The organism is Rahnella perminowiae (genome assembly GCF_019049695.1).
In the GTDB taxonomy this organism is placed as follows: domain Bacteria; phylum Pseudomonadota; class Gammaproteobacteria; order Enterobacterales; family Enterobacteriaceae; genus Rahnella; species Rahnella perminowiae.
Map to the genome: position 1 here is coordinate 1 of NZ_JAFMOT010000188.1, position 56,678 is coordinate 56,678.

A 56,678-nucleotide genomic window follows, 5' to 3' on the forward strand; every position below is an offset into this window, starting at 1 on the left:
CCCGCCCAGTGCAGTACCGCGTAAAATAGTAAAAGGCCGAGCAGGCTAAGCCAGAAAATCGGCACGGAATACCCGAGCAACGACACCAGCCTTGCCGCATTATCCAGCCAGCTTCCCGGTTTCCATACCGCCAGCAGCGCCAGCAAAATCCCGAAGGTGCCGCCGAGCAGGATGGCACAAGTCGCCAGCTCAACCGTTGCCGGGAATGTACGCATCAGATCGCTGGCCACCGGCTGCGCGGTAATACGGGAAATTCCCATATCGCCGTGCGCCAGGTGATCGAGATAACGGACAAATTGTACCGGTACGGACTGATCGAGACCTAAATCGCGACGCACCTGCGCATAGGTGGCTTCGCTGGCGTGATCGCCGGCCACCTGTAACGTCGGATCAATCGGGGCGAGATGGGAAAGCGTGAAAGTAAACGCCAGCAGTCCGAGCAGCGTCAGTGCCAGCGAAATCACGCCGGTCAGCAAACGGCCTGACCAGCGCCAACCCTGCCGGACGAATCCGGCGGGTGTTGAACTGTCTGCCATTACTTCGTGACCTTGCTGTAAAAGACCATGTCAGGGTTGATGCCCTGCACGTAACCTTTAATGTTGTCGCGTACGGCAATCAGGCTTTTGGCTTGCAGACCAATCACAAACGGCGAGTTTTTCTGGACTTCCAGCTGCAACTGACGGTAATCCGCCACGCGTTTGGCCTGATCCGGTTCCGCAATCGCAGCCAGCGTCAGTTTATTGAGTGCCGGAATGGACCAGTTAGCGCGCCATGCCAGTGTTTTGCTGCTTCCCTCTTCCGGGTTGAAAGCAAACGCTGAAGCGTTGGTGTTCGGGTCAAAGTAATCCGGTCCCCATGACGACATATACGCGTCGTAATTGTGTGATTTCACTTTGGTAGAAATCTGCGAGCTCAAACCCGGATCCAGTTTCACCGTTACGCCGCCCTGCGCAAAGCTGGCCTGCAGCGCCTGTGCGATGTCCAGATACGGCGGCTGATTGGCGGTAGAGAGTGTGAAACTGACGTTAGTCAGCCCGGCTTTCGCCAGAATCGCTTTGGCTTTTGCCGGGTCATAGGTGTATGGCGTGTCGTTCAGCGCGCCCAGATAGCCTTCCGGCAGGAAGGCCTGATGCACCTGGAACTGATCTTTCATCAGATCATGAGCAATGTGGTTGTAATCGAACAGGTAGCGGGCCGCTTCCCAGAATGCAGGATTACCCAGCGCCGGGGAGGCTTTGACATTGAACTGCATGAAGTACAGTGAGGCATACGGGATCGCCAGAGGCTTAACACCCTTTTTACCGGCGAGTGCAGCCATCTGGTCAGAACCGAGATTACGCGCCATATCGGCATCCCCCTGCTCGATCAGCAAGCGGCGCGCAGCAGGATCCGGTACGTTTTTGATCAGAATGGTTTTCAGCTTCGGCGCGCCTTCCGGTGAGGTCGGGTTCGCAGATAAAATCACGACTTCATGCGGTATGTAGTTACGGATCTGGTAAGGGCCGGAACCGGCAGAATGATTGCTCAGCCACTGGTGACCAAGGTCGTCAGCGGTGGCGTTAGCTTTCACCAGTTTACTGTCCACGATAGAAGATACCGGCGCAGACAGCAGGCTCAGCACGAATGACGGGCTGACATCGGCAGTCCAGCTGACTTTCACATGCTGGTCATCAATCTTAGTCAGGAAGGTATCGACGTTTTTATCGGTCCAGCCCAGTTGCGTCAGGATAAATGAAGGCTCCAGATTCAGCTTCACCACGCGTGATAACGAGAATATGACGTCATCGGCAGTCAGCGGATTGCCACTGGCAAAGGTGACTTTCGGTGACAGCGTGAAGGTCAGGCTGCGGTTATCTTTGCCTGCTTCCCAGGAGGCCGCCAGCGTCGGTTTTAAATCGATCGGATTGTTCGGGTCAGACTGGACCAGGCGCTGATAAATATTATTAAAAGCCTGAACCGTGGTCAGTTCAAATCCCTGCGCCGGGTCAAAACTGGAGGTGTCATCAATGGATTGTGCGATAACCAGCGTATCCGGCGGCGTAGCAGCCTGCACGGAGAAAGTAGCCGCAATAGCCGTAAACAGAACGGACGGTAATAAAGCTTTCATCAAGACAGACTCTCCAAGGTAGCGAAATTGCTAAGATTTTGTTGAGTGTAAAGTTTCTTCTATCTGGCAGAAAGTCTGATAAAGACTATCGTTATGCGAATTTTGCATAACGTTATCTGATTGGTTATTAATGAGGCAAGACGGGGCTTTGCGGCGGATTGTTACTGTACAAAGCCCGTGGTGGAGATATTTTATGAACAGCGAAAAGGCAGGCGCTTAAAACGGGAGAGATGAATGAAATGGCTGCACGGCAACCCCGCACAGCCGGCAATACCAGACGCGACGTTAACTCAGTCCCGGGACATCCAGACCCGGAGAAACAGACAACAGCATCCGCACCTGTTTGACCAGCTCGCTCATACAATCGTCACGCATGCCGTAGTTGTTCAGCTCTTTTTCCAGTGCAAACAGGTATTGCGCATTGGTGCCGAGCGGGCCGCTGGCCTGCGCAATCAGTGGGGCGATAACCTGATAATCGGTATCGGCTTCATATTGCGGGTGCGAGGGATCCATAATAAACACCAGCGCGGTCACCTTGCGGCCATCGTCGAGATCCAGTTCGCACCAGGTCGGACGGTAACAGCCGGTGAGCATTTCACGTTTCCACAGCAGTTCGAGTTCATCGAGAAGGGTGTCTTCAGGCAGACGGAACGCCAGGCCAGTGGTTTTGCCGCCATCCCGCAGCGCCAGCATACGGCCGGGTTGCGCAAGGGTGCCACGCCCGGCGGTCAGACGCAGACAGAAGGCACGATGATAACCGTGCAAGGTGGCAGGCCGCGCCTCTTCTGAGTCAAAAACCGGGTTCCACATCAGTGAACCGTAACCAAAAATCCAGACCGGGCTGTTGTCGGGGCGACGCGCCAGCGTGCAGCACAAAGAGGCAGCGCGCTGTTCAGGGGTCAGTAGCATCGATTCATCAATGCTGCCAAATGCTGTTTTGCAATCTGCGTTACGCAGGAAATCTCGAGTTAACATTCATTCCCCCAGGTACGACTTACTTTTGAACATGACATGCTGTTAACGCTGTGTTCTCCGCTGTGGTGGGTTTCATCTGTTGATGTTATCGGACAGTTTTTGCCTGAGCTTCAGGCTGCGGGGCAATTTTATTAAGAAGTTTCGTATACCCCCACAGGATGAAACCTTATTCGTTTCTTTCGTTGCAATCAAGGTTGAGAGTGATCACAAAAGGAAAATAAAGTGATTATTTTATGAACATTGTATGAATGTTGATATTTCGGGCGGGAATAAAACAAAAACGGAGGGGCGGGCAGGTCTTCAGGCAGGTGAGGGAACGCCCTCACCTGCCATAAACATCAGGATTTCTTAGGGTGCCACTTATCATCGTCTCCTTTTTTATATCCATGTTTCACTGCAGCCCAGGCAACTTTGTGCGCCGTTTCCTCCCGGGAGTCATCGCCCTGCCGGTCTTTGGGTTTTTTATATTCATCCCATGCGCTGTTAAACGCTTCCTTATAGATATCCTGTGCGTGGGCAGGCAGCACGTTGCGCACGGATTCAGGCAACGCTGCTCGGTTCTGATAAGGCATAGTCGTCTCCTTTTTCATGGCGTGCATGGCACTGATAATTTTTGTGTGCGGTGTGTACGCACAATGTTAAGTCTAGCTGCTACCCTCAAAGGACTCCGCCAGATTATTCTCGTTATCGTGCTGCTGGCGGCATCTCGGCGCCAGCAATTTATATGGGTACTCCCGGTATTTACATAAATTGACGCATAAACGCTATATTTTCGTTATAACATATTAATTGGTTGTTTTAAAAAGACTTAATATTTTAACAATCACAATTAATTTAATTTTTATCATCATTTAATCCAAATCCCGGCCTGATAAATGAAGGCTATTGCATGCTTTATGTCTTAAGCCTGATTTTATTCTATTAATAGGTTAATTTATCTACTATACTTAATGGGTTATACCTTAATGCTGCCAGGCATTTTGCTGACAACTGACAGACAGGCGGTTGTTATTACGTGAGCGTTTATAAGGAGAATAATCATCATGGTGTCTTCACAGGAACATCCAAAAATCAAAACCCGCCATCAGGAATACTCCCTGGTTTTTCCCATCGCTGCACTTCTCGTTCTCGTCCTCTGGGGCAACAGCAGTAACTTCGCCTCGGTTGTCGGCATTAATCTCATCGCGCTGGTCGGTATCCTCGCCAGTGCGTTCAGCGTCGTACGCCATGCCGATGTTCTGGCGCACCGTCTTGGCGAACCGTACGGGTCGCTGATCCTCAGCCTTTCCGTCGTGATCCTCGAAGTCAGCCTGATTTCGGCCCTGATGGCGACCGGCGATGCCGCCCCCGCGCTGATGCGTGACACGTTATTCTCGATCATTATGATTGTTACCGCCGGTCTGGTGGGCGTGGCCCTGTTATTAGGCGGGCGTAAGTTTGCGACACAGTATGTCAATCTCGGCGGTATCAAACAGTACCTGATGGCGATATTCCCGCTGGCGGTGATTGTGCTGGTGCTGCCTGCCGCCTTGCCGGCGGGCAATTTCTCGACGCCACAGGCGTTGTTTGTGGCAGTGATTTCAGCCGCCATGTACGGCGTATTTCTGCTTATTCAGACCAAAACTCATCAGAGCCTGTTTATCTACGAGCATGAAGATGAAGGTGAAGAAGAGGGGCATGGCAAGCCATCGTCAAAAAGCAATCTGACACACACCCTGTGGTTGATCGTCCATCTGGTACTGGTTATTGCGGTGACCAAGTTCAATGCTAATCCGCTGGAAAGCCTGCTGACAGAACTGAATGCCCCTGCGCAGTTCACGGGTTTCCTGGTCGCGTTACTGATCCTCTCTCCGGAAGGTCTGGGCGCACTGAAAGCCGTGCTGAAAAATCAGGTGCAGCGCGCCATGAATTTGTTCTTCGGCTCCGTGCTGGCGACAATTTCACTGACCGTTCCGGCAGTGACCGTCATTGCCACGCTGACAGGCCAGGATTTGATTTTCAGTCTTGACCCGGCAAACATTGTGGTGATGCTGGCAGTGCTGATTCTGTGCCAGATTTCCTTCTCCACCGGCCGTACCAATGTATTAAACGGTACCGCGCATCTTGCGTTGTTTTGTGCCTATATGATGCTGATAATGCTTTAACCCCCTCTCCTGCGAAGGCGGAGGCACAAAAAGAAAGGCCGCTCAGATAAGCGGCCTTTTTCATGGGAACGATGGGAGAATTAAGAGTAAGCGTGCAAGGTGCGTTTACACAGCTCCGAACGCACACAGTCCTCTTTACCAAACTGAATGATGCCGATCATCTCGTCTTCTTCGAAGCGGGACATTGCATCGCTGAGCCCCGATACTACGCCACGTGGTAAATCGCACTGGGTAATATCACCGTTAACAATCACCGTCACATTTTCGCCGAGACGGGTCAGGAACATTTTCATCTGGCTGGCTGTGACATTCTGCGCTTCGTCCAGAATAACCACCGCGTTTTCGAAAGTACGCCCGCGCATATAAGCGAATGGCGCAATTTCCACCTTGCCTATTTCCGGTCGCAAACAATATTGCAGAAATGATGAACCCAGACGACGTAGCAGAATGTCGTAGACCGGACGGAAATAAGGTGCAAACTTCTCAGAAATATCACCGGGCAGGAAACCGAGATCTTCATCGGCTTGCAATACCGGACGTGTCACAATAATTCTGTCGATTTCTTTGTGAATTAATGCCTCTGCCGCTTTCGCAGCGCTGATAAATGTTTTGCCGCAACCGGCTTCACCGGTGGCAAAAATTAACTGCTTATTCTCTATGGCTGATAAGTAATGACCTTGAGCTTCAGTACGCGCTTCGATGACGGACGTATCGCGGGAGTCGCGAGCCATGCCGATCGATTCCAAACCGCCCATCTGTACCAATGACGTCACAGACTCTTCCTCGCGCTGGCGGTGACTGCGTGAATCATTACGAATAACACGTTTTGCTTCACGACGAGCTTTGATCACTGCTTTCTGTCTTCCCATAGTGGCACCTTACAGTTTGATTCACTTAACGCTAAGGCATAATGCCCGCACGGTTATGTTTCACTAACAAATGAGGTTTTGGTCTCCTTTTAGACCAAGTGGAGCCAATGAATAACGTGAAGAGGAAAAGAACCTGAAGGAATTAACGGAAACTCTTTGGGTTGTTTTCTGTTCACGAGGAGGCATTGTCAATAATGACAAACCGCTGACCCATACAATAAAACGTCCAGAATAAAAGCCAGTGATATTCACATCATTTTCACCAACAAATAGGCGGTCAGTTAAACAACAGGGTTGGGGTTGGGTGGATGATATTTTTTGTAAAAAGCGGTAGGAAAAACCTGAAAGTAAATCCTGAAATAATAGAGAGTCGGAAGCCTTGCCCCCGTTTGCATTTAAGCAACAACGGGTGAATGAGAAAAGTGGATTATTTTCGATCAATAGCCCAAACATGGACTTTACCATTCGCGCTCCCCGCAGTGTTATTAACGGCACCTGCCGTACACCTCGTGAAAACTACCGCTTATAAATGTCAGTATAATGACAACTGAAACATTTGCGTTACCAAAATGTAAAAAAGTTTGTGGCTGACGTCAATAGGATCATGAGGATCTTTTTCAGATCCTCTTTAATCATGCTGAATTTCTCTCAGCTCAGCAGATTATTTTTCTTTTCATTGATGAAGTAACTGTTAATCCCTTCGGCCAGCGCATGGGCCATTTTCTCCTGAAACACCGGCTCACCCAGTAATTTTTCTTCCTGTTTATTGGTGATGAAAGATGTCTCCACCAGCACGGAAGGAATACGCGGGGATTTCAGTACCGCAAAACCTGCCTGTTCCGGATGCGGGCTGTGCATGTGATGGACTTTACTGATATTTGCTGCCAGATGTCTGCCAAAATCCAGGCTGCGGTGAATGGTTTCGTGCTGGTCGAGATCAAACAGTGTTTCTTTAAGATATTGATCGTCCGTTTTAAAATCGTCGTCGTACAACACATCGACGCTGTTTTCGCTTTGCGATAAATAGCGCGCCATCGCACTGCCTGCGCCGTGTTCAGACAGTGCGAAAACCGATGCTCCGGAGACCAGATCGTTGGTGAAACCGTCGGCATGTATCGAGATAAACAGATCCGCCGCATGCTGATGCGCCAGACTGACGCGGTGATAAAGCGGAATAAATACATCATCCTGCCGGGTCAGCACGGCGTGAATACCGTGCTGCTGGCTGAGCAAAGTTTGCAGGCGTTTGGCGATATGCAGCACGACATGTTTTTCATAAGTGCCTTCATTACCGATTGCCCCCGGATCCTTGCCGCCATGACCCGGATCGATCATGACCAGCAGCGGTTTCTCCGCCTGCGGCGCAGGGGACACGACCGGCCCAATTGCGGCAGCATGGCTTTCTGCCGATATCGTCACCGTCAGGACACCATTTTCCGTGTTACGCGTAATCTTCGGTTTACTGTTCACCTGCAACACGATACGCGCCACCTCAGGGCTGAAATGAGCAATGCGCCCTTCTGTGACCCAGGAAAATTTCTGCCGCACCACGGTCAGTGCATGCTCAAGTTCCGGCGGAAATGATGTCAACGGCATATCAATCACGACCCGCTCCGGCGCACTGAGCATAAACACGCGACAGCGTTTATCTGCCGCAGGGAGTGCCAGGTGAATCTGACTGGCATCTGAAGTCATGGTGATCCGCACCGCTTTTTGGGCGGCGTACAAACGCGGCGCGGTCAGCGACAGTCCGATGCCAAAAATCAGTAATTTTCTGCGGGTATGGTTGATGGTCATAACAGTCTCAGAACAGGCAACGTAATAAATCAGTTTTGCGATTTATCATCATGACATTACTGAGATTTTTTTGGATGAGGCGGAGTATTAACAGGCAATGAAATGCGTAACCAGGCGTAAAAATGATGTCTGGTTTGGGCTCCTCTGGGATCGGCTCCCTCCCCGGCGAAGGGAAGGAGTTAAATTACGCTTCGATTAACGATTGTCCGAGATAGTGACTTTCGTCTTTATTGCCCGGTAACGTGAAGAAGAAGCCACCACCGTTAGGGCGGATATATTCTTCCAGCGCTTCACCGTTCAGACGTTTCTGCACGGTCAGGAAACCTTTTTCCAGGTCATGCTGATAACAGACAAAAACCAGTCCCATTTCCAGTTGCCCGGAATTAGTCACACCCAGGGAATAGCTGTAGCCACGGCGCAACATCAGGCTGTCTCCGGTGGCTTTAGTGCGCGGATTCGCCAGACGGATATGCGCATCGAGGCGGATCGTCTTGCCATCCGGGTCTTTTTCGTAATCCGGCACGTCGTGCTCTTTTTCCATCCCCAGCGGTGCGCCGGTGGCTTTGTCGCGCCCGAAAATAGACTGCTGCTCCTGCAGCGGCGTGCGGTCCCAGGATTCCACCTTGAACGGGATCAGACGTGTCACCTGATAACTGCCGCCCACCGTCCAGGCCGGTTCGCCCTGCCCGCCGGTCACCCAGATAACTTTATCCATCAAAGGTTTATCTTTGGCATCCGGGTTCGCCGTACCATCCTTAAAGCCCAGAAGATTGATCGGCGTTTCTTTGCCCTGACTGCGCGCCGCATGGGACGAAATAAAGCCGTCACGACGCCAGCGTACGCTGAGTAAATCAGGCGTATATTTGATGATGTCCCGCAGCGCATGCACCACGGTATCGCTGTTGTTGGCGCAAATTTGCAAGGACAGGTCACCGTGACAGAGTTTGGCATCCAGAGAATCATTCGGGAAACGTGTCATGCGTTGTAATTTCAAAGGCTTATGTGGTGCCAGCCCGAAGCGCTCATCAAACAGAGAATCCCCGACAGAAAGCGTCATGGTCAGATTGTCCGGGTAGATTTCTGCGCCCATCACCCCTGAATCCATGGGCGGAAATTTCGGATCCATTGAAGGCGCAGTGCCGCCTGTGGTCAGGAAGGCAAAACGTGAATCGAGGAGACGGAAAAGACGCTCCAGATCAGCTTTGTTAGTGGCCAGCACGTCAAAGGAAACCAGCATCATCGATGCCTGTTGCGGCGTTAAAATACCCGCCTGATGCTCGCCATAATAGGGTTGCTTACCCCAGCGCTCGTCAGGGGAAACAGTCCCTGGTGTATATTCGTTCTTTGCTTCGGGTGTTTTCTCAGCCTGCGCTGTGGCTGCGCCGCCCAGGGCAAATGCCCCGCCTAACAATCCCACGCCCTTGAGTAAACTGCGGCGGGAAGAAGAAACTTCGTTCTGATTATCGTTTTTGTTGCTCATTGCTATGCCTCAGGAATTTAAAAGCGCCTCCTCCTGCGCAGGGGGAGGCGCTAAAGATATCAATCTAAACCAAGTACACCGCGCAGTTTGGACAAGTCTTCTGCCAGCGTGGTGATAGGACCTTTCATTGCGTTACGGTCCGCATCAGACAGTTTTTCGTAATTCTCGTAACCGTCTTTGGTTTTATATTTGTCCAGCAGCGCATCAACGGTTTTGAAGTTGGCGTCGATTTTATCCAGCAACGGTTTGTCGGCTTTGACCAGCAACGGACGCAGCAGATTGACAATTTTCTGTGCGCCATCAAGGTTGGCCCGGAAATCCCACAGATCAGTGCGGCTGTAACGATCTTCTTCGCCGCTTATTTTGCTGGCGGCCACTTCTTCAATCAGGCCCGCTGCGCCGCCGACCACTTTACTTGGCGGGAAGGTCAGCTCTGCGATACGTTTTTGCAAATCAACGGTATCGGCATACAGCTTGTCGGCAAACGGTTCGGTGCCCTGGGTGGTTTTGTCAGCGAAAAGGATTTTCTCCAGACGGTGGAAACCGGTGAAGTTAGGATCTTCGGCTTTTTTCTCGAAATCATCTTCACGGGCATCGATGCTGCCGTCCAGATCAGAGAACAGTTCGGCAATCGGTTCGATGCGCTCATAGTAAACACGGGTAGAAGCGTACAGGGATTGCGCTTTCGCCAGATCGCCCTTCTTCACCGCGTCCGTAAAGGCTTTGGTATGTGCCACCAGTTCAGCCACCTGCTGAGTCACATACACTTTGTATTCCGCAATCGGGCCGACCAGCGCCATGGCGTCAGGCTTGCCGGAAGCGGCCGTACCTTCAGCGGTAACCGTCAGTTTACCTTTCGGATTGCTCAGCAGGCCGCAGGTCATGTCGTATTCGCCCGGCTCAAGGTTAGCCGTCATTTTCTGCGTGAAACCCGGCGCCACGTTTTCACGTTCTTCCACCACCATCACGCCTTTGAGGATTTCCCATTCCAGGTTTTTCTGACTGTTGTTATGGATAACAAACTGAGTTTTACCGGCCGGCACGGTCAGCGTCATCGGTTCACATTGTTTGTCATTAACAGCAATTTTGACCTGACGAACATCAGCAGCCAGCGCGTTGGCGCTCAGCGCAAAGGCCGGCAGGGACAACAGGGCGATCTGTAAAGCTTTACGGCGAAAATGTGGCATGTGTAACTCCGTGGCAAGGGCAAAATGAGGAATGAAGTTGATAAAATTAACGTTGTGTTTTTTGCCCGGCAGAAACCGGCGCAGCCACAGGCGATTTACTCTGTGGAATAAAGAACAGGAACAGCGCGGGGATCAGATACAGGAAATACACCGCAACTTCGCTGACCGTCGGCGCTTCCTGATACCCGAACATCCCTTCCAGCAAGGTGCCAAATAAAGAGTGTGTGGATAAAGTCCCGCTCAGATCAAAGGCAATGTCCTGCATACGGTTCCACAACCCCGCTTCGTGGAACGCGCGGATAGCGCCCGCAGCCAGTCCGGCGGCGACAAACAGGATGAACAGGCTGGTCCATTTGAAAAACTTCGCCAGATGCAGTTTCACGCCGCCGTAATAAATCAGGAAACCCAGCACGATGGCCGCGCCGAGGCCAAGCACTGCACCGATCGGGGCTTCAATACCCACGTCTTGCTGGAAGGCTGCCAGCAGGAAAAACACCGATTCCAGCCCTTCACGCGCAACCGCAAAAAACACCATCGCAACCAGTGCCCAGCCCTGACCGCGACCGGAATTCAGCGCATGATCAATGGCCCCTTCCAGATGCACTTTGATAGACCGTGACACTTTGCGCATCCAGAACACCATGTATGTGAGAATGCACACCGCGACGACGGCGACGATACCTTCAAACAGCTCCTGTTGTTTTTGCGGAAACTCACCGGTCGTGGCATTGATGAAAAGACCGAGCGCCAGGCACAGCGCAGCGGCGATGAAAACGCCAATCCAGACCACACCGAGCCACTGCCCGCGTTGCGTCCGTTTGAGGTAGCTGGCAATCAGGCTGACGATCAGCGCAGCTTCCAGCCCTTCGCGAAACATAATGAGAAACGGAACGAACATGACGAGCTCCCGGCCCCTGAATTCTGACGAACCACAGAATGTATGAGGCCTCTGTAAAGAAAAGTAAAAAGAAACGATAGTGATTATCATTCTTGCCAAAAGAAATACAAGAGGCAACCGATCCTTTTTTTGAAAGGGGATCGGTAAATACACATGAAAAAATCAGACGGAAGGCTTATGCGGCGGAAAATGCTGAAAACCGGGGCCTGAATGACCCCGGTCTGAGTGACACAACAGGAGATTATCGGTTAAACAGTTTTATATTCCGCTTCTGCGGCGGTGAAACGCTGCTCAACAGCGGCGGAAGGCTTACGCCCCGTCAGGCTGACAATCCAGATAGCCAGTGACGCGAAAATGAAACCGGGAATGATTTCGTATAATTCAGCCCAGCCATATTGTTTCCACAGGATCACCGTTATTGCACCGACCAACATCCCCGCCAGGGCACCGTTACGCGTCATACGTTTCCACATCACGGAAATCAGGATCACCGGCCCGAATGCGGCACCGAAACCGGCCCAGGCATAACTGACCAAACCGAGAACCCGGTTTTGCGGGTTGGCAGCCAGCGCAATAGCAATCAGCGCCACGATCAGCACCATTGCACGCCCCACCCACACAAGTTCGCGCTGACTGGCGCCTTTTCGCAGAAAAGCTTTGTAGAAATCTTCAGTAATGGCGCTTGAACACACCAGCAGCTGACAACTCAGGGTACTCATGACCGCTGCCAGAATAGCGGACAACAAGATCCCGGCAATCCACGGGTTGAACAGAATTTTCGCCAGCTCGATGAACACGCGCTCACCGTTTTGCGTCACGTTGCCCGCTTCAGCCGGATTATTGCTGAAGTACGCGATGCCGAAGAATCCTACAGCGATGGTACCCGCCAGACATAAAATCATCCATGTCATGCTGATACGGCGCGCTCTGCGGATAGTGAAGTGAGAATCGGCCGCCATGAAACGCGCCAGAATGTGCGGCTGACCGAAATAGCCCAGCCCCCAGCCCAGCAATGACAGTATCGCCACCAGATTCATGCCCTTAAACATATCAGTGTATTCAGGATTTTTGGCTTTGATGACCATCATCGAGGTATCAATGCCGCCAACGGCGAGGATGACGATAACCGGTGTCAGGATCAGTGCAAAAATCATCAGGCTGGCCTGCACGGTATCGGTCCAGCTGACGGCCAGAAAACCGCCGATAAAGGTATAAAGGATAGTCGCCGCCGCGCCGGCCCACAGCGCGGTCTGGTACGTCATGCCGAAGGTGCTTTCAAACAGACGTGCACCGGCCACGATGCCGGAGGCACAATAAATGGTGAAGAACACCAAAATCACAATCGCGGAAATAATGCGCAGCAGCTTGCTCGAATCTTCAAAACGATGCGTAAAGTAATCCGGCAACGTCAGCGCATTGTTATTGGCTTCGGTGTGTACACGTAGCCGCCCCGCCACCAGTTTCCAGTTCAGGTATGCGCCGATAGTCAGACCAATCGCGATCCAACTTTCCGAAATGCCGGAAATAAAAATCGCACCCGGCAGCCCCATTAACAACCAGCCACTCATGTCGGAAGCACCGGCGGACAGCGCCGTGACCACGCTGCCCAGACTGCGTCCGCCCAAAATATAATCATCAAAGTTTTTGGTTCGTAGATACGCGATGAGCCCAATCAAAATCATCCCGAAAATATAAACACAAAACGTCACCAGCATCGGTGTGTTCATTGTCATTCCATTCTCCACTTTCTTATTTTTTGCGATGTTGTCCGGCACCTGTCTGTCCCGGCAGCACTCCACCCGAAGTGCTGCCAAAAACCTGCCGGGGCGAGATGATGGCTGAAACCTCTAAAGGTTGCAGCAAGACTCTCCATATTTTTATATAGTCACTGACTCTGTATGGTTTTTATTCAAAATTACTGTCGAGCCGGATACTGGTTTAGCCTTATCCACTTTTCAATATTTTTAACATTTCAAATACACAAAATTCACCCTCCATCACAGTTATCCGCAATACGGGTTGTACTTTGCAGCGCGGAAAGTTGCACCCGATACAACCCTTGATATTGACGCCATGACAAGACAGGCAAGATCCATGCCGTTATTTTCTTGTTAAAAATGCCAGGTGAATCACAACAGGCACACTTCATGCATTAACAAGGTTGCACAAGGTTGCAACATAGAAGATATTGCTCGACATAAAGATAACGAATTCACCTGAAATTTTTCATATGGAGTGTTTGCGCATGGGTATGACCACGATGGGCGTGAAGCTGGATGAAGGTACGCGTGACAGGCTAAAAGAAGCGGCTCACAAAATTGACCGCACGCCGCACTGGCTGATCAAACAAGCGATATTTTCCTATCTTGAACGGCTGGAAAACGGCGATACACTGCCGGAAATTCCGGCACTGAATGGCGCTGCACCTGAAAGTGCGGAAGATGCCGCTGTACAACCTGTTCAGGAAGCCCATCAGCCATTCCTTGATTTCGCTGAGCAAATTCTGCCACAGTCGGTCAGCCGCTCGGCTATCACCGCCGCCTATCGCCGCCCTGAGCCTGAAGCCGTATCCATGCTGCTTGAACAGGCGCGTCTGCCTGCCCCGCTCAATGATGCAGCGCTGAAACTCGCGGCTGATATCGCCACCCGACTCAGAAACCAAAAGAGTGCAAACGGCCGCGCCGGGATGGTGCAAAGCCTGTTGCAGGAGTTCTCTCTGTCTTCTCAGGAAGGCGTAGCGCTGATGTGTCTGGCGGAAGCATTGCTGCGTATCCCCGACAAACCGACACGCGATGCGTTAATCCGCGACAAAATCAGCAACGGTAACTGGCATTCACATCTGGGACGCAGCCCGTCGCTGTTCGTTAACGCCGCAACCTGGGGTTTGCTGTTCACCGGAAAACTGGTCGCGACACACAATGAAGCAAGTCTGTCAAAATCTCTGAACCGTATTATCGGTAAAAGCGGTGAACCCCTGATCCGCAAAGGCGTGGACATGGCGATGCGCCTGATGGGCGAACAGTTTGTAACCGGTGAAACCATCGCCGAAGCGCTGGCCAATGCCCGTAAACATGAAGAAAAAGGTTTCCGCTATTCCTACGACATGCTGGGAGAAGCCGCGCTGACCGGAAAAGATGCCCAGGCCTATTTACTGTCTTATCAGCAGGCGATCAATGCCATTGGCAAGGCATCCAATGGTCGCGGCATTTATGAAGGCCCCGGCATTTCCATCAAACTTTCCGCCCTGCACCCGCGTTACAGCCGGGCGCAATATGAACGTGTGATGGAAGAATTGTATCCGCGCCTGCTTTCGCTGACATTGCTGGCACGCAGTTACGACATCGGCATTAACATTGATGCCGAAGAAGCTGACCGTCTGGAAATCTCTCTCGATTTGCTGGAAAAACTGTGCTTTGAACCGGAACTGGCCGGCTGGAACGGTATCGGCTTCGTGATCCAGGCGTATCAGAAACGTTGTCCGATGGTCATTGATTACCTGACCAATCTGGCACAGCGCAGCCGCCGCCGTCTGATGATCCGCCTGGTGAAAGGCGCGTACTGGGACAGCGAAATTAAGCGCGCGCAAATGGACGGTCTGGAGGATTATCCGGTTTATACCCGCAAGGTTTACACCGATGTTTCCTATCTGGCCTGCGCCCGTAAACTGCTGGCCGTGCCAAACCTGATTTATCCGCAGTTCGCAACGCATAACGCCCACACCGTGGCGGCGATTTATCAACTGGCCGGTAATAACTATTATCCGGGACAGTACGAATTCCAGTGTCTGCACGGCATGGGTGAACCGCTTTACGAGCAGGTGGTGGGGAAAATTTCTGACGGCAAACTGAACCGCCCGTGCCGTATTTATGCCCCGGTCGGTACACATGAAACGCTGCTGGCGTACCTGGTGCGTCGTCTGCTGGAAAATGGTGCGAACACGTCCTTTGTTAACCGTATCGCTGATGCCACGTTACCGATCGGGGAACTGGTTGCCGATCCGGTTCTGGCAGTTGAAGCGCTGGCCGCCAGTGAAGGTCAGGTCGGACTACCGCACCCGCGTATCGCACTGCCGCGCAATCTTTACGGTGACAAACGCGTCAACTCTGCGGGTCTGGACATGTCCAGCGAACACCGCCTGGCATCCCTGTCCAGCGCCCTGCTGCAAAGCGCCAGCCATCCGGTAAAAGCACAACCGATAATTGATGCGCAGACGGATGATGGCGAATTCCTGCCGGTGATCAATCCCTCTGAAAATACCGATATCGTCGGGTATGTTCGGGAAGCGACGGAGGCGGAAATCAGCCGTGCGCTGGATGCCTCAACTGCTGCCGGTGCGATATGGTTTGCGACACCTCCCGAAGAACGTGCCGCCATCCTGCAACGCGGCGCAGAACTGATGGAAGCACAGTTGCAAAACCTGCTTGGTGTGCTGGTGCGCGAGGCAGGAAAAACCTTTAATAACGCCATCGCTGAAGTGCGTGAGGCCGTAGATTTCCTGCATTATTACGCCGGGCAGATCCGCGAAGATTTCGCCAATGACACACACCGTCCGCTGGGGCCGGTGGTCTGTATCAGTCCGTGGAACTTCCCGCTGGCGATCTTTACCGGTCAGATTGCTGCCGCGCTCGCCGCAGGCAACAGCGTACTGGCAAAACCCGCTGAACAAACGCCGCTGGTCGCTGCGCTGGCCGTGGGCATTCTGCATGAAGCCGGTGTACCGGCTGGCGTATTGCAACTGCTGCCCGGTCAGGGGGAAACGGTCGGTTCGCAGCTGGTGAATGACGAACGTGTCCGTGGTGTGCTGTTTACCGGTTCGACGGATGTCGCGGGTATCTTGCAACGCAACATTGCCGGTCGTCTGGATCCGCAGGGACGTCCGACGCCGCTTATCGCCGAAACCGGCGGACTGAACGCCATGATTGTTGATTCTTCCGCGCTGACCGAACAGGTGGTCATGGACGTGGTGGCCTCGGCCTTTGACAGCGCGGGTCAGCGTTGTTCCGCCCTGCGCGTGTTGTGTATTCAGGACGACGTCGCCGACCATACGCTGCAAATGCTGCGCGGTGCGATGGCGGAATGCCGCATGGGCAATCCGGAGCGTCTGAGTACCGATATCGGGCCGGTGATCGACGCCGAAGCGAAAGCCGGTATCGAAACACATATCGATGCGATGCGTGCCAAAGGCCGCACCGTATACCAGGCTGCGCAGGAATTTGCCGCTGACCAGCAGGAATGGAGCCGCGGCACCTTTGTTAAACCGACGCTGATCGAGCTGGAAAGCTTCGATGAGATGAAGAAAGAAATCTTCGGGCCGGTGCTGCACGTGGTGCGTTATGCGCGTCAGGATCTGGATAAGCTGATCGGTCAGATTAATGCCGCCGGGTATGGCCTGACGCTGGGTATTCATACCCGCATCGACGAAACCATTCATCGCGTTACGCAGCAGGCGCATGTCGGCAATATGTACGTAAACCGCAATATGGTGGGTGCTGTCGTGGGCGTGCAACCGTTTGGTGGCGAAGGCTTATCAGGCACGGGGCCGAAAGCCGGTGGCCCGCTGTATCTGTATCGCCTGCTGAGCAGCCGTCCGCAAGACGCCGTACCGCAAACCCTGTTACGGCAGGATCGCGAACTGCCGCTCGATACCTCCGTCCGCGAGGCCTTGCTGGCACCTCACCGCGCGCTGCAACAATGGGCGACAGAACAGAAGCACCGCGAGCAGTTTGTCACGGTTTGCGAACGTTTCGCCCAAACCAGTCAGGGCGGTACCTTGCGTACCCTGCCGGGACCTACCGGCGAACGCAACACTTACGCGCTGTTACCGCGTGAGCGCGTTCTGGCGCTGGCTGATAATCAGGACGATGCCCTGATCCAGCTTGCCGCCGTCACCGCGACAGGTTGCCGTATTCTCTGGCCGGAAGCGCCGTTGCAACGTGATTGGTTCAACAGCCTGCCAAAAGCGGTACAGGCGCGTATCGATTTCGCCAAAGACTGGCAGACCGACACGCAGGTGTTTGACGCGGTGATTTACCACGGTGATGCGGATCAGTTGCGCGAACTTTGCCAGACCATTGCCCAGCGTCCGGGAGCCATTATATCGGTACAGGGCTTTGCGCGCGGTGAGGACAATATTCTGCTGGAACGTCTGTTACATGAACGTTCACTGAGCGTGAATACGGCTGCCGCCGGGGGAAATGCGAGTCTGATGACGATCGGGTAAGGCATGAGTTGCAGGAGAGCCGCTGCAAGTGGGCGGCTTTTAAAAAGCCTGAGGAAACTTTTTGGATTTCAGTTGCAGTGAGGAATGGATCGAGACAATTTCGGTTTCTCAAGAACGGTTATCACGCGGCCTTTCGCGCCGAAACCGACCAGAGGGGAAAAAGCTTTTCCCCTCTGAACTCCCCTCGCTTTTTCAAACAAGTGATCCGCACGCAGGCTATGTTTCAGCAACCACTGTGACAGGCTGGAAATCTTGCCGCTATGCGGTGCCTTCTCTCGGTCCTGAAGCCTTTGGTCTTCAGGCCGCTCCGTTCAGCAAGATTTCTGAATCGCCCGCACGATCTTAAATTCAAAACCATTTGGCCTTTCATATTAAAATCAGTGAGGTTGCGAACTAAAAGCCGGAGGCCGGTTCCAAAATCACGCCGTAACGAGAGGTGAAAAACCGCGATTCTTTTTGCGCGGGTTGTAACCCGAGTGCAGGGCACCGCGCAGCGGCGGGATTTTGCGGCTATCACCTCGCTCGCTGAAACATAGCCTCCAGCGAAGCGCGCAGTTAAAGAGCCCGGGATTCTCAAGGGGTGCGGCGACAGGCGCCCCTTGAGGCCCGTGTGGGTGGCAACCCACGGTTTTGACCTCAGTGTGCCAGAAACTTCTCCAGAAACTGTTTCGTTCTCGCATGTTGCGGATTTGAGAACAGTTCCTTCGCGGGCCCCTGTTCCACTATTTTTCCCTGATCCATAAAAATAGCGCGGTCTGCTACGTCACGGGCAAAACTCATTTCGTGGGTCACTATCACCATAGTGCGACGCTCGAGAGCCAGTGCACGGATGGTGTTGAGAACTTCCCCCACCAGCTCCGGGTCAAGGGCGGAGGTAGGTTCATCAAACAAAATTACTTCAGGGCTCATTGCCAGTGCGCGGGCAATGGCAACGCGTTGCTGCTGACCACCGGAGAGGCGGCGCGGATAGGCATTTTCTTTGCCACTTAACCCGACTTTTTCCAGTAGCTGACGTGCCGTGGCGATGGCTTTTTCTTTCGGCTCGCCCTTCACTATCACCGGCCCTTCAATGATGTTTTCCAGCACTGAACGGTGCGGGAACAGATTGAAGTTCTGGAAAACAAACCCTACCTGCTTGCGCAGTTCACGGACGTTATTCTTCTGTTTACTGACAGGCTTACTGGCATCAATTTCGATATTACCGACTTTGATGGTGCCGCCGTCCGGCTCTTCCAGCAGGTTAATGCTGCGTAATAAGGTGGTTTTACCCGAGCCGCTGGGGCCAATGATCGCCACGACTTCCCCGGCATTCACCTGCAAATCAATACCGTGTAACACCGTTTGTCCGTGGAATTTTTTAGTCAGTTGCTTTACGTCAATAGTACTCATGAAGGCTCCTGATCCTGACGGTTAACGCGGTCTTCCAGACGGTTTTGCAGGAAGGATAAAACGGTCGCCAGCACCCAATAAATGACCGATGCCGCCAGATACATGGTGAACACTTCCAGTGTGCGTGAGGTAACCAGTTGTGCCTGCCGGAACAGTTCCGGCACCTGAATAGTCGCAGCCAGCGAGGTATCTTTCACCAGCCCGATGAAACTGTTGCCCAGAGGAGGCAGCGCGGTACGGGCGGCCTGCGGCAAAATCACGCGGCGCAGGGTTTGCCACGGATTCATGCCGATACTGGCTGCCGCTTCCCACTGCCCTTTTTCGATAGACGAAATCGCCGCACGCAGGGTTTCAGAGGTATACGCCGCCGTATTGAGAGAGAGGCCAATCATCGCCGCCGGGATAGGATCCAGCTCAATGCCAAACTGGGGCAGACCGTAGTAAATCATAAACAGCTGGGCGATCAGCGGCGTACCACGGAAAACGGAGACGTAAAAACGCGACAACCATGACAGTGGCCAGAAATGCGAAAGGCGCATCAGCGCCAGCACGAAGCCCAGAATAAGACCGAACACCATCCCGCCCAGACTGAGCTGAAGCGTAAACAGTGTCCCTTTCAATAAAAATGGTGCTGAATCCAGCACCAGTTGAATACTTTCTTGCATCTAAGACCTTTAGATTTTCTGGATCTTTGAGATATTCACCGATGCTCTAAATAAATGAACTTGCATCAAGGCAGCAAGTGCCCAAGTCCCGATGAGCTTACACAGGTAAGTGATTCGGGCGAGCAAGCGCAGCTAACGCCAAGGCAAGTTCAGTTATGACGAGCATTACTTCGTTACATCCGCGCCGAACCATTTCTGTGAGATCTTCGCGAGTGAACCGTCTTTCTGCATTTCAGCAATCGCTTTGTTGATCGCGGCCAGCAGTTCCGGGTTGTCTTTGCGGATCGCCACGCCCGATTCCAGACGGGAGAAAGGCGCGCCTGCAACCGCTAAGGTGTCACCTGTTTTCTTGACCAGATCCAGTGCAGCCAGACGGTCTACCAGAATAGCGTTGATGCGGCCTACGCGCAGATCCTGATATTTAGTCGGGTCATCATCATAAGTACGGATATCCACACCCTGCACGTTCTGACGTAACCATTGCTCGTAGTTACTGCCCAGACCTACACCGACTTTTTTGCCTTTCAGATCTTCAGGCTTAGTGATGGTGCCTTCCTGTCCTTTTTTGGTCAGCGCCTGAATACCGGAAACAGTGTACGGCGTAGAGAAGTCATATTTTTTCTCACGCTCAGGAGAAATGGTCACCTGATTGATCACCACGTCGATACGTTTAGATTCCAGCGAAGCCAGCATGCCGTCCCATTTGGTCGGTTGCAGTTTCGCTTTCACACCCATGTGCTGCGCCAGCGCATCCGCAAATTCGACTTCAAAACCGGTCAGTTTGCCGTCTTCACCCTGAAAACTGAACGGAGGATAAGTCCCTTCCAGCCCGACGATCAAAGTGCCACGATCTTTAACTTTCTTCAGTAACCCTTCGTCAGCCAATGCATTGCTGACCATGCCTGCGGTCAGCGTGACCGCAACAGCACCCAGAAGCAAACGACGACGCAGTGTAGAAAAACCCATATTCACCTCAGTTATAGTTAGTTATAGAACGCTATATCCCCTACTAATTTGCGCACAGTAGCACCCGCTGCGCCAGTTATCAGGAATATAATTCTATAATCTTAGCTCAAAAAAGCATAAGCGGATTGTAGAGTATTAAACCTGCGGATGATACGCAAACAGTGCCGGTGCGCCGCCGGTGTGAATGAACAGAATCGGGCCTTCTTCCGGGAATAATCCGCGCTCAATACCCTCAAGTAAACCGGCCATCGCTTTGCCGGTATACACCGGATCCAATAACATCGCTTCCTGCTCTGCCAGCAGTTTCACGGCGGCGGTCCCGCCTTCATTTGGCTCACCATAGCGTGGCGCAAAATAGTCGTCCCACAAGATAATTGACGGCGTTTTCTCACCCAGCTGCAATTGTGTTGTCACGTCCCGGGCAATGGCTTCGACTTTCGGACGTTGCGCATCGGCGCTACGTGACACCGTCACGCCAATCAACTGTGTATCCGGCATGAGATGTTGCAACGCAACCGCCAGACCGGCGTGCGTACCGGCGCTGCCTGATGCCACCACCACGGCACTGAAATCCACAAAACTGGCTGAAGATTGCTCGGCGATTTCCAGCGCACATTTCACATAGCCGAGTGCGCCGAGAGCATTGGAGCCGCCAACCGGCACCACGTACGGACGAAAACCTTGTGCCTCCAGGCGTTCAGCTTGTTCGGCAAGTTGCGCCATCGGATCATGCAGTGCGTCGCACATCACCACTTCCACGTTAAAGAGATCCAGCAGCAGACGGTTGCCGTTGGTCAGATAATTTGCTTCGGTAGTGCCGATCGGGTTTTCCAGCAAGGCAACGCATTTCAGGCCCAGTTTAGCGGCTACGGCGGCGGTCTGGCGTACATGGTTTGACTGAATGGCACCGGCAGTGACCAGCGTATCGGCACCTTCTGCCAGCGCAGCCGCGGTCAGATATTCCAGTTTGCGCAGCTTATTGCCCCCCATCGCCAGCGGTGTAATGTCATCACGTTTGATGTAAATATCGCGGCCGACGTATTCAGAAAGACGATGCAGTTTTTCCAGTGGTGTGGCACTGCACAGTAAATCGAGACGATCGAAGGCTTCCAGCCGGGTTTTAAGCAAAGAAATTTTAGCAGGCACAGTGTTCCCCTGACGCACGGCACAGAGCGGTACGAAGTTGTTATCGTTAAAGTAGGTTAGATTCAGAGACGGGTTATTGAGTCAGTATATAAAGAATTTATAGAAACTGCGGACAGATTCAAGACAAAAAAACAGGCTCCCGGAGGAGCCTGTTTGTGCATTGCGCGTCAGTCTGTCTGAGATCCGATTACGCGGATTTCTGCCAGGCCAGATACTGGTCGTATTTGCGCAGGGCAATACGGTAGTTGTCATGACCCGCCACCGGTAAATCACTGATGATTCGCTGGTGGATACTGTCCCCTGAAAGTTTCTCCAGAGGATAGTTGTTTGCAGAGAGGATTTCATCCAGACGGCGGAGGCGGACAACATACTCGCGCACCGTGCTGTGATTCATCTCAGTCTGCTCAAACAGGTATTGCTTAAACGCCATAATGTCAAAATATGACGAATGGCTGTTACAGCTTATCTCACTGCAAAAACGACACAGCGCGGTCAGTTCCTGCGACAGGTTGTGCCACACGTCATCATCAATAGGCTGGTCCATCTTGGCGATGGCCTCTTTATTGATGATTTGCCCGCGAAACACCAGTGCCATCCTGTCGAGTTCTTTTGCACACTGTGAGCAATGAGTCTGACTGTGTTTAAAATCTTTAAGATAACGGCTTAAAGGCCTTGTTTTGATTCCCGCTGGCATAAATTTATTCCTGATAAGGGATATAAAATGTATAACCGGCCAGGAAAAAGCGGATCAGTGGTCGTTAGCCAGACGGGTTCGCAAACGCTTAATCGCCTGACTGTGGAGCTGGCTTACCCGGGATTCCCCGACGTCCAGCACCGCCCCGATCTCTTTTAAATTCAACTCTTCCTGGTAGTAAAGCGTAAGTACCATCTTTTCCCGTTCTGGTAACGCATCGATAGCTTCCATCACCCGGTGGCGTAAATTGCCCTCCAACAGATGATGTAACGGGTTGGCCTCTTCGTGCCCTTCCATCAATGCCTCGGCAGTATCGCCGTGCTCTTCGCGCCATTCGTCATAAGAAAACAACTGGCTACTGTTCGTATCCATTAATATCTGCCGGTACTCCTCGATGGGAATATCCAGCACCTGCGCCACCTCTCCTTCACTCGGCGGTCGCCCTAATTTTTGTTCTGCGCTATGCATCGCCTGAGACACTTCGCGCGCATTACGTCTGACGCTGCGCGGCACCCAGTCGCGGCTACGCAACTCATCAAGCATGGCACCACGAATACGCTGAACGGCATACGTGGTAAATGCCGTCCCCTGCATCGCATCAAAACGCTCAACCGCATTTAACAGGCCGATCCCCCCCGCTTGCAGTAGATCATCAAGCTCTACGCTGGCGGGAAGCCGCACCTGCAAACGCAGGGCTTCATGGCGCACGAGCGGAACATAGCGCTGCCACAAAGAATTTTTGTCTATCACGCCGTCGGCGGTATACAGATCGCTCACTGTCGTAACCTGGCAAATTGAGGGTCAGTATGATTGTGCCAGTGATAACCGCTGTTCAATCGGCTGAATAAGGCCTGAAAAGCACGGTTATTTTGATTATGTCTCGCACATTCTGTTTGCAGACGTCTGCCGGTAACGCGTCAACGATCGATTAAAAAAAGATCATAACCTAAAGATTATCCTAAATTATACCAGTGAATGCGTAGCATTAATCCTTAAGAATGGTAAATTTTGGTTAAAAAAAACCCCGCCGTAGCGGGGTTTGTTCTGTTTATAACCGAACTGCGTAATTTGTCGACTAAGACAATTATTGCAGCAGGGACAATACAGACTGAGGAACCTGGTTAGCTTTCGCCAATACTGAAGTACCCGCCTGCTGCAGGATCTGTGCACGGCTCATGTTGGACACTTCGGTAGAGTAGTCTGCATCCTGAATACGGCTACGTGCAGAGGTCAGGTTGTTAACCGTGTTGCTCAGGTTGCTGATAGTCGATTCAAAACGGTTCTGAGAAGCACCCAGAGAAGAACGTTGAGTATCCACCGCTTTCAGCGCAGCATCGATATCTGCCAATGGGGTTGATTTAGCCGGAGCTGTTGGAACAACTACAGCACCGGTTTCATCAATTTTACCCTTCAAAACGTCGAAACCAATTGAGTCAACCTTGCGAGCAACACCGTTAACTGTATCTGTGGCAGTCATCGCGTATTTATTCAAAGTGGCGCCAGCGGCACTGGTGGTGCCATCAGCCACGGCAGCAGCCAGGTTCCAGCCCGCTGCTGAGTTGATATCGATGCCGATTTTTTCGCCATCTTTAGAGCCAACCTGGAAGTCGTAGGTATTTGCTGTTGCTGCAGTGTTATCGAGAACTTTAATACCGTTAAAATCGGTTTGTCTTGTAACGCGGTCAACTTCCTGCATACGTTGGTTAACTTCAGACTGGATGGAGTCGATGTCTGATGCGGAGTTAGAGCTGTTCTGTGCCTGAACGGTCAGATCACGAATACGTTGCAAGTTGTTGTTGATTTCGCCCAGCGCGCCTTCAGCAGTCTGTGACAGAGAGATACCGTCGTTGGCGTTACGGGAAGCAACAGTCAGGCCATTGATGTTAGACGTGAAACGGTTGGCAATCGCCTGACCCGCTGCATCATCTTTTGCGCTGTTGATACGCAGACCAGAAGACAGACGCTCAATGGCGGTGCCCAGGGATGCTTGAGATTTGTTCAGGTTGTTCTGAGTCATCAGGGACAAGCTGTTAGTGTTGATTACCGCCATAGTATGATTTCCTTAAAGTCTGTTAATTAGGTTTAGGCTTTCGGCCTACGGCTTTATCACCGTCCAAACTTGTATCGGCGCTTACACAGGAACCTTTAGCCAGAATTTAAAAAAAACGAAAAAAAACGTTCCCCCGTTTTTTCTTTCTTATATAGGGCAAACTAAACCCGCAAATTACCCCTCATACAGCCAGCTATTCTTGCCATAGAAATTTAGATGCCCGGTATAAACTTTGTGTCATCTTTGCCGATAACACGAGTAACACCCTTCTATTTAAGGAATATAAAATGGCTAGCGTAAGTTCACTCGGTGCAGGGACCAGTCTTGATCTCACCAGTTTGATGGATTCATTGACCGCGTCAGAAAATGCTCGTCTGACTCCATTCACTACTCAGCAAACCTCCTACAAAGCCAAATTAACCTCCTTTGGTATTTTGCAAACGGCGCTTGATAAGCTGAAAACGGCAACCACCGCATTACAGTCAGCCGGGACCATTGCCGGTACTGCTATCAGCAGCACAAACACCGCTTTCACTGCGACCTTAGCCAGTGGCACAACGGCACCTGCAGGTTCATATAATGTAAAAGTGACACAATTGGCTCAGGCACAATCTTTGCTCACGGGATCAGTCAGTAGCGCCACAACCAATGTGGGTACTGCAGGAACGGCGAGCCGGACAATTACTATCGCGCAAGCAGATAAAACACCGTTAACAGTGACATTGACTGAAGATCAGACCACGCTTACCGGTATTCGCGACGCGATTAATGCTAAACAAAGTGGGGTTACCGCCAGCATCATCAAAGCAAACGATAATAGTTACCATCTGGCATTGACTGCGAACGATACGGGTACAGCGAATGCAATGACAGTCAGCGTCACTGGTGATGATACGTTGAATCAGTTGATCGGGTATGACGCGACATCTTCCACAAATGGTATGACCGTATCGACTAAAGCTCAGGATGCCAAGTTTACCGTTAACGATCTCGAAATCACCCGCAGCAGCAATACCGTCACAGATGCGCTGGAAGGACTGACCATAAACCTAAAATCTGTCTCAGCGAGTACCACGCCAGAGACATTGAGCGTGACAAAAGATACTACGGCAATGACGGCCGCTATTCAGAATTACGTCGATACTTACAACTCCTTGCAAACGACCATTGCCAACCAGACAGCTTATACGTCCGTAGCTAAAGGGGCTGACTCGCAAGATTCCGGCAATGGCGCATTGTTTGGCAATGGTACTGTTCGCACAATTGCCACACAGGTACGCAGCCAGTTGTCTTCAGTTCAATCCAATTCTGATTACGCCACCCTGGCCAACCTCGGTATTACCCAGGATATCAACGGTAAGTTGCAGGTAGATAGCACCAAACTCAATACGGCGCTGACCACCAAGCCTGACAGCGTAGTGAGTTTTTTCCAGGGCGACGGTAAAACAACCGGCTTTGGTACTCAGGCCACTGCCATGCTGACGAAAATGCTCGATACGACAAACGGCTCCATTCAAAATGCTGAAGACGGTATTAATAAATCGCTGAAAAATATCGCAAATAGCATTACATCGACAACAACCAGTATTAACAATAACCTTGCGCTGTATAAAACTCAGTTTACAAATTTATCAGTACTCGTCAATAAACTGACCAGTACAGGTAATTACCTGACACAGCAATTTGCATCGTCGGGCTCTTCTTCATAAGGAATGTGTATGTACCAAAATTCAGGAGCAAAAGCCTATGCCCAAATTGGGCTCGAAAGTGCGGTGATGAGCGCATCGCCGCACCAGTTGGTAGTCATGCTATTTGACGGGGCGCGAAGCGCCCTTATCCGGGCAGGCATTTTTATGCAACAAGGCGATATTCCCGGTAAAGGGAATGCTTTATCAAAAGCCATCAACATCATAGATAACGGACTGATAGCCGGTTTAAGTCGCGAAAAAGGTGATCCTGAATTAGTGGATAACCTCGAAGCACTTTATTCCTATATGGTCCGCCGTTTATTGCATGCAAATTTACACAACGATCAAGAGGCCATCGCTGAGGTGCTGACCCTGCTTGAAAATATCGCCGATGCCTGGCGGCAAATCGGCCCAAACTACCACCCGTCGCAGGACCAATATAATGGATCAACATCAGTATCTGGTTAATGAATATCAACTGATCCTGTCTTTAAGCGAGCAGATGTTGCGGCTGGCGAGAGAGGAAAAATGGGATGAGCTGGTTGAGCTCGAAGTCAGTTACGTGAAAGCAGTAGAAGCTACTACCAGATTGCCGATGTCAGAACAGACATCGATAATGATTCAGAATGATGTCCGCCGCTATTTGCGCATTATTCTGGATAATGAAACTACGATTAAAACATTATTACAGGCCCGGATGAATAAACTCACCGAGCTGATTGGTCAGTCGTCCCGACAACAACAAGTGAATACGACTTACGGAAAGATTGACCTCCGTTCGATTGCCTTTGGCGATCACCAATAATAATTATTTTTTGTTTGTTTTTTATTCCAATATTTCTTGTGCAAAAATAAGCTTTCAGAGGCAGAGAGCGCCTGGCTGCCAGGGCTGGTTCTCTCTGCCTTGTCCCATAATTTATATGCATCAACCGGCAGCCTGTTTGTATTCGCAAAGCGGGAATTTTTTATCAGGCAGCAAACCACAGGTTGCCGTCGTCATTTTCGGGCATCATCATCATGGTTCGTAAAATAAAAGTGACTCCAGGGATAGGAACCATTTCTCTGCTTATTCAGCATAGTGAACTTTTTATTCATGATGTTTATATTAATAAGCCACAACTGGTTCTCATTCAGAACGGAAGCCTCTCCATTACGAACCAGAGCCAGCAAGTGACATTGCAGACGGGCGAAATGCTGGTGCTTAACAGCGGGCAAATGCTGAGCATGACTCACCATTTATCCGGAAATGGCCCTTTCAGCTGCGCAATCATGGCATGGGATCATCAATTACTCAGTGATGCGGGCCTTCATGCGACCGGCTTTAGCCCGCCACTTATTGCTGTTGATACCCTGCAAGTTATTCCGCACATCCCCGGCGCTTTCAAACAAAGTTTTACCGACACTCACTCAGCCATACTCTGGCATCACGGACTGCCCGCACCGATAACCCGTCACCGCATGCTCGAACAGTTACTCTGGTTGTCGCAACTGGGTGTACGTTATTCCATGCAGCACAGTGAAAGCGTGACAGATAACGTACGTGAATTATTAGTCAATAATCTGCATAAGTCATTTACTGCCGCCGAAGTGGCAGAAAAGCTGATGATGAATGAAGTGATGCTGCGCAGACGTCTGGCGGGTGAAAATTGTGTACTGCGAAACCTGATGATCGATGTACGCATGACTCACGCGCTGCGTCTGCTGCAATGCACGGATCTGGCAATTTCACATATTGCCCATCAGGTAGGCTATGAAAGTGGCTCGCGTTTTGCCGAGCGTTTCCGCAAGCGTTTCGGGTTCGCGCCAACCGCGATCCGGGGTCATTTACGCCCCCTTTCGACTCCTGCACTTCTCACAACCGACGATATATAACAACTCGCGCCAAACCGACACAACCCAAAACTTTGAGTAACATCACACAATATTTGATTACCAGATGTTAACGGAATATCATACACGCCGTTATTTTCTTTATGTTCAGGGGCTGGTTGTGCACGTTTGGTGGGAAGTGATTAAAACGATTTACTGGGGCGGACTGGGCATTGCAGTATTATTCACTTTGCTGGTGAGCCGCGACACGATAAAAATAAGGCTGTTAACTTCCGGTATTATCGGGTTTACCTGGCCGATGAGCCTGCCGGTCGTCCTTCTCTTTTCTCTGTTCTGAACCCGTCTTCGCTACAGACACGTTAGTGTAAAGAACCCGGCCTGCAGACCGGGTTCTGATAACAGCATTGCAAGGGTTATTTGCGGGTCTGCACCCAAAATCCGTGGATCAAACCCGGCAGGTAACCACAAAGTGTCAGAATGATGTTCAGCAGAAATGCACCACCGAAACCGTTGCCAATCAGCACACCCAATGGCGGCACAAGAATTGTGATCAATACTCTCCAGAATCCCATCTTATTCTCCCTTTGTTTATCATTGCTTTGTTTATCATAAAGAATGGTAGCGCATGAAAAATGAAACGGGCATCAGATGAAACCTAATTGATCAGCGCCAGCATGATTTCCACCTCCTGCCGCGTTTTTGCCAGCATTTCGCTATCGCCGTTGCGACGTTCTGCATCCGACACCTGATGGATCTGGCGCATTTGCCATCTCACCTGATTCTTTTGTTCTGCTGTCATACTGCGGCACATCACGATAATAAAGTTTCGCAGCATCATTTGTTGCATGGCAGTTTCTTCAGCGTGCTTATTGACCGACATGACCAAATCTATAACATGTTTTTCTGCCATTGCAGATCCCGGTGGGGGTATAGTCAGGCCAAACTAACATGGTCTGACAACCGCTGATGGCGACAGATGATGTGTTTAACGCCGCTATTTCTGCGCATAGAATTTACCCGGATCTCCCGATTATGTTTTCCATCGATCAAGTATTTAAGCGCCTGTCCGCTTCACCTTTTCGTCAGCGTTTCCATCTCGGCGTAAAAGAGTACCGGTATTGTCAGGATAAAGGGCCGGAAACGGTCAGCCGGCATGCGGCGGATTTTATGGCTAAGCGTCTTGCTCCGGCGGAGCCGGAACATGACGGTAAACAAACGCCGATGCGCGGTCACCCGGTGTTTATTGCCCAGCATGCGACGGCCACCTGCTGTCGCGGCTGTCTGGAAAAGTGGCATTCCATACCCGCTCATACTGACATGACAATCGCGCAACAGGAGTATGTCGTAACGGTCATTATGCACTGGCTTCATCAGGAAATGCAGCGCCCTGCTCCGGTGGCTAAGGCGCAAAAGGCTGGCAAAAAAACGTCAGCTAACCCGGATAAGGCACAACAACTGAATTTGTTGTAAGAGGCGCATCACACTCGTTAAAAAATAAAAGGTGATAATCATCACATTTTTTCTGCATTTACAAACTTAACCGCAATCCTACTCTATAATTTTAAAGGAATAAGAATTGTGCGACGGGTTGCCTTCAGCACGCCCTTTGAAGTCTTTCTTTTGCAGTCTTTCGGATGAGCTTTTCCAGGTGAAATGAGTTTTATACTTGTTGTCAGGATAATTGCCCGTATTGGGAAAAGGAGGATGCATGTCTGAGTATCATTATTTACTGGTTGGCGGAAGCCGCAACGGACAACGGCATGTTGATAAACAACATCAGTTTTCGTTGTGCTTTTGGGAAGACGCAGCACAGAACGCAGAACGCGAGTTTTATGGTAAACGTAACGAACGCTACAAAGTTAATCCGGAAAAGGGTGCAGACGGGAACTGGTATCTCGTGGGCTATTGTGGCAACTGTTCGAAGATTAAAGCCGACGAATTAACCACCCAGGCGCTCACCAAGCACGTGAAACCCCTGATGTAATCTTGTTTTTGATAGCCATAAACCCCGCCTTTGACGCGGGGTTTTGTTTTCAGACTCCGGCTGCGTCTCAGGCCGCCACTCCCTGAATGTTTCGGGCAAAAAATGCAACATGCCCTCCTACCCTAAAATGTGCTTCATGATGCCCCAGGCGACCGAGAGGGGCAATACGCACTATCTCACCCTCAAATTCACCATCATGAATACTGGTGATCGCAACATCCAGCTGATAGCTGGCCGGATGTACGCCTACCGGAAACGTGAGCAATTTGATCCTGTCACCGACCTCAAACCGCGTAAGCAGTGGCAAAGGTGCCTGTTCGAACAGATCCTGATCCATATGTGACTCCTTGTTTTCCAGTGGGATTCATTAGAGGATAGAATATGTTGCCGCGTCCTGCAGGATAGCGGCGTGAAGCACTTCTCTCTTTCAACATTTATATCGCGCAAAAGCTGGCACAGATGAATGATGTAGCCCGCAAATGATAAGGATCCCCCGTGCAAAAATTGACGCCACAACAATGCATCATACTGACCGGATTTACCGGCATCCTGCATGGCGAATTTGAGTGGTTTCACCAGGATTTGGAGAAGCGGCTTGACCGGGAAGTTCAGACCTCAGAACTGGGATACCCGGAGTTTATGGCAGAGTGCCGCAGTTTGTACGAAGAAGATTTTAACCGCCTGATGCCGGAGTAAAAAAGAAAGGCCGGGCAAACAACGTTGCCCGGCCTCATGAGTGGATTGTCATTTAAGCTACTGATCACTAAGGTTTCACGATACCGCGAATAAAGTGTTCATTCACCCTGATCACATTACCCGTTTCCACGTTAATGACCTGGTATTGCACGGGTTTAACCTCATCCAGAACAGTGATAACTTCAAACAAACCTGGTGTAAAAGTAAGCGTGACATAAACGCCAACAGGATAGACAGCCATAATTTTATCCTTTCTATCAACCTCTTATAATATACGTCCTTTCCCCCGGCGAGATCATACGCACAGTATTAATCACAGCAGGTTATTTCATTTTATACATTAATCACTTTGGATGAATGTTGCATAAAAGAAATAGAGATCATGTATAAAATGAAGCAGAGACACTTAAAATCAGATAACTCTGACAGACGGCTCAGCAATATAATTAAATTTTACACTCTTCTTACATATCCAGACTTTTCCCGCCACAGTTCTCCCTGCCAGAGCCTTGTTTTCGGGGTAATTTAAGTTAAGAATATGAATCCATTTTGTTATATCGAGAGCCCGCGTGTGAGTGCCCAGATTTTTGAAACCGATGCGGCACATCCGCATCTGACACGACTGATTGCTGAGCTTGATGCTTATCAATACCCGCTCTACCCGCCGGAATCATTTCAGGGAATTAACATCACTGAGCTTGATGACGGTGAAATCATGTGTTTTATGGCGAGAGTTGATGATGACTGGGCCGGTTGCGCCTGTCTGTTTATCACAAAACACGGTCTCGCAGAAATGAAGCGGGTGTATGTGAACCCGCTGTTTCGCGGTCAGGGTATTGCCTCATTACTGATTGCAGCAATCGAAAAGAAACTGAAAATGTTGGGGCACTATGAACTGTTCCTTGAAACGGGTGTGTTTCAGGAAAAAGCCATCACATTGTATGAAAAACTGGGGTATTGCCGGACAGAGGCGTTTGGTGACTATGCCCTGTGCCCGGATCCACTGAGTGTTTATATGATGAAACCGGTGAGATAACACGGGGGAAAACCGCAGCGATAATAATATATACCTCCATAACGCTGTCCGCTGACAGGGTTATGGAGGTGCAAAAAGCGTTTACATCAGAGCGTTGCTTTTTGTTGCTGCCTGATTGTTAGGCGGAATAACCCATTTTTTAAGTGTGATGATGAAAAAATTTTTACCCTTGGTGATTTTCGCACCACGGTCACCGCACTCCAGTGCAAGTTTGAAAAACTCATCACTGTTGATATTAAAAGCCAGCTCGACTTTTTTCACCATGCCGGAATTAAGCAGATCTTCAGCTTCGTGCAATGATTTGGCCTGAATAACTGACATAACAACCTCGTGATATCGGAACGGAAAAGATTGTGTTAGCCCCCGCAGCTTATTTCACTTTTGTTTCGATATTATGACAGTCTCGTGAATATTCAGATTATTGCCACTACAGCGCACAGAAATCACTCAATTCGTGTCGCCGGTCACATCTATGTCAGACGGAAGCGTAAATCCGGCACCGACGTGTCCGGCAACTGCGACTGGTTGTTCATTTCAAGCAAGTTAATCTCAATGTTGGTACACATGGCATCCAGCGGCAGATGGTTATTGGCAAGACCAAAAGGCATTTCCAGTTCTTCCGCCAGTGTATCAAGTGACAGAAAACTATAGGAAATAAAGCCTGACACCAGCAATGTCATGTAGTGCAGATCCACCACCAGCGCAAACGGCAACAAACTACAGAACAGATATACCGTCCGGTGCAGCAACAGGCCATAAGCAAACGGGATCGGCATGCTGACAATACGTTCACATCCACCGACCACCTGGGAAAGCTGCAGGAGCGTGGAATCCATATGGGTGTAGACAATATCCGACAGATCACCGCTGCGGCGTTGCTCAGCCAGCCATTGTGACAAGCGCAGCTGAATCATATTGGTCGGCGCACGGCGCGATAGAATATCTTCCGCATCTTCCCCCATCAGTCGCCCGAGATCCGCATGAGGATCGCTGTGACGCAACTGATGTTTGAGGCTGTAACAGAAAGCCAATAATAACGTGGTCACGCGCTGCGCCTCTTGCGGACACACCGCCATGACCTGACTTTGCAACGTCCGGCAGGCAATCAGCAGGCCGCCCCATAATTGCCGAGCCTCAATGTAGCGTGAATACGCGACACTGTTACGAAAGCCGAGGAAAATCGCGATAGAGACGCCGAGCAGACTGAAAGGCGCGAGCGTCAGTTTCACACCCAGGGTCTCGTACCAGGGAAGGATCAGAATGGCGGCAAGAGACATCAGTAAGTTGAGGCTCAGACGGAACAGAATGCTGGGCAGAACAGAGCCATGCCAGGCGAATAAACGCCAGAACCAGTGGCGGGGAGGACGGATTATCATTTTTTGCAGATGCTTTATGCAGGTGAAGCGATTTTTTTGGCGATTCTGGCAAATAATTCTGCACATGCAAAGGACAATTTTGTGACATCCGCAACATTTTTTCTGTAATCGGCCTTATTCAATTACACCGACATGTTCATCACGTCCTGATACGCCGCTACCAGCTTATTTCTCACCTGGACACCCAGCTGTAAAGAAATCGAGGATTTCTGCAGGTCGACCATCACGTCGTTCAGGCTGACGCCGGGAACGCCCATCTCCAGCTTTTCAGATTCCAGTTTTGCATTGTTCTGGGTCTCGCTGATCTTACCTAATGCCGCTTTTAATTCGCTGGCAAAACCGGCTTCTGATGCGGTATCCGTCTTTGGTGCGGCACCGGCCTGGATTGCCGTGGCCTGCATCTGCTGTAAAACGCTCTCAATGCCTTGAATTGACATGTTTTCTCCGTTTATCGGGCTGTCGATGAACAAATGGCTTCTTTCATGGAATGACACCCTATCACATCAGTTTTTTCCTAAACGCGGTAATTGAACCTAAAAACCACGGCTTATCGGGCCATTAACTTTGCACTAAGCGGCAAATAATGGCTCACCTAGAAAATAGGCCTGCCTGTACGGAGGGCTGAAAAATGTCACGCTTTAACGATTGCGCACTTGGGAGTCTGTTTTGTTAAGAGACAACATGAACATCACCATTCAACAGCTAAATAGGGATCTTGTATGAGTTCCGCAATAGCCGGCGCAGAAACCCCTCCAAGCGGTTTTACTGCGTTGCTTAATCGCCTGCGCGCCAACCCAAAAGTTCCTATCGCCATCGCAGCTGCCGCTGCCGTGGCTATTGTTGTTGTCATGATGCTGTGGGCCAAACAGCCTACTTATAAGGTGCTCTTCAGCAATCTCGGTGATCAGGATGGCGGTGCCATCGTCACTCAGCTGACCCAAATGAATATTCCTTATCAGTTTTCTGACAACGGCGGTGCGTTGCTGATCCCGGCTGACAAGGTCTATGAAACGCGTCTGAAACTGGCTGCGGCCGGTTTACCTAAAGGCGGCGCGGTCGGTTTTGAATTAATGGATCAGGAAAAATTCGGCATCAGCCAGTTCAGCGAGCAGATCAACTATCAGCGCGCACTGGAAGGTGAACTCTCACGCACAATCGAAACGCTGGGCCCGGTCAGCAGCGCCCGTGTCCATTTGGCTATTCCTAAGCCATCGTTGTTTGTCCGCGAACAAAAAAATCCTTCAGCTTCCGTGACCCTGAATTTACAACCGGGCCGTGCGCTGGATGATGGTCAGATCAACGCCATCGTTTATATGGTATCGAGCAGTGTCTCCGGCTTACCGCCTGCGAACGTTACCGTGGTGGATCAGAGCGGCCATCTGCTGACACAGTCTGATAACAACGGTCGTGACCTGAACGCTTCTCAGCTGAAATACGCCAATGAAGTGGAAGGCCGTCTGCAACGTCGTATCGAATCCATTCTGCAACCTGTGGTCGGCAACGGTAACGTGCATGCGCAAATCACCGCGCAGATTGATTACGCCAGCCGTGAGCAGACAGATGAAAATTATCAGCCAAATGGTTCTCCGGATAAAGCGGCGGTGCGTTCACGCCAGTTAAGCACCAGCGATCAGATTGGCGGTACCTCTGTGGGCGGCGTGCCAGGCGCATTGAGCAACCAGCCAGCTCCGTCAGCCACAGCCCCGGTGACTAACCCACCGGCGGCGAACAATGCCAATGGTACGCAGAATCAGACCGGCAGCACGGCACAGAATGCAGCGGCAAGTGCCAATGCCAACGTGCCGTCTAACCGTCGTCGTGATGAAACGACCAACTATGAAGTCGACCGCACCATCACACATACCCAGCACAGTGCCGGTGCCGTTCAGCGTCTGTCTGCGGCGGTAGTGGTTAACTATCAGGTCGGGCCGGATGGCAAAGCGAAGCCGCTGACCGACGACCAGTTGAAGAAAATTGATGATCTGGTCCGCGAAGCGATGGGCTTCTCCCAGGAACGTGGCGATACGCTGAACGTGGTGAATACGCCGTTCAATCAGACAACCGATGATTCCGGTGATCTGCCGTTCTGGAAACAACAGGCGTTCTTTGATCAGTTACTCAATGCAGGTCGCTGGTTACTGGTGCTGATTGTGGCCTGGCTGCTGTGGCGCAAGATGGTTCGTCCGATGTTGCGCAAACAGCAGGCAGACAAAGAAGCCGCCGCTGCCGCTGCACTCGCAGCCTCTATGCCGCAGCCTGAAGGCAGCAAACCGGTCAAACTCAGCAATGACGAGCTGGAGAAACGTAAACGTTCACAACAGCGTGTCAGTGTCGAAGTACAGACCCAACGTGTTCAGGAGCTGGCCGATAAAGATCCACGTATCGTCGCCCTGGTTATCCGCCAATGGATGAGTACCGAACAACCATGACTATGACCGGAACCGAAAAAAGCGCCGTTTTGATGATCACGCTGGGTGAAGACCGCGCGGTGGAGGTATTCAAACACCTCTCCCCTCGCGAAGTGCAGCAAATCAGCGGCGCGATGGCGAATATTCATCAGATTTCTAACAAACAGCTGGCAGAAGTGCTGAATGAGTTCGAAGACGAATCCGAGCAGTACGCCGCACTGAGTGTCAATACCAGCGAATACCTGCGTTCGGTGCTGACCAAAGCGCTGGGCGAAGAGCGCGCCTCGAGTCTGCTGGAAGACATTCTGGAGTCGCGCGAAACCACCAGCGGCATGGAAACACTGAACTTCATGGAACCGCTGATGGCGGCCGACCTTATCCGCGACGAACATCCGCAGATTATCGCCACCATCCTTGTGCACCTCAAACGTGGCCAGGCTGCCGATATTCTGGCGCTGTTCGACGAACGTCTGCGCAACGACGTGATGCTGCGTATCGCGACCTTCGGCGGCGTCCAGCCAGCGGCGCTGGCTGAACTGACGGAAGTACTGAACAACCTGCTTGATGGTCAGAACCTCAAACGTTCGAAGATGGGTGGTGTTCGTACTGCGGCAGAAATTATCAACCTGATGAAAACTCAGCAGGAAGAAGCGGTTATCGAAGCCGTTCGTGGTTACGACGGCGAGCTGGCGCAGAAAATTATCGACGAGATGTTCCTGTTCGAAAACCTCGTGGATGTGGACGACCGCAGTATTCAGCGCCTGTTGCAGGAAGTCGAAGGCGAATCGTTACTGGTGGCACTGAAAGGGGCGGAACAGCCATTGCGCGACAAATTCCTGCGCAACATGTCGCAACGTGCAGCAGATATCCTGCGCGACGACCTGGCAAACCGTGGACCGATGCGTATGTCTCTGGTCGAGAACGAACAAAAAGCGATTCTGCAGACGGTTCGCCGCCTGGCAGAGTCCGGCGAAATGATGGTTGGCGGCGGCGAGGATTCTTATGTCTGATTCTCCTCATACTGATTCTCCGGAATCTGAAAAGCCGGCAACGGAAACGAAAACTGCAGAAGAACGTCATGCAGAGCGTATCAACGCCCTGCCCTGGCAACGGTGGAAGCCGGGCGATCTCAGAATGCCGGTCTTTACCACGCCCGATGAGCCTTTACTGGCCGATGGCGAAGAAGAACAAGACAACGGACAACCCAAAGTTCAGGTAGACCAGAACGAATTGCTGAATCTTCAGCGTCGCGCTGAACAGCAGGGTTTCCAGCAGGGCCTTGATGCCGGACAGAAACAAGGTTACGCCGCGGGTTTCCAGCAAGGTCAGGAAGCCGGACTGCAACAGGCGTTACAGGAAGGTCAGCAACAGCAGGCGGTGCTGACTGAGCACTGGCAGCACATGGTTTCTGACTTCCAGCAAACGCTGGATGCACTCGACAGTGTTATTGCTTCCCGTCTGATGCAGATGGCGCTGACTGCCGCCAAACAGATTATTGGTCAGGCACCCATATGTGACGGTTCTGCCCTGCTTAATCAGATTCAGCAATTGATCCAGCAGGAACCGATGTTCAAGGGCAAACCGCAACTGCGCGTTAACCCGGCAGACTTCGAACGTGTGGAATTACAACTTGGTGCCAGCCTCAGTATGAACGGCTGGCGACTGCTGGCCGACAGCCAGATCCACAGCGGGGGGTGTAAAGTCAGTGCCGAAGATGGCGACATGGACGCTTCGCTGGCCACCCGCTGGCATGAGCTGTGCCGTCTCGCTGCGCCGGGAGATCTCTGATGACCGCCCGCCTGAGCCGTTTGCTGAAAACGCTGGATGACGCGGAAAAACGTATGGCCCGCACGCCGTCAGTCCGTCGCTATGGTCGCCTGACCCGGGCAACAGGTCTGGTGCTGGAAGCCACCGGATTGCAACTGCCTCTGGGTGCAACCTGTCTGATTGAACGCCATGACGGGCCGGTCGTGCAGGAAGTGGAAAGTGAAGTGGTCGGTTTCAACGGTCAGAGCCTGTTCCTGATGCCGCTGGAAGAAGTGGAAGGCATTTTACCGGGTGCGCGTGTGTATGCCCGTATTGCCGCCGATGGTCAGACCGCAGGCAAACAACTGCCGCTCGGCCCGCAGTTGCTCGGCCGCGTGCTGGATGGCAGCGCCAAACCGCTCGATAGTTTACCGCCGCCGGACACCGGCTATCGCGCCGCTCTTATCACGCCACCGTTCAACCCGCTGCAACGTACGCCGATAACGGATGTACTGGATGTCGGCGTTCGTGCCATTAACGCCCTGCTGACCGTCGGTCGCGGCCAGCGTATGGGGCTTTTCGCCGGTTCCGGTGTGGGTAAATCTGTCCTGCTCGGCATGATGGCGCGTTACACCAAAGCAGACGTCATTGTGGTCGGGCTGATTGGTGAGCGTGGCCGTGAAGTTAAAGATTTTATCGAGAATATTTTGGGCGATGAAGGACGCGCCCGTTCCGTGGTTATCGCGGCACCGGCTGACGTGTCTCCCCTTTTGCGTATGCAGGGTGCCGCTTACGCCACGCGTATCGCTGAAGATTTCCGTGACCGCGGCCAGCACGTATTGCTGATCATGGATTCCCTGACCCGCTATGCCATGGCGCAGCGTGAAATCGCCCTGGCGATAGGTGAGCCCCCGGCTACCAAAGGCTATCCGCCTTCCGTATTTGCAAAACTGCCTGCGCTGGTTGAACGTGCGGGTAACGGTATCAGCGGCGGCGGCTCGATTACCGCGTTCTATACCGTGCTGACCGAGGGGGATGACCAGCAGGATCCGATTGCCGATTCCGCCCGCGCCATTCTTGACGGCCATGTGGTGTTGTCGCGCCGTTTAGCGGAATCCGGCCATTATCCGGCCATTGATATTGAAGCGTCGATCAGCCGTGCGATGACCTCACTTATCGATGACGCGCAGTACGGGCGCGTACGTAATTTCAAACAATTGTTATCCAGTTATCAGCGTAACCGTGACCTGGTCAGCGTCGGCGCCTATGCCGCAGGCAGCGATCCGATGCTCGATCGCGCTATCAAGCTGTATCCGCAGATGGAAAACTTTCTGCAGCAGGACATCATGGAACGCAGCACATATGAAGACGCCTGTCTGGAACTGAACATGTTGCTCCCGGGCTAAACCTAGATAAGCAGAGGCATAAATGGAAAGCTCATCGCCGTTAATCACACTTTGCTCGCTGGCGCAAAAAGCGCTGGATCAGGCGACCAGTCATTTGGGCCAAATCCGGCAGTCGCATCATCAGGCAAAAGAACAGCTCACCATGCTGCTCAATTATCAGCGTGAATACCGGGAAAAACTCAACTCCACCATGACCGGCGGGATTGCCGCGAATACCTGGCAAAACTATCAGCAGTTTATCGGAACGCTGGAAGTCGCAATTGAGCAGCACCGTAAACAGTTACAACAATGGGATCAGCGGCTGAATGCGGCGGTTAACCAGTGGCAGGATAAGCAGCAACGGCTCAATGCATACCAGACGTTGCAAACCCGCGCCAGTGAGCAACAACGTTCTCTGGAAAACAAGATTGATCAAAAGCAGAACGATGAGTTCGCCCAGCGCAGCGCACACAGGAAGAAACAATCATGAATCTGAACATTTTGCCTGCAGCCGTTACCACGGCCAAGACTACCGCGAGCGCGGCGACAGGCAGTTCATCTGCCAGCACATCAGCGGCGACGGACATCAGTACAATTCCCGATACCGGCGCAACCAGCCCGGCTGATTTTGCCAGCCAGCTTGAAGCTCAGCTCGGCGAAAAAGTGGATCCTAAAATCACCAGCACGTTAGCCAAACTCGGCCAGCAAATTTCCGCCAAAGGGGCGATCGTCGATAAAACGACACTGACGCAGGCGGTGGCGTCGGGTGAAGAAGATGGCAGCCTGATGCTGGATGAAAGTGATCTGAGCAAAATGATTGCCGCCATTCAGATACTGCCGGCTGGCACTCTGAAAGGTGCGGGCACCGCGTCGGTCAAAGATGCTGCCCTGAGCGATAAAGATAAAGACAGCGCTGACACCAGCACTGATCTTTCGGTTCAGTCCCTGCTCGCTCAGCTGGCGGTTCAGCAACAACCTGCCCCGCAGGTCCAGACCGCAACCGCCGTAGCCACGCAAATTACCCGCAATGAGACGCCTGCAACTGATAAGCAAAATTCGCTGCTGGGTGGGCTGACCGCATCTTCCTTACTGACCGGTGAGGGCAAAACGGCCGCCGTAACGGATACCGATCCGAAAGCTGCAGCCTCCGGCACTACCACAGCGGGTTCTGCGCAGCATGCAGCCAGCAGTAAAGCAACCACCGGCAACACCCCTGATTTTAGCAGCGCCCTGGCGTCAATGAGTGCAGCAGCCGGCAATGCCGCGGCTTTACAGCAAAATGACAGCCGCCCTTCTGATAACAGCACACAGGCACTGAATCAGCTGAGCACTGCGGCTGTTGCCGTTTCTTCCGCCCCGGTGTCCACCACGCCGACCACCACCAGCGCCGTGACCGCGCCGTCCACGCCACTGCTTAACGCACAGCTCGGTACGCCGGAATGGCAGCAACAACTGGGTCAGCAAGTGATGATGTTCAACCGTCAGGGGCAACAGACCGCAGAACTTCGTCTGCATCCTGCGGATCTTGGCTCTATCCAGATCAGCATGAAGATTGAAAATAATCAGGCGCAGCTGCATTTTGTGTCGGGTCACAGCGGCGTGCGCTCGGCAATTGAATCCGCCATGCCGGAACTTAAAACGGCGCTGGCAGATAATGGTATCAGCCTGGGTCAGAGCAGCGTGGGCAGCGACAGTTCGCAGTGGCAACAGGCCCAGCAGCAAAGTCAGTCCGGTTCGCAGCAAGGTAACGCGGCCAGCTGGGCGGCGTTCAACTCCGGCAGCAACACTTCTGCCAGCGATGCTTTGCCGGTTCCGGCATCGATAGCGTCACGGGTCAGCGGCAATAACAGCGTGGACATTTTTGCGTAGGAATTTGCGTAAAAGTCCACAGAATTGTTTCAGATAATTACCGACGGTCAGTTCTCCCTTAATTCAAACGGCAGAGCTGACCTTATTTATCCCGCCTATTCTGACTATTGAACAACAGGATAAGCGGGATAATCATTCTTAGAATTGACTCAGCAGTAGGGTGCTCCTCACGCCAGACTGCTCATACTTACAGGAAATTGCCTCATCCATGTCTGACTCTGCTCTCTCGGCATCGCGTAAGAAAAAGCGGCCGTTAATGATGATTCTGCTGTTACTGATTGCCATCGGAGCCTGTGGTGCGGCCGGTTACGCCTGGTGGATGTTGCACAAACAACAATCCGGAAATGGAACACAGACGGCTGAAGTGAAAAAGCAAGAACCCCCTGCGGCACCGATCTTCCTGGCACTGGATACCTTCACCGTTAACCTGCAAACAGCGGATAACGATCCTGACCGTGTGCTGTATATCGGCCTGACCCTGCGTCTGCCGGACGAAAGAAATCGGGCTACGCTTAATGAATACCTGCCTGAAGTTCGCAGCCGGTTGCTGCTGCTGCTCTCCCGTCAGAAGACGACGGATTTAGTCAGCGAAGCCGGTAAACAACAGCTGGTTCAGGACATCAAACAGGTTCTGGACGCACCACTGGTCAAAGGTCAGCCTCCACAGGCGATCAGCGACGTGCTTTTCACTGCTTTCATACTGCGATAAACAAATTATGGGCGACAGCATACTTTCACAGGCCGAGATCGACGCGCTGCTCAATGGTGACAGTGACAGTGCAGGCGACACCACGACCGCCACACAGACTGCCGCGTCTGATGACGGTGTAAAACCTTTTGACCCTACGACGCAGCGTCGCGTTGTTCGTGAGCGGTTGCAGGCTCTGGAAATCATTAACGAGCGCTTTGCCCGTCATTTCCGTATGGGTTTGTTCAACCTCTTACGCCGCAGCCCGGACATCACCGTAGGGGCGATCAAAATCCAGCCCTACCACGAGTTTGCCCGTAATTTACCGGTGCCGACCAACCTGAACCTTATCCATCTGAAACCTCTGCGCGGTACGGCGCTGTTTGTGTTCGCCCCGAGCCTGGTCTTTATTGCCGTGGATAACCTGTTCGGTGGCGATGGCCGTTTTCCGACCAAAGTGGAAGGGCGCGAGTTCACTCACACGGAACAGCGGGTGATTAAACGCATGCTCACCCTGGCACTGGATGCCTACGAAGATGCCTGGAGCGGCGTTTACAAGCTGAGCGTGGAATATGTGCGTGCCGAATTGCAGATCAAATTCACTAACATTACTTCGTCTCCCAATGACATCGTGGTGACCACGCCGTTCCATGTGGAAATCGGCGCGCTGAGCGGTGATTTCAATATCTGTATTCCGTTCAGCATGATTGAACCTTTACGTGAGCTTCTGACCAATCCGCCGGTCGAAAACTCACGCAATGAAGAAAGTCAGTGGCGTGAAAACCTGGTGAACCAGGTTCAGCAGTCTGAGCTGGAGCTGGTGGCGAATTTTGTTGAAATCCCGCTGCGCCTGTCTCAGATCCTGAAACTGCAACCGGGTGATGTCCTGCCGATTGAGAAGCCGGACCGCCTGATCGCCCACGTTGACGGCGTTCCTGTACTGACCAGCCAATATGGCACTTTAAACGAACAATACGCCCTGCGCGTTGAACATTTGATCAACCCAATTTTAAATTCTCTAGATGAGGAACAGCCCCATGAGTGACACCAATAAACCGTCTGACGCCGGATCGGATAACGTTGACGATTTATGGGCTGATGCGTTTAACGAACAACAGTCTGCGGGCGGCGCGAAAGCGTCAACTGACGGTGTTTTCGCCGCGCTGGGTGCCCAGGACGGAACCGGCAGTTTGCAAGATATCGACATGATCCTCGATATTCCGGTGAAACTGACCGTGGAATTAGGTCGCACCAAAATGACCATCAAAGAACTGCTGCGTCTTTCGCAGGGATCCGTCGTGTCGCTCGACGGTCTGGCCGGTGAGCCTCTGGATATCCTCATCAACGGTTATCTGATTGCTCAGGGTGAAGTGGTGGTGGTCGCCGATAAATATGGCGTACGTATTACCGACATCATCACGCCGTCAGAACGCATGCGCCGTCTGAGCCGCTGATGAGTCAGAATGCCGCGACGGATTCTCCGTACATTTCCGGCCCGGTAAACCACGCCACCACGCAGAGCTCCCCTCAGGCCCTGCCTGCCGGTTCCGTGCTGACGCAAGTCAGCACCGTGCTCGGCGGCATCCTGCTGCTGATCCTGTTTATTGGCTGGGTGGTTAAGCGCGCTGGTTTTGCGCCGCAGTCAAAAAATAACAAACTGCTGAAAGTGACCGCCAGTGTACAGGTCGGTCGCAGTGAAAAAGTGGTGATCGTGGAAGTCGATAATACCTGGCTGGTGCTGGGTGTGACGGCGCAAAACATCACCCCGCTGCACACACTGAGCGCGCCTCCGGCGGGACAGACGCCGGACTCAGGCACCCCCCATAACCCGCCAGCTGATTTCCGTCAGCTGATGCAGAAAATATTGAAACGTCCGGGAAAGCAGGCATGACCTTCTTGAAATCCGCCCTTACCGCTGCCCGTCAGCGCCCTGTTCGCCTGCTCACTCACCTGTGTCTGCCACTGTTACTGCTCGCCAGCCCGACTGCTTTTGCGCAATTACCGGGGATCATCAGCCAGCAGATGTCTAACGGGGCACAAAACTGGTCGCTGCCGATCCAGACGCTGGTGTTCATCACCACACTGACCCTGTTACCTGCGATGTTGCTGATGTGTACCAGTTTTACCCGCATCATTATCGTGCTGGGTTTACTACGAAATGCGCTGGGTACGCCTTCCGCGCCGCCAAACCAGGTGCTGCTCGGCCTTGGCCTGTTTCTGACCTTCTTCGTGATGGCGCCGGTCTTCGACAAAATTTACAGCGATGCCTATCAGCCGTTCACCGAAAACAAAATCACCATGCAGGAAGCAATGGACAAAGGCGCTCAGCCACTGCGTCAGTTTATGCTGCGTCAGACCCGCGAAAGTGACCTTGCGCTGTATGCCCGGCTGGCTAACATCCCGCCACTGGCAGGGCCTGAAGCCGTGCCGATGCGTATTTTACTGCCAGCTTATGTGACCAGCGAACTGAAAACTGCTTTCCAGATTGGCTTCACCGTATTCATTCCCTTCATGATTATCGACCTGGTGGTCGCCAGCGTTCTGATGGCGCTGGGGATGATGATGGTGCCACCGGCCACCATCTCGCTGCCCTTCAAGCTGATGCTGTTCGTGCTGGTCGATGGCTGGCAATTATTACTCGGCTCTCTGGCGCAGAGTTTTTACAGTTAATTCAAAACGCCAAACTTAATGGGCGTTTTTTGCTCCTCCCCCTGCGAAGGGGGAGGCCGGTAGGGGGTTTTACAGGCAACTTCAAATTGTGAGCTGCTATTCATCCCCCACCCCTCCCCTTCGCAGGGGAGGGAGTTGCCCGTCTTCTTTTGTGAGAATTGAGTCATGACTCCTGAATCGGTAATGGCATTGGGCAATGAAGCAATGAAGGTTGCATTAGCCGTTGCTGCGCCTTTGTTACTGGCCGCGCTGGTGACCGGACTGATTGTCAGCCTGTTGCAGGCGGCGACACAGATCAACGAACAAACGCTGTCTTTCATTCCTAAAATTCTGGCCGTTGTGGCGACTATCGTGATCGCCGGGCCGTGGATGCTGAACCTGCTGCTGGATTACATCCGTACGTTGTTTACCAACCTGCCTTACATCATCGGTTAATCTATGGTTTCCTTCGACAGCACCCAGTTAGCCGGATGGCTGAGCATGTATTTCTGGCCATTGCTGCGAATTCTGGCGCTGATCAGCACCGCGCCGATCACCAGTGAAAAAGCCGTACCGAAGCGGGTGAAACTCGGTCTGGGGATGATGATCACCTTCCTGATTGCGCCTTCCCTGCCGCCGGTGGACACGCCGATTTTCTCCACGCCTGCACTGTGGCTGGCGATGCAGCAGATTATGATTGGCACAGCGTTAGGGATAACCATGCAGCTTGCGTTTGCCGCTATCCGCATGGCCGGTGAAATTATGGGTTTGCAGATGGGGATTTCGTTTGCGACGTTTTATGACCCGAGCAACCGTCTTAATACCCCGTTGCTGGCGCAGTTTTTAAACCTGCTGGCGGTGTTGCTTTTCCTGAGTTTCAACGCGCACCTGTGGCTGATTTCTTTGCTGGCCGACAGTTTCCATACCCTGCCCGTCAGCCCTAACCCGGTCAATGCAGAAGGGTTTATGGCGGTCGCCAAAGCGGGCAGCATGGTGTTCAGCGGCGGGATGATGCTGGCCTTACCGATTGTGACGTTGTTGCTGACGCTTAATATGGCGCTCGGTTTGTTAAACCGTGTAACGCCGCAGCTTTCCGTGTTCGTCATCGGTTTCCCGCTGACACTCAGCATCGGCATTCTGGCCATCAGCCTGATGATGCCGATGCTTGCCCCGTTCAGCGAGCATCTGTTCAGTGAAATTCTGGATAAGATTGTACTGATCATGAATCAGCTGGCGACTGACTGAGGGCTTAACGCCGCACCAGCAGCGCCATCACTTCATAATGCGCGGTATGCGGGAACATGTCGAAAAGCTGAACGCGCACGATGCGATAATCCGGCAATAAGGTCAGATCCTGCGCCAGCGTTTTCGCGTTACAGCTTGAATAAAGGAGGGTTTCCGGCGCCATGTGGCTCAGATATTCGCACAACACTTTGCCGATGCCACGACGTGGCGGGTTCACCAGCACCAGATCCGGCACCTCGCCTTTGCCGGTCGCGAAACCGGTGGAATCGAGCGCCTGAAACTCCACGTTTTTCAGCCCCAGACGCGCCGCTGATTCTTTCGCGCAGGCAATCGCTTCCGCGCTGATTTCGATGCCGGTCAGTTTCATCTGCGGTGTTGCGCAGTGCAAACCAAAACCGCCCACACCACAGAACAAATCCCACATACGCCGGATATCCCCACGCGCCCTCACCCATTCCCGCGCCGTGGCATAAAGCTTTTCTGCCACCACAGGGTTGGTCTGGAAAAAGCTCTGCGGGCGGATAAACAACGGCACATGGTTAAAATTTTCTTCCAGCCGCTGCACATCAGTCAGCGCAATTTCGGTATCCCCTTCGAGGATCGCCATATGCACCGGCTGGATATTGGCGGAAATCACTTTCAGCTGCGGCAACTGCTGTTGCAGCCACGGCAGCGCTGCGCGCAGTTGCGCCAGTTTGCTGTCTGAGCGCAACACAAAGCGCAGCATTATGCCGCCGTCTTTCCGGCTCTCAGTCAGTAACAGAAATTTCAGTTCGCCGCGTTTGCGTGCGACGTTGTAAGGCGTCAGCCCGGCGCGGGCAATAAAGGTTTTGAGCAGGGGAAAGACAGCGGAAAAACTGGCCGGATACAGCGGGCAATCACACAAATCGACCGGTGTACCGTCGCGGTGCAACATGCCGAGCAAAGGACGTTCCACGCTGCCGCTGACCACCATTTTGGCTTTATTACGAAATGCACTTTCCGCACCCGTCACCGGTTCACACCATTCATCCACCGGCAGCGCTGACAACAAATCGCTGAGATCCTGCTGTTTGTCGGCTAACTGTTGTAAATAAGGTTTGTCGATCCACTGGCAGGAACGGCAGGTTCCGGCGGTATAAAGTGCGCAATGCATGAAAATTTCCGGTCATCAGATGCTGTAAAAACTGGCGCGCAGTTTATCACTGCGCAGCCGGAAAGACTCACTACCCGAGGCTATTTTTGGCGTGAAAAGTATCTGCGGCTGCTGGCAGGCAGATATAACACCAGCAACACCACGATATCGGGGACTTTTTGCATCAGCAGCGCATAGAGAAATTCGCCCTGTGTTCCGACGTTAAAACGAAAGATACGCGGCCTGAACCCGTCAAATGACGCGAGCAGCATGTAACCTACCACGATTACCTGACAGCCGATAAAGGCCCAACGTCCCCAGCGGCGGCCGCGCATCATGGCATAGGCGGCACGACATTCGATCAATACAATCAGCAGACTGGCCAGCATAATGAAACAGTTCAGCCAGGACTCTGCACTGACTTCGATAAAGCTCATCAGCCCTGAAAAGCCCATGGCATCGAACAGTAAAATAAATTCGAGTAAGCGCGTCGCGACAATTGCCGACGCGCCTATCATCACGGGAACAGGGATAAATGCGAATTTCACTTCCTCATGATTTCCTTATTGTTTTGAATACTCATCCTATCCCCTAAATCATTCGTGCTGCATCAAGGTGGCAACAAAATGACAAATCGGCCAGGAAATGAGATGACGGGGATTAATTCTGCGCTGCGCGCTGTATTTCCCGCCGTCTTTGTTTTTCGGCCCGCGACATAAACCACCAGGCGATCATACCGATGATGCCGACCACCAGCAGGATAAGCGTCGCCAGTGCGTTGATTTCAGGGTTGACGCCCATACGTACGCTGGCAAATACCAGCATCGGTAACGTGGTCGCCCCCGGCCCGGCGACAAAACTGGCGATAACCAGATCGTCGAGAGACAGGGTAAATGCCAGCAACCAACCCGAAATCAGTGCCGGGAGGATCATAGGCAACGTAATAATAAAGAACACTTTCAGCGGTGCGGCGCCTAAATCCATCGCCGCCTCTTCGATGGAGTGGTCCAGTTCACGTAAACGCGCCGAGACCACGACCGCAACATAGGCACTACAAAACGTGACGTGTGCCAGCCAGATAGTGAACATGCCGCGCTCGGCCGGCCAGCCAAACGTGTGCCCCATCGCCACAAACAGCAACAGCAGCGCCAGACCGGTGATGACATCAGGCATGACCAGCGGCGCTGTCAGCATAAAAGCAAAACCGGTTGAACCGCGAAATCGCCTGAAACGTACCATGACCACAGCGGCCAGTGTACCGACCACCACGGCCATGGTGGCGGCAGCGGTCGCGATCGACAGGCTCATGCCGACGGCACTGATCATCGCCGAATCATGGAAAAGCTGAGTATACCAGCGGGTAGACCAGCCAGCCCAGACCGTGACCAGCTTCGAGCTGTTGAATGAATAAATAACCAGCATCAGCATCGGGGCGTACAAAAACGTAAAGCCGAGCACCAGAATAAGAATTCGCCACGGCGAACGAACAACCGGTAACTGATTCATTCTTTCTCTCCCAGCTCTTTGTTTTGGTATTTCTGGAACCACAGGATAGGCATGATCAGCAGCAACAGCATAACCACCGCCACTGCGGAGGCCACCGGCCAGTCACGGTTATTGAAAAATTCCTGCCACAGAACACGGCCGATCATATTACTGTCCGGCCCGCCCAGCAGTTCCGGGATTACGTATTCCCCCACTGCCGGGATGAAGACCAGCATCGAACCGGCAATAATTCCGCCTTTGGTCAGCGGCATAATCACTTTGAAGAACGTCTTCATCGGACGCGCGCCGAGATCCTGCGCCGCCTCTACCAGCGAGTAATCCATACGGGTCAGCGCGGTGTAAATCGGCAACACCATAAAGGGCAGATATGAATACACAATGCCGATATACACGGCCAGATTGGTATGCAAAATCACCAGCGGCTGGTCAATAACATGCAACCAGAGCAGCACGTTATTCAGCACACCGTTATCTTTGAGAATGCCAATCCAGGCATACACACGGATCAGGAACGACGTCCATGACGGCAGGATCACCAGCAACAACAGAATATTGCGCGTCGAGGTGCGGCTGTGCGCCACTGCCCACGCCAGCGGATAACCAATCAGCAGACACAGCAGTGTAGAAACTGCCGCCACTTGCAATGATTGCAAATACGCATCGATGTACAGCGGATCCTGCGTCAGACCGATGTAATTGGCGATATTAAGAGCAATATCCAGCATGCCGTCTGACCAGGTCACCAGATCGGTATACGGGGGAATGGCACGCGCCATTTCAGCAAAACTGATTTTGAAGACAATCAGGAACGGCAATAAAAACAGCAGCAGGAACCACATCAGCGGCAGCAGGATCACCAGCTTGCGGCCATGACGCTGTTGCAGACGGCCGGTGAAAGCTTTAAATCCGCCCGGCGGTTTGCTGGCCGGAATTTCGGAGATTACAGACATTTTCATCCCCCTCAGACAGTCAGCACGACACAACTGTCGGCTTCCCAGCACAGGCGCACTTCGTCGCCCCAGGTTGGCATACCTTTGCGGAAACGGTGACCGTTCTGCAACTGCGCAGTGATCATCTGCCCGCTATGCAACCTGACGTGATAAATCGACAGGTCGCCCAGATAGGCAATGTTCACCACTTCGCCAACCGCAAAATTACAACCATCCTGCGGGACTTCTTCACACAGCATGATTTTTTCCGGGCGGAGCGCGACATACACCGGCACGCCGTCCACGACGGAAACATCCGGATCGACTTTCAGCGGATGCAACAGGCCGGGAGACGTCAGCAGCAGTGCATCGTCCAGACGCTCTTTCAGCACGCCTTCAAACACATTCACTGAGCCGATAAATTCGGCGCTGAACCTGCTGGTCGGGTGCTCATAAATTTCTTCCGGCTCGCCGATTTGCACAAATTTGCCGCGGTTCATGATGGCGATCCGCCCCGCCATGGTCATCGCTTCTTCCTGATCGTGAGTCACCATCACGCAGGTCGCACCGACACGCTCAAGAATATCCACGACTTCCAGCTGCATACGGTCACGCAGCTTTTTATCCAGGGCACCCATCGGCTCATCAAGCAGCAATAATTTTGGCCGTTTAGCCAGACTGCGGGCCAGCGCCACGCGCTGACGCTGGCCGCCGGAAAGCTGGTGCGGTTTACGTTTGGCGTATTCCTGCATATGCACCAGGGTCAGCATTTCCGCCACACGGCTTTTGATTTCCGCAGACGGCAGTTTGTCCTGCTTCAGGCCGAACGCAATGTTTTGTTCCACGGTCATGTGCGGGAACAGCGCGTAGGACTGAAACATCATATTGATCGGGCGCTGATAGGGCGGAACCTGGGAAAGATCGATGCCATCAAGCACGATTTGTCCCTGCGTGGGCGTCTCGAAACCCGCCAACATGCGTAACAATGTCGATTTCCCACAACCGGACGCGCCGAGCAGTGCGAAAATCTCGCCTTTGTATATGGTCAGACTGACATCATCGACGGCGGCCTGGCCTTCAAACGATTTGGTCAGATTGCGGATTTCCAGCAAAGGCGTAAAGCCTTTCTGGGACTTAGGCTGCGGGCGGGGGATAGCGTCGTTCACTCAGAGAAATCTCCGGTATCAGAATAAAGCAGTTCAAATAAGCATAACAGTCAGGGGGAAAAGTGCCTGATCTGTATGCCCAAAATACAGCCGGAAACAAAACGTCAGCGGCCCCGCCATCAATAAGCGGAGCCGCGTTAGCGATACTCAAAATCATTCTGGTTGCATCAAGGCGGCAAGTGAGAAGTCCCCGGGAGCTGACTCAAGTCAGTGACCGGGGCGCGTTCACGCAGCCAACACAGAGGCAGCCTGAAGGATGAAGAGTATTATTTGCCGGTTTTGACCTTGGTCCACGAACGGGTGATGACACGGTCAATCTTCGGATCCTGAACTTTCAGGGTGAAGAGTTTCGCCTGAACATCAGCCGGTGGGTAAATGCCCGGGTTATTACGCACATCTGCGTTCACCAGTGGCGTCGCGGCTTTGTTTCCGCTGGCGTAGTAAACGGTGTTACTGATTTGCGCGATAACTTTCGGTTCCATCAGGTAATTCAGGAACTGATAGGCTTCATCCAGATTTTTAGCATCCGCCGGGATAGCAAATACATCGAAGAAGGCCAGCGCCCCTTCTTTCGGAATGCTGTACGCCACGTTTACGCCATTTTTCGCTTCTTTGGCGCGGTTAGACGCCTGCATCACATCACCGGCCCAGCCGATTGCCACACAAATGTCGCCGTTGGCCAGATCGTTAATGTACTGAGAAGAATGGAAATAACGGATGTTCGGACGCAGTTTCAGCAGCAGATCGTTCGCCGCACCGGTGTAATCGGATGCTTTGGTGCTGTTCGGATCCAGATGCAGATAATTCAGGACGGTTGCGTAGATTTCCGCCGGCGCATCGAGGAATGAAACGCCGCAGCTTTTTAGTTTTTCAAGGTTTTCAGGTTTGAGCACCAAATCCCAGCTGTCTACCGGGGCATCTTTACCCAGAACGGCTTTGACTTTATCGACGTTATAGCCGATACCGGTCGTCGCCCACAGATAAGGGATCGCGTATTTATTACCCGGATCATGCTGCGCCACCATCTTCAGCAGTTCAGGATCCATATTTTTGTAATTAGGCAGTTTGCTTTTATCCAGAGGCTGGAACACGCCGGCAGCCAGCTGACGTTCGAGGAAACTGGCCGATGGCACCACCAGATCGAAACCGGTACTGCCTGCCATGAGTTTGCCTTCCAGCACTTCGTTGGAATCAAACACGTCGTAAACCACTTTAATGCCGGTTTCCTTCTGGAAATCAGGCACGGTATTTGGCGCGATATAATCGGACCAGTTATAGATATGCAGCGTTTTTTCATCCGCAGACGCTGTGACGGACGCAGCCATAACCAGGCCGGCGACAACACCCGATAACCACTTTTTACGCAGGGTGAACATCCGTTACTACCTCCAAGACAGGGAATATAAAATTGAATTTGTATCATTGAGACTGATACAAAACCCTTCACACAACTGCCAGTCGACTCCCATGAAATATGCATAGGAATTCAACGTTGGCGCATACGCTGCCTGCGAATTAACCGTTTGGTTTTACGACGTAATCACGCTTGATGCAGAGTCAGAAGCATAGCGCCTGCAACCCCTGTGTACCAGCCTCCTGAGACAAAACCGGCGTTTATCGATTAATTATGCAGATTTAGTCTATACCGTCTGGCATTTTGCCTTTTAACAAAGTGAAATATCCGGCAACAACCACACAAATGCAGCATAACTTATGGCGAAAGCGGATAAAGGCAGCGGAGCCGCAATAAGCACGGCTCGCAGGAAAGGATCTTCAGAGGGGAAACAATGTCAGGAAAGAGAAAATTAATGCAACAAAGGCAGACTCACGGAAGTGACCGGTGTGCCTTCTTCTTCATCACCAAGGAACAGCAGATCATTGGCATGCGCTTCGAGAATAATCATCGACATCTGCTCTTCAGCCTGTTGCAGGAAGAAAGCAAACTGTTCTTCCGTCACACCCACTGCAATGGTCAGTGACTGGCAAACAATCAGTTTTGGCAGATTATCATCCTGAATATCCACGAATGCTTTAATGGTCAGTGAACTGGCATTAATCGAGCTCAGATCGGCAACCAACGGGATCAGCGCCGTCGGTTTGACTTCAGCCAGTGCAGAAAACAAAATCACATTATCTACGATATCGAGTTTGGCATCAAAAATGCCGTCAAAATTCTGCATATGCGGCAAATGGAGAGCCTGACAGGAATCACACTCGAAAAAAGAGATGCCCAACTGATCCAGCCAGCGCCGTAGCTGCGCTAAATCAGGGACGATGAGCGAATCCATAAAATGCCTCACGAGTTCAACACAACGAAAAAAACAACCCCTTCGTAACGTCAACGGCATTACGAAGGGGTCATAGCTTACGGAATATTGCCGGTTAGCGCTACGATCATTACCGGGTTGATGCTCATTAACGCGATGAAATACGAATTACCCGCCGGATTTCAGACGAAATCCCGGTCGCGCCCTTTGCTCAATGTAGTCAATCATCATACCGGCGATATCCAGACCGGTGGTGGCTTCAATCCCTTCCAGCCCCGGCGAGGCATTCACTTCCATCACCAGCGGCCCGCGGTTTGAGCGTAAAATATCAACACCGGCCACGTCCAGCCCCAGAGTCTGCGCGGCTTTAACAGCAATATCTTTCTCCTGCGGCGTAATTTTGACATTGGTGGCCGTTCCGCCGCGATGCAGGTTCGAGCGAAAATCACCCGGCTTAGCCTGACGCTCAATCGCCCCTACTACTTTTTTGCCCACCACCAGACAACGAATATCGCGCCCTTCTGCTTCACGAATATATTCCTGCACCAGAATATGCGCGTTCAGACCGCGAAATGCATCGATGACACTTTCCGCCGCCTGCCGGGTTTCTGCCAGCACGACACCAATCCCCTGCGTACCTTCAACCAGCTTCACCACCAGCGGCGCACCACCGACCAGCGCAATCAAATCGGCAGTGTCATCCGGTGCATTGGCAAAACCGGTCGTTGGCAGATCAATCCCTTCGCGCGCCAGAATCTGCATGGAACGCAATTTATCGCGCGCCCGGGTGATCGCCACTGATTCATTAAGCGGAAAACTGCCCAGCATTTCAAACTGGCGCAGCACTGCCGTGCCATAAAAGGTGATCGCCGATCCAATTCTGGGGATAACAGCATGGTATTTATCCAGCTGATGCCCGCGATAATGCACGCTGGGCGCAGCGGGATTGATATTCATGTAGCAGGACAGCGGATCGATAATGTCGATTTCATGTCCGCGTGCTTGCGCCGCTTCCTTCAGGCGCTTACACGAATACAACGACCCGTCACGGGAAAGAATTGCAATTTTCATCCGACACTCCGTCGCCGTTTAGCGTGTTGCCCAACCTTGCCTGTGCAGTGCGTCCAGCATAAACGGACGCTGTTCCTTTTTGAGGGTACGAATAATCAAATCACTCCAGGTATCGCGTCGCGCATTGCTGTCGCGCTGCAGATAATACGCCGATAAAGCCTCGTCATATTGCGCCAGTTGCTCTTTATCTACCGGGTGATAGCTGTTTTCATGCACCAGCAAAGACTGCGGCATACGCGGCTTAACCTGATGATCCTGCGCGGGTGTTCCGATACAAAGACCAAACAAAGGCATTACAAATTTTGGCAGTTTCAGCAAATTCACAACATCTTCCACCTGGTTACGGATACCGCCGATAAACACGCCGCCAAGCCCCAGGGATTCAGCAGCGATCATGGCATTCTGCGCCATCAGCGCGGTATCCACACAGCCTAATAGTAACTGTTCAGCCAGGCCGAGTTCAGCCTCGGGATTGATCTGCAAATTACGATTGAAATCGGCGCAGAAAACCCAAAATTCAGCCGCGCTGGCGACGTATTTCTGCCCGCCGGTGTACTGCACCAGAACCTCACGCATCGCAGGATCGGTAACGCGGATAATGGAATAACATTGCAGAAAGCTTGAAGTCGAAGCAGCCTGCGCGGCGGCAATAATGGCTTCGCGTTGCTCGTCCGAGACCGGCTGATGAGTAAACGCACGGATGGAGCGGTGCGAGCGCAGAAGATCGATGGTCGGCGTCATTAAAAAATTCCTGAACGGGCGGTAAATGAAAAAGGTTTTATCAATCATTCATGCTGTGAGCACGGTTTGCAAGGCTTGCAGTATGAATTGATGCAACAATGTGTGGTGACCAGAAATCACTGCCGGTTCATTCAGATAGGTCAAAGGTATCGGACTGACAGGTAATTCCTGCTTTTTTTTATGATCTGCAACAGGCATAGTATCGACATCAAAAAGGTGATGTGGATAACAAAAAACAAACATTCCCTTTTCATTTATCTCGTTGGCATTAACAAAGGAGTCTCCATGTTTGCAGTAATTTTCGGACGTCCTGGCTGTCCTTATTGTGTACGCGCAAAGGAGTTGGCTGAAAAACTGACTGAAGAGCGTGATGATTTCAACTTCCGCTACATCGATATCCACGCGGAAGGCATCACTAAAGCCGACCTTGAAAAAACCGTGGGTAAACCGGTTGAAACCGTTCCGCAGATTTTCCTCGATCAGAAACACATCGGCGGCTGCACTGATTTCGAAGCCTATGCCAAAGAGCATCTGGCACTGTTCAGTAACTGAACTGAAAAATAAAGACATACACACAGCAAAAAGGCGCTCACTGAGCGCCTTTTTTATGGTTTCAGGTTTCAGTCATGCCTGAACTGCCGGTAAACAACCACCAGCAACTGAACCAGCATGGCGCCCAAAACGCACCAGAATATTGCGCTGGTGGCATACGCCAGTTCCTGAAACAGCGGACGAACGCGTGGATAAAAAGCCATACGCAATAAGAAACACACAGGGATAGAAGCCAGACCACCAATAAAAGACGAAAATATCGCCGAATCACGGGAAATCAGAGCGGTAACCACCCCCGGCAGCAGAAATAATAACAGACCATATTCTGGACCGGGCGCGACACTTATAACAATTACCCAACCATTTTTTAATAAAATAAATATAATTAAGAAAATTATGCAACAAATTACAGCCGCAAATACGTTTCGCCAAAGGGCCATTTTCTTCCTCCTTAAAGTTGGCGAGATTTCACAGGTTAACTGCAGCACCAATGTGTTCTTTATTACCTGTCAGAGCCTTCTGGCTCATTTCCCTGACGTGCCACGCACTCCCGCGAAACACAAAAAAAGCTTTCAGAATATTTATACGGGCTTTTCTCTGGCTGAACCGGCGTTCTATGACTAAAATGACGCCCGAAACCCACTTTTCCACGCCACTGACATCGGCGACAGAGGGTGTGAGTTTGAGTAGGAATATACCGTTTCTGAATTTATCCTTTACATTCTCCTATATCAAGAATTTGTTGGTAAACAATAAGTTATCCTTGTGAATATAAACGTCGCTAGTTTGTTAAACGGGAATTACATCCTGTTATTATTTGTAGTTTTAGCACTCGGTCTGTGCCTGGGGAAAATTCGTCTGGGTTCCGTTCAGCTCGGAAATTCTATTGGCGTATTAGTGGTTTCGCTGCTTTTGGGTCAGCAGCATTTCAGTATCAATACTGAAGCGCTCAACCTGGGCTTTATGCTGTTTATTTTTTGCGTAGGCGTCGAAGCAGGGCCAAACTTTTTTTCCATTTTCTTCCGTGATGGCAAAAATTATTTCATGCTGGCACTGGTGATGGTTGGCAGCGCCATGTTACTGGCCCTCGGACTCGGACGCGTATTCGGCTGGGACATCGGTCTCACCGCCGGTATGCTCGCCGGGTCGATGACGTCAACCCCGGTTCTGGTGGGTGCCGGAGATACGCTGCGTAATACCATGGGCGGCAACAAACTGCTTGGTCCTGAACTGGATAACCTGAGCCTCGGCTACGCCCTGACCTATCTCATCGGTCTGGTCAGCCTGATTTTCGGCGCTCGTTATCTGCCAAAGCTGCAACATCAGGATCTGCCCACCAGTGCCCAGCAAATCGCGCGCGAGCGTGGCCTGGATACCGACAGTAAACGTAAAGTCTATCTGCCGGTGATCCGCGCCTATCGCGTCGGACAAGAACTGGTCGCCTGGGCTGATGGCAAAAACCTGCGCGAACTGGGGATCTATCGCCAGACGGGTTGTTACATCGAGCGTATCCGCCGTAACGGTATTCTGGCGACTCCGGATGGCGACGCGGTATTACAGGTGGGCGACGAGATCTCACTGGTCGGCTATCCGGACGCACATTCACGCCTCGATCCGAGTTTTCGTAACGGCAAGGAAGTTTTTGACCGCGACCTGCTCGATATGCGCATCGTGACCGAAGAAGTGGTGGTTAAGAATAACCACGCGGTCGGCAAGCGTCTGAGTCAGCTGAACCTCACCGATCAGGGCTGTTTCCTTAACCGCGTGATCCGCAGCCAGATTGAAATGCCTATTGACGACAGTATCGTGCTGAATAAAGGCGATGTGTTGCAGGTCAGCGGCGATGCAAAACGGGTGAAAAGCGTGGCTGAGCGTATCGGGTTTATCTCGGTACACAGTCAGCTCACCGATTTGCTGGCCTTCTGCGCCTTCTTTATTGTCGGCCTGATGATCGGTCTCATCACTTTCCAGTTCAAAAACTTCAGCTTCGGCATCGGTAACGCTGCCGGGTTATTGTTCGCCGGGATCATGCTCGGCTTCCTGCGTGCTAATCACCCTACTTTCGGTTATATCCCGCAGGGCGCGCTGAACATGGTGAAAGAGTTTGGCCTGATGGTCTTTATGGCGGGTGTCGGCTTAAGCGCA

Annotated in this window: 62 protein-coding genes (1 of these 62 running past the window's edge); 27 read left to right on the forward strand and 35 right to left on the reverse strand. The window is 52.0% G+C overall.

The features are described from left to right. The 4 genes from J1781_RS23500 to chaB all read right to left on the reverse strand — a co-directional run. On the reverse strand, positions 1-536 hold a 536-nt coding region (locus J1781_RS23500; RefSeq protein ID WP_217138309.1), incomplete at its 3' end, for an ABC transporter permease. Then, positions 536-2,107: an ABC transporter substrate-binding protein gene (locus J1781_RS23505; RefSeq protein WP_129951466.1), complete on the reverse strand. Its 1,572-nt coding sequence runs from the start codon at positions 2,105-2,107 to the stop codon at positions 536-538. The genes J1781_RS23500 and J1781_RS23505, both read right to left, overlap by 1 nt. Positions 2,108-2,392: 285 nt before the next feature. Continuing rightward, positions 2,393-3,082, reverse strand: a complete 690-nt coding sequence (locus J1781_RS23510; RefSeq protein ID WP_129951467.1) for a gamma-glutamylcyclotransferase — start codon at positions 3,080-3,082, stop codon at positions 2,393-2,395. A gap of 338 nt (positions 3,083-3,420) precedes the next feature. Then, positions 3,421-3,654 carry a putative cation transport regulator ChaB gene (chaB, locus tag J1781_RS23515; RefSeq protein WP_129951468.1) on the reverse strand — a complete coding sequence of 78 codons (234 nt, stop codon included), beginning with the start codon at positions 3,652-3,654 and terminating at the stop codon, positions 3,421-3,423. Positions 3,655-4,125: 471 nt separating this feature from the next. On the opposite strand from chaB, the gene chaA reads away from it, so the two are divergent. Further along, positions 4,126-5,226 (forward strand): sodium-potassium/proton antiporter ChaA, encoded by a 1,101-nt coding sequence (gene chaA / locus J1781_RS23520; RefSeq protein ID WP_129951469.1) that lies wholly within the window; start codon positions 4,126-4,128, stop codon positions 5,224-5,226. Between the two features lie 80 nt (positions 5,227-5,306). Here chaA and phoH read toward each other — a convergent pair whose 3' ends face one another. The 7 genes from phoH to putP form a co-directional block, all read right to left on the reverse strand. Next, on the reverse strand, positions 5,307-6,095 hold the full coding sequence (gene phoH / locus J1781_RS23525; protein ID WP_120131086.1) for a phosphate starvation-inducible protein PhoH: 789 nt from the start codon (positions 6,093-6,095) through the stop codon (positions 5,307-5,309). Positions 6,096-6,158: 63 nt separating this feature from the next. After that, complete coding sequence (locus tag J1781_RS23530; protein WP_217234280.1) at positions 6,159-6,560, reverse strand: hypothetical protein; 402 nt, start codon at positions 6,558-6,560, stop codon at positions 6,159-6,161. Positions 6,561-6,743: 183 nt separating this feature from the next. Beyond that, complete coding sequence (locus J1781_RS23535; RefSeq protein WP_217138312.1) at positions 6,744-7,892, reverse strand: N-acetylmuramoyl-L-alanine amidase; 1,149 nt, start codon at positions 7,890-7,892, stop codon at positions 6,744-6,746. Positions 7,893-8,076: 184 nt separating this feature from the next. Then, positions 8,077-9,372, reverse strand: coding sequence for an iron uptake transporter deferrochelatase/peroxidase subunit (efeB, locus tag J1781_RS23540; RefSeq protein ID WP_217234281.1), 1,296 nt, complete (start codon positions 9,370-9,372; stop codon positions 8,077-8,079). 59 nt (positions 9,373-9,431) lie between these two features. Next, positions 9,432-10,559, reverse strand: coding sequence for an iron uptake system protein EfeO (gene efeO / locus J1781_RS23545; RefSeq protein ID WP_129951473.1), 1,128 nt, complete (start codon positions 10,557-10,559; stop codon positions 9,432-9,434). A gap of 46 nt (positions 10,560-10,605) precedes the next feature. Next, positions 10,606-11,457, reverse strand: coding sequence for an iron uptake transporter permease EfeU (gene efeU, locus J1781_RS23550; RefSeq protein ID WP_129951474.1), 852 nt, complete (start codon positions 11,455-11,457; stop codon positions 10,606-10,608). Between the two features lie 248 nt (positions 11,458-11,705). Further along, the gene (gene putP / locus J1781_RS23555) at positions 11,706-13,190 is read right to left on the reverse strand and encodes a sodium/proline symporter PutP (RefSeq protein ID WP_129951475.1); all 1,485 of its coding nucleotides are present in this window, start codon (positions 13,188-13,190) and stop codon (positions 11,706-11,708) included. Between the two features lie 512 nt (positions 13,191-13,702). On the opposite strand from putP, the gene putA reads away from it, so the two are divergent. Next, on the forward strand, positions 13,703-17,677 hold the full coding sequence (putA, locus tag J1781_RS23560) for a trifunctional transcriptional regulator/proline dehydrogenase/L-glutamate gamma-semialdehyde dehydrogenase (protein ID WP_217234282.1): 3,975 nt from the start codon (positions 13,703-13,705) through the stop codon (positions 17,675-17,677). Positions 17,678-17,738: 61 nt separating this feature from the next. Next, positions 17,739-18,023, forward strand: a complete 285-nt coding sequence (locus J1781_RS23565) for a hypothetical protein (protein WP_129951477.1) — start codon at positions 17,739-17,741, stop codon at positions 18,021-18,023. A 290-nt stretch (positions 18,024-18,313) separates the two neighbouring features. Here the strand turns inward: J1781_RS23565 and tcyN are convergent, their stop codons facing one another. The 7 genes from tcyN to J1781_RS23600 all read right to left on the reverse strand — a co-directional run bounded on the left by tcyN (position 18,314) and on the right by J1781_RS23600 (position 24,587). Continuing rightward, a complete protein-coding gene (tcyN, locus tag J1781_RS23570) occupies positions 18,314-19,066 on the reverse strand; it encodes an L-cystine ABC transporter ATP-binding protein TcyN (RefSeq protein WP_129951478.1) in 753 nt (250 codons plus the stop codon). Beyond that, entirely contained in the window at positions 19,063-19,731 is a 669-nt protein-coding gene (tcyL, locus tag J1781_RS23575) for a cystine ABC transporter permease (protein ID WP_129951479.1), read from the reverse strand. Before tcyL ends, tcyN begins: the two co-directional genes overlap by 4 nt. Before the next feature lie 165 nt (positions 19,732-19,896). Then, positions 19,897-20,697, reverse strand: a complete 801-nt coding sequence (tcyJ, locus tag J1781_RS23580) for a cystine ABC transporter substrate-binding protein (protein WP_129951480.1) — start codon at positions 20,695-20,697, stop codon at positions 19,897-19,899. Positions 20,698-20,832: 135 nt separating this feature from the next. After that, the gene (locus J1781_RS23585) at positions 20,833-21,843 is read right to left on the reverse strand and encodes a D-cysteine desulfhydrase (RefSeq protein ID WP_129951481.1); all 1,011 of its coding nucleotides are present in this window, start codon (positions 21,841-21,843) and stop codon (positions 20,833-20,835) included. Between the two features lie 187 nt (positions 21,844-22,030). Next, positions 22,031-22,537 carry a flagella biosynthesis regulatory protein FliZ gene (gene fliZ / locus J1781_RS23590; RefSeq protein ID WP_129951482.1) on the reverse strand — a complete coding sequence of 169 codons (507 nt, stop codon included), beginning with the start codon at positions 22,535-22,537 and terminating at the stop codon, positions 22,031-22,033. 54 nt (positions 22,538-22,591) lie between these two features. Next, positions 22,592-23,314: an RNA polymerase sigma factor FliA gene (locus tag J1781_RS23595; RefSeq protein ID WP_129951483.1), complete on the reverse strand. Its 723-nt coding sequence runs from the start codon at positions 23,312-23,314 to the stop codon at positions 22,592-22,594. A gap of 307 nt (positions 23,315-23,621) precedes the next feature. Continuing rightward, positions 23,622-24,587, reverse strand: a complete 966-nt coding sequence (locus J1781_RS23600) for a flagellin N-terminal helical domain-containing protein (RefSeq protein WP_217234283.1) — start codon at positions 24,585-24,587, stop codon at positions 23,622-23,624. Positions 24,588-24,874: 287 nt separating this feature from the next. Here J1781_RS23600 and fliD point away from each other — a divergent pair, with 287 nt between their 5' ends. The 5 genes from fliD (at position 24,875) to J1781_RS23625 (ending at position 28,442) form a co-directional block, all read left to right on the forward strand. After that, positions 24,875-26,296 carry a flagellar filament capping protein FliD gene (gene fliD, locus J1781_RS23605; protein WP_217234284.1) on the forward strand — a complete coding sequence of 474 codons (1,422 nt, stop codon included), beginning with the start codon at positions 24,875-24,877 and terminating at the stop codon, positions 26,294-26,296. 9 nt (positions 26,297-26,305) lie between these two features. Then, positions 26,306-26,743, forward strand: coding sequence for a flagellar export chaperone FliS (fliS, locus tag J1781_RS23610; RefSeq protein WP_015697542.1), 438 nt, complete (start codon positions 26,306-26,308; stop codon positions 26,741-26,743). Further along, positions 26,718-27,080, forward strand: coding sequence for a flagella biosynthesis regulatory protein FliT (gene fliT, locus J1781_RS23615; protein ID WP_129951488.1), 363 nt, complete (start codon positions 26,718-26,720; stop codon positions 27,078-27,080). The genes fliS and fliT overlap by 26 nt, the downstream gene beginning before the upstream one ends. Before the next feature lie 365 nt (positions 27,081-27,445). Continuing rightward, the gene (locus J1781_RS23620) at positions 27,446-28,147 is read left to right on the forward strand and encodes a helix-turn-helix transcriptional regulator (RefSeq protein ID WP_331252991.1); all 702 of its coding nucleotides are present in this window, start codon (positions 27,446-27,448) and stop codon (positions 28,145-28,147) included. Between the two features lie 118 nt (positions 28,148-28,265). Continuing rightward, the gene (locus tag J1781_RS23625; protein WP_013575783.1) at positions 28,266-28,442 is read left to right on the forward strand and encodes a GhoT/OrtT family toxin; all 177 of its coding nucleotides are present in this window, start codon (positions 28,266-28,268) and stop codon (positions 28,440-28,442) included. Positions 28,443-28,518: 76 nt separating this feature from the next. Here J1781_RS23625 and J1781_RS23630 read toward each other — a convergent pair whose 3' ends face one another. Together J1781_RS23630 and J1781_RS23635 are read right to left on the reverse strand one after the other, a co-directional pair. Beyond that, positions 28,519-28,677: a YqaE/Pmp3 family membrane protein gene (locus J1781_RS23630; RefSeq protein WP_015690040.1), complete on the reverse strand. Its 159-nt coding sequence runs from the start codon at positions 28,675-28,677 to the stop codon at positions 28,519-28,521. Positions 28,678-28,760: 83 nt separating this feature from the next. After that, on the reverse strand, positions 28,761-29,015 hold the full coding sequence (locus J1781_RS23635) for a hypothetical protein (protein ID WP_217234285.1): 255 nt from the start codon (positions 29,013-29,015) through the stop codon (positions 28,761-28,763). Between the two features lie 122 nt (positions 29,016-29,137). Between J1781_RS23635 and J1781_RS23640 the strand changes: the two genes are divergently transcribed. Both J1781_RS23640 and J1781_RS23645 read left to right on the forward strand, forming a co-directional pair. Then, a complete protein-coding gene (locus tag J1781_RS23640; RefSeq protein WP_238483610.1) occupies positions 29,138-29,575 on the forward strand; it encodes a DUF4186 domain-containing protein in 438 nt (145 codons plus the stop codon). A gap of 238 nt (positions 29,576-29,813) precedes the next feature. Continuing rightward, positions 29,814-30,089: a hypothetical protein gene (locus tag J1781_RS23645; RefSeq protein ID WP_013575787.1), complete on the forward strand. Its 276-nt coding sequence runs from the start codon at positions 29,814-29,816 to the stop codon at positions 30,087-30,089. 67 nt (positions 30,090-30,156) lie between these two features. On the opposite strand, the gene J1781_RS23650 is transcribed toward J1781_RS23645, so the two are convergent. Beyond that, positions 30,157-30,426, reverse strand: a complete 270-nt coding sequence (locus J1781_RS23650) for a hypothetical protein (protein WP_129951492.1) — start codon at positions 30,424-30,426, stop codon at positions 30,157-30,159. Positions 30,427-30,584: 158 nt separating this feature from the next. Between J1781_RS23650 and J1781_RS23655 the strand changes: the two genes are divergently transcribed. Beyond that, positions 30,585-30,785 carry a DUF7736 domain-containing protein gene (locus tag J1781_RS23655; protein WP_129951493.1) on the forward strand — a complete coding sequence of 67 codons (201 nt, stop codon included), beginning with the start codon at positions 30,585-30,587 and terminating at the stop codon, positions 30,783-30,785. A gap of 67 nt (positions 30,786-30,852) precedes the next feature. Here J1781_RS23655 and J1781_RS23660 read toward each other — a convergent pair whose 3' ends face one another. After that, entirely contained in the window at positions 30,853-31,026 is a 174-nt protein-coding gene (locus tag J1781_RS23660) for a hypothetical protein (protein WP_165383685.1), read from the reverse strand. A gap of 330 nt (positions 31,027-31,356) precedes the next feature. Between J1781_RS23660 and J1781_RS23665 the strand changes: the two genes are divergently transcribed. Further along, on the forward strand, positions 31,357-31,821 hold the full coding sequence (locus tag J1781_RS23665; protein WP_217234286.1) for a GNAT family N-acetyltransferase: 465 nt from the start codon (positions 31,357-31,359) through the stop codon (positions 31,819-31,821). An 81-nt stretch (positions 31,822-31,902) separates the two neighbouring features. Here the strand turns inward: J1781_RS23665 and J1781_RS23670 are convergent, their stop codons facing one another. The 3 genes from J1781_RS23670 to fliE all read right to left on the reverse strand — a co-directional run bounded on the left by J1781_RS23670 (position 31,903) and on the right by fliE (position 33,634). Next, positions 31,903-32,142, reverse strand: coding sequence for a hypothetical protein (locus J1781_RS23670; protein ID WP_129951495.1), 240 nt, complete (start codon positions 32,140-32,142; stop codon positions 31,903-31,905). Between the two features lie 149 nt (positions 32,143-32,291). After that, positions 32,292-33,197: a bestrophin family protein gene (locus tag J1781_RS23675; protein ID WP_217234287.1), complete on the reverse strand. Its 906-nt coding sequence runs from the start codon at positions 33,195-33,197 to the stop codon at positions 32,292-32,294. 122 nt (positions 33,198-33,319) lie between these two features. After that, positions 33,320-33,634 (reverse strand): flagellar hook-basal body complex protein FliE, encoded by a 315-nt coding sequence (gene fliE / locus J1781_RS23680; RefSeq protein WP_013575795.1) that lies wholly within the window; start codon positions 33,632-33,634, stop codon positions 33,320-33,322. Positions 33,635-33,916: 282 nt separating this feature from the next. Between fliE and fliF the strand changes: the two genes are divergently transcribed. The 13 genes from fliF to fliR all read left to right on the forward strand — a co-directional run bounded on the left by fliF (position 33,917) and on the right by fliR (position 45,187). Then, entirely contained in the window at positions 33,917-35,626 is a 1,710-nt protein-coding gene (gene fliF / locus J1781_RS23685) for a flagellar basal-body MS-ring/collar protein FliF (RefSeq protein ID WP_129951497.1), read from the forward strand. Beyond that, a complete protein-coding gene (fliG, locus tag J1781_RS23690; protein ID WP_217219967.1) occupies positions 35,623-36,615 on the forward strand; it encodes a flagellar motor switch protein FliG in 993 nt (330 codons plus the stop codon). The genes fliF and fliG overlap by 4 nt, the downstream gene beginning before the upstream one ends. Then, positions 36,608-37,393, forward strand: coding sequence for a flagellar assembly protein FliH (fliH, locus tag J1781_RS23695; protein ID WP_238483259.1), 786 nt, complete (start codon positions 36,608-36,610; stop codon positions 37,391-37,393). Before fliG ends, fliH begins: the two co-directional genes overlap by 8 nt. Then, entirely contained in the window at positions 37,393-38,757 is a 1,365-nt protein-coding gene (gene fliI, locus J1781_RS23700; RefSeq protein ID WP_047610946.1) for a flagellar protein export ATPase FliI, read from the forward strand. The genes fliH and fliI overlap by 1 nt, the downstream gene beginning before the upstream one ends. A 22-nt stretch (positions 38,758-38,779) precedes the next feature. Continuing rightward, positions 38,780-39,226: a flagellar export protein FliJ gene (fliJ, locus tag J1781_RS23705; RefSeq protein WP_129951499.1), complete on the forward strand. Its 447-nt coding sequence runs from the start codon at positions 38,780-38,782 to the stop codon at positions 39,224-39,226. Continuing rightward, positions 39,223-40,605 (forward strand): flagellar hook-length control protein FliK, encoded by a 1,383-nt coding sequence (locus J1781_RS23710; protein ID WP_129951500.1) that lies wholly within the window; start codon positions 39,223-39,225, stop codon positions 40,603-40,605. Before fliJ ends, J1781_RS23710 begins: the two co-directional genes overlap by 4 nt. Positions 40,606-40,813: 208 nt before the next feature. Beyond that, positions 40,814-41,314: a flagellar basal body-associated protein FliL gene (gene fliL, locus J1781_RS23715; RefSeq protein WP_129951501.1), complete on the forward strand. Its 501-nt coding sequence runs from the start codon at positions 40,814-40,816 to the stop codon at positions 41,312-41,314. A 7-nt stretch (positions 41,315-41,321) separates the two neighbouring features. After that, positions 41,322-42,338: a flagellar motor switch protein FliM gene (gene fliM / locus J1781_RS23720; RefSeq protein WP_129951502.1), complete on the forward strand. Its 1,017-nt coding sequence runs from the start codon at positions 41,322-41,324 to the stop codon at positions 42,336-42,338. Further along, positions 42,331-42,747, forward strand: a complete 417-nt coding sequence (fliN, locus tag J1781_RS23725; protein WP_013575804.1) for a flagellar motor switch protein FliN — start codon at positions 42,331-42,333, stop codon at positions 42,745-42,747. Before fliM ends, fliN begins: the two co-directional genes overlap by 8 nt. Next, positions 42,747-43,184: a flagellar biosynthetic protein FliO gene (gene fliO / locus J1781_RS23730; RefSeq protein ID WP_129951503.1), complete on the forward strand. Its 438-nt coding sequence runs from the start codon at positions 42,747-42,749 to the stop codon at positions 43,182-43,184. The genes fliN and fliO overlap by 1 nt, the downstream gene beginning before the upstream one ends. Next, positions 43,181-43,963: a flagellar type III secretion system pore protein FliP gene (gene fliP, locus J1781_RS23735; RefSeq protein ID WP_129951504.1), complete on the forward strand. Its 783-nt coding sequence runs from the start codon at positions 43,181-43,183 to the stop codon at positions 43,961-43,963. The genes fliO and fliP overlap by 4 nt, the downstream gene beginning before the upstream one ends. Positions 43,964-44,128: 165 nt before the next feature. Then, complete coding sequence (fliQ, locus tag J1781_RS23740; protein WP_015697566.1) at positions 44,129-44,398, forward strand: flagellar biosynthesis protein FliQ; 270 nt, start codon at positions 44,129-44,131, stop codon at positions 44,396-44,398. 3 nt (positions 44,399-44,401) lie between these two features. Continuing rightward, the gene (gene fliR, locus J1781_RS23745; RefSeq protein WP_129951505.1) at positions 44,402-45,187 is read left to right on the forward strand and encodes a flagellar biosynthetic protein FliR; all 786 of its coding nucleotides are present in this window, start codon (positions 44,402-44,404) and stop codon (positions 45,185-45,187) included. Positions 45,188-45,191: 4 nt separating this feature from the next. Here the strand turns inward: fliR and rlmC are convergent, their stop codons facing one another. The 9 genes from rlmC to nfsA form a co-directional block, all read right to left on the reverse strand. Next, a complete protein-coding gene (rlmC, locus tag J1781_RS23750; protein WP_217234288.1) occupies positions 45,192-46,322 on the reverse strand; it encodes a 23S rRNA (uracil(747)-C(5))-methyltransferase RlmC in 1,131 nt (376 codons plus the stop codon). 80 nt (positions 46,323-46,402) lie between these two features. Beyond that, complete coding sequence (locus J1781_RS23755; protein WP_129951507.1) at positions 46,403-46,849, reverse strand: YbjO family protein; 447 nt, start codon at positions 46,847-46,849, stop codon at positions 46,403-46,405. Between the two features lie 112 nt (positions 46,850-46,961). Next, entirely contained in the window at positions 46,962-47,807 is an 846-nt protein-coding gene (potI, locus tag J1781_RS23760) for a putrescine ABC transporter permease PotI (RefSeq protein ID WP_129951508.1), read from the reverse strand. Next, positions 47,804-48,757, reverse strand: a complete 954-nt coding sequence (potH, locus tag J1781_RS23765) for a putrescine ABC transporter permease PotH (protein ID WP_129951509.1) — start codon at positions 48,755-48,757, stop codon at positions 47,804-47,806. The genes potI and potH overlap by 4 nt, the downstream gene beginning before the upstream one ends. An 11-nt stretch (positions 48,758-48,768) precedes the next feature. Continuing rightward, positions 48,769-49,902, reverse strand: coding sequence for a putrescine ABC transporter ATP-binding subunit PotG (gene potG, locus J1781_RS23770; protein ID WP_129951510.1), 1,134 nt, complete (start codon positions 49,900-49,902; stop codon positions 48,769-48,771). 266 nt (positions 49,903-50,168) lie between these two features. After that, entirely contained in the window at positions 50,169-51,278 is a 1,110-nt protein-coding gene (gene potF / locus J1781_RS23775; protein ID WP_129951511.1) for a spermidine/putrescine ABC transporter substrate-binding protein PotF, read from the reverse strand. 429 nt (positions 51,279-51,707) lie between these two features. Further along, positions 51,708-52,190, reverse strand: coding sequence for a YbjN domain-containing protein (locus J1781_RS23780; protein ID WP_129951512.1), 483 nt, complete (start codon positions 52,188-52,190; stop codon positions 51,708-51,710). Positions 52,191-52,337: 147 nt separating this feature from the next. Continuing rightward, positions 52,338-53,240, reverse strand: a complete 903-nt coding sequence (gene rimK / locus J1781_RS23785; RefSeq protein ID WP_129951513.1) for a 30S ribosomal protein S6--L-glutamate ligase — start codon at positions 53,238-53,240, stop codon at positions 52,338-52,340. Positions 53,241-53,258: 18 nt separating this feature from the next. Further along, positions 53,259-53,981 carry an oxygen-insensitive NADPH nitroreductase gene (gene nfsA / locus J1781_RS23790; protein WP_129951514.1) on the reverse strand — a complete coding sequence of 241 codons (723 nt, stop codon included), beginning with the start codon at positions 53,979-53,981 and terminating at the stop codon, positions 53,259-53,261. A gap of 285 nt (positions 53,982-54,266) precedes the next feature. On the opposite strand from nfsA, the gene J1781_RS23795 reads away from it, so the two are divergent. Continuing rightward, a complete protein-coding gene (locus J1781_RS23795) occupies positions 54,267-54,533 on the forward strand; it encodes a GrxA family glutaredoxin (RefSeq protein ID WP_013575818.1) in 267 nt (88 codons plus the stop codon). 68 nt (positions 54,534-54,601) lie between these two features. Here J1781_RS23795 and ybjM read toward each other — a convergent pair whose 3' ends face one another. Then, positions 54,602-55,021 carry an inner membrane protein YbjM gene (gene ybjM, locus J1781_RS23800; protein ID WP_258453268.1) on the reverse strand — a complete coding sequence of 140 codons (420 nt, stop codon included), beginning with the start codon at positions 55,019-55,021 and terminating at the stop codon, positions 54,602-54,604. A gap of 277 nt (positions 55,022-55,298) precedes the next feature. Between ybjM and J1781_RS23805 the strand changes: the two genes are divergently transcribed. Next, a protein-coding gene (locus J1781_RS23805; protein WP_129951515.1) for an aspartate:alanine antiporter crosses the window boundary here: on the forward strand, positions 55,299-56,678 show its 5' portion. It continues 303 nt past the right edge of the window; 1,380 of the gene's 1,683 nt are visible here — the first part of the coding sequence; its start codon is at positions 55,299-55,301; its stop codon lies beyond the right edge, outside the window.

Excerpts from the sequence above, each read along its gene's own strand:
- J1781_RS23505 (WP_129951466.1), bottom strand. The coding sequence starts at position 2,107 with ATGAAAGCTTTATTACCGTCCGTTCTGTTTACGGCTATTGCGGCTACT.
- J1781_RS23510 (WP_129951467.1), bottom strand. The coding sequence starts at position 3,082 with ATGTTAACTCGAGATTTCCTGCGTAACGCAGATTGCAAAACAGCATTT.
- chaB (WP_129951468.1), bottom strand. The coding sequence starts at position 3,654 with ATGCCTTATCAGAACCGAGCAGCGTTGCCTGAATCCGTGCGCAACGTG.
- chaA (WP_129951469.1), top strand. The coding sequence starts at position 4,126 with ATGGTGTCTTCACAGGAACATCCAAAAATCAAAACCCGCCATCAGGAA.
- phoH (WP_120131086.1), bottom strand. The coding sequence starts at position 6,095 with ATGGGAAGACAGAAAGCAGTGATCAAAGCTCGTCGTGAAGCAAAACGT.
- J1781_RS23530 (WP_217234280.1), bottom strand. The coding sequence starts at position 6,560 with ATGGTAAAGTCCATGTTTGGGCTATTGATCGAAAATAATCCACTTTTC.
- J1781_RS23535 (WP_217138312.1), bottom strand. The coding sequence starts at position 7,892 with ATGACCATCAACCATACCCGCAGAAAATTACTGATTTTTGGCATCGGA.
- efeB (WP_217234281.1), bottom strand. The coding sequence starts at position 9,372 with ATGAGCAACAAAAACGATAATCAGAACGAAGTTTCTTCTTCCCGCCGC.
- efeO (WP_129951473.1), bottom strand. The coding sequence starts at position 10,559 with ATGCCACATTTTCGCCGTAAAGCTTTACAGATCGCCCTGTTGTCCCTG.
- efeU (WP_129951474.1), bottom strand. The coding sequence starts at position 11,457 with ATGTTCGTTCCGTTTCTCATTATGTTTCGCGAAGGGCTGGAAGCTGCG.
- putP (WP_129951475.1), bottom strand. The coding sequence starts at position 13,190 with ATGACAATGAACACACCGATGCTGGTGACGTTTTGTGTTTATATTTTC.
- putA (WP_217234282.1), top strand. The coding sequence starts at position 13,703 with ATGGGTATGACCACGATGGGCGTGAAGCTGGATGAAGGTACGCGTGAC.
- tcyN (WP_129951478.1), bottom strand. The coding sequence starts at position 19,066 with ATGAGTACTATTGACGTAAAGCAACTGACTAAAAAATTCCACGGACAA.
- tcyL (WP_129951479.1), bottom strand. The coding sequence starts at position 19,731 with ATGCAAGAAAGTATTCAACTGGTGCTGGATTCAGCACCATTTTTATTG.
- tcyJ (WP_129951480.1), bottom strand. The coding sequence starts at position 20,697 with ATGGGTTTTTCTACACTGCGTCGTCGTTTGCTTCTGGGTGCTGTTGCG.
- fliZ (WP_129951482.1), bottom strand. The coding sequence starts at position 22,537 with ATGCCAGCGGGAATCAAAACAAGGCCTTTAAGCCGTTATCTTAAAGAT.
- J1781_RS23600 (WP_217234283.1), bottom strand. The coding sequence starts at position 24,587 with ATGGCGGTAATCAACACTAACAGCTTGTCCCTGATGACTCAGAACAAC.
- fliD (WP_217234284.1), top strand. The coding sequence starts at position 24,875 with ATGGCTAGCGTAAGTTCACTCGGTGCAGGGACCAGTCTTGATCTCACC.
- fliS (WP_015697542.1), top strand. The coding sequence starts at position 26,306 with ATGTACCAAAATTCAGGAGCAAAAGCCTATGCCCAAATTGGGCTCGAA.
- fliT (WP_129951488.1), top strand. The coding sequence starts at position 26,718 with ATGGATCAACATCAGTATCTGGTTAATGAATATCAACTGATCCTGTCT.
- J1781_RS23630 (WP_015690040.1), bottom strand. The coding sequence starts at position 28,677 with ATGGGATTCTGGAGAGTATTGATCACAATTCTTGTGCCGCCATTGGGT.
- J1781_RS23635 (WP_217234285.1), bottom strand. The coding sequence starts at position 29,015 with ATGGCAGAAAAACATGTTATAGATTTGGTCATGTCGGTCAATAAGCAC.
- J1781_RS23640 (WP_238483610.1), top strand. The coding sequence starts at position 29,138 with ATGTTTTCCATCGATCAAGTATTTAAGCGCCTGTCCGCTTCACCTTTT.
- J1781_RS23645 (WP_013575787.1), top strand. The coding sequence starts at position 29,814 with ATGTCTGAGTATCATTATTTACTGGTTGGCGGAAGCCGCAACGGACAA.
- J1781_RS23650 (WP_129951492.1), bottom strand. The coding sequence starts at position 30,426 with ATGGATCAGGATCTGTTCGAACAGGCACCTTTGCCACTGCTTACGCGG.
- J1781_RS23660 (WP_165383685.1), bottom strand. The coding sequence starts at position 31,026 with ATGGCTGTCTATCCTGTTGGCGTTTATGTCACGCTTACTTTTACACCA.
- J1781_RS23670 (WP_129951495.1), bottom strand. The coding sequence starts at position 32,142 with ATGTCAGTTATTCAGGCCAAATCATTGCACGAAGCTGAAGATCTGCTT.
- J1781_RS23675 (WP_217234287.1), bottom strand. The coding sequence starts at position 33,197 with ATGATAATCCGTCCTCCCCGCCACTGGTTCTGGCGTTTATTCGCCTGG.
- fliE (WP_013575795.1), bottom strand. The coding sequence starts at position 33,634 with ATGTCAATTCAAGGCATTGAGAGCGTTTTACAGCAGATGCAGGCCACG.
- fliF (WP_129951497.1), top strand. The coding sequence starts at position 33,917 with ATGAGTTCCGCAATAGCCGGCGCAGAAACCCCTCCAAGCGGTTTTACT.
- fliG (WP_217219967.1), top strand. The coding sequence starts at position 35,623 with ATGACTATGACCGGAACCGAAAAAAGCGCCGTTTTGATGATCACGCTG.
- fliH (WP_238483259.1), top strand. The coding sequence starts at position 36,608 with ATGTCTGATTCTCCTCATACTGATTCTCCGGAATCTGAAAAGCCGGCA.
- fliI (WP_047610946.1), top strand. The coding sequence starts at position 37,393 with ATGACCGCCCGCCTGAGCCGTTTGCTGAAAACGCTGGATGACGCGGAA.
- fliJ (WP_129951499.1), top strand. The coding sequence starts at position 38,780 with ATGGAAAGCTCATCGCCGTTAATCACACTTTGCTCGCTGGCGCAAAAA.
- J1781_RS23710 (WP_129951500.1), top strand. The coding sequence starts at position 39,223 with ATGAATCTGAACATTTTGCCTGCAGCCGTTACCACGGCCAAGACTACC.
- fliL (WP_129951501.1), top strand. The coding sequence starts at position 40,814 with ATGTCTGACTCTGCTCTCTCGGCATCGCGTAAGAAAAAGCGGCCGTTA.
- fliM (WP_129951502.1), top strand. The coding sequence starts at position 41,322 with ATGGGCGACAGCATACTTTCACAGGCCGAGATCGACGCGCTGCTCAAT.
- fliN (WP_013575804.1), top strand. The coding sequence starts at position 42,331 with ATGAGTGACACCAATAAACCGTCTGACGCCGGATCGGATAACGTTGAC.
- fliO (WP_129951503.1), top strand. The coding sequence starts at position 42,747 with ATGAGTCAGAATGCCGCGACGGATTCTCCGTACATTTCCGGCCCGGTA.
- fliP (WP_129951504.1), top strand. The coding sequence starts at position 43,181 with ATGACCTTCTTGAAATCCGCCCTTACCGCTGCCCGTCAGCGCCCTGTT.
- fliQ (WP_015697566.1), top strand. The coding sequence starts at position 44,129 with ATGACTCCTGAATCGGTAATGGCATTGGGCAATGAAGCAATGAAGGTT.
- fliR (WP_129951505.1), top strand. The coding sequence starts at position 44,402 with ATGGTTTCCTTCGACAGCACCCAGTTAGCCGGATGGCTGAGCATGTAT.
- rlmC (WP_217234288.1), bottom strand. The coding sequence starts at position 46,322 with ATGCATTGCGCACTTTATACCGCCGGAACCTGCCGTTCCTGCCAGTGG.
- potI (WP_129951508.1), bottom strand. The coding sequence starts at position 47,807 with ATGAATCAGTTACCGGTTGTTCGTTCGCCGTGGCGAATTCTTATTCTG.
- potH (WP_129951509.1), bottom strand. The coding sequence starts at position 48,757 with ATGTCTGTAATCTCCGAAATTCCGGCCAGCAAACCGCCGGGCGGATTT.
- potF (WP_129951511.1), bottom strand. The coding sequence starts at position 51,278 with ATGTTCACCCTGCGTAAAAAGTGGTTATCGGGTGTTGTCGCCGGCCTG.
- J1781_RS23780 (WP_129951512.1), bottom strand. The coding sequence starts at position 52,190 with ATGGATTCGCTCATCGTCCCTGATTTAGCGCAGCTACGGCGCTGGCTG.
- rimK (WP_129951513.1), bottom strand. The coding sequence starts at position 53,240 with ATGAAAATTGCAATTCTTTCCCGTGACGGGTCGTTGTATTCGTGTAAG.
- nfsA (WP_129951514.1), bottom strand. The coding sequence starts at position 53,981 with ATGACGCCGACCATCGATCTTCTGCGCTCGCACCGCTCCATCCGTGCG.
- J1781_RS23795 (WP_013575818.1), top strand. The coding sequence starts at position 54,267 with ATGTTTGCAGTAATTTTCGGACGTCCTGGCTGTCCTTATTGTGTACGC.